The sequence below is a fragment of the Curvibacter sp. GW821-FHT09D12 genome (genome assembly GCF_059416245.1).
Window position 1 is genome coordinate 189,964 of sequence record NZ_JBWKOU010000002.1, and the last position, 56,855, is coordinate 246,818.

A 56,855-nucleotide genomic window follows, 5' to 3' on the forward strand; every position below is an offset into this window, starting at 1 on the left:
GGACTGCTGGATGAAGACAGGGGCCTGAAGGCCCCTGCGCTCGCTTACTTCGTGTCACGCCCTGCCCCCCCGAGGGGGCCCAGCCCGCCTTGGGGCGGCCCGGCGGCGGGCTGGACTGTGAGCCCCCACGCTCCCTCACTTCGTGTGGTCGCTGCCCCCCCGAGGGGGCCCAGCCCGCCTTGGGGCGGCCCGGCGGCGGGCTGTTCACTTCGTTGCAGGCCTGCTGGATGACGAAGAGGGCTGGAAGCACCCTCTAGGGTTGACGTGAGCTCGACCCTTTACCTGTTCAGGTGTGGCGCTGGTAGGTGAGCAGGCGGCCTTTGTAGGCGGCTTGGCTGAGGCGGGCGGGGTGGTCCAGGCGTTCTTCGGTTCTGGAGAAGCCTTGTTCGCTCATCTGCTTGTTGAACGCGGGGCGGTTGCCACGGTCGGGGTCAACGATCCAGACCTGGGCCGAAGCGCTGGCATGCTCGCCGATGAAATGCGCCAGGTCGGCGTGGGTGTCGCGCTCGTACAGCAGGTCGCTGCCCACGATGAGATCGAACAAGCCCTCGACTGACTCGCGCGGCTTTCGCGCAGGCGCGCCGGGCACGGCCTCGGGAGCGCCCCAGTGGCCATGGCGGTATTTCAGGGGCAGCAGGGCGTTGAGGCGCAGGTTCTCGAGCAGAAAGCCGCCCGTCAGTGGGTGGCAGTCGCTGGCGGTCACATCAGAGCCGCGGCGGTGGGCCACCAGGCTGGCCAGGGCCAGGCCACAGCCGATCTCCAGAATGCGCTCGCCGGGGCACAGCACGCGGCTGCCCATGCGGGCGGCCAGTTCAGCGCCCGAGGGCCACAGCAGGCCGAACAAGGGCCAGGTGGCCGAGGAGATGCCCAGGGTTTCGGCTTCGCCGTCGGGGTCAGAGAACTGCTGGTGATCCAGCAGGGATCGGATGATGAGGTCGTCAACGCCCGCAACGGCGATGCTCTCTTGCTTGGTGTCGTAGCCGGGCATCGTCGGGGCCCGGTCGGCTTGAATGACCTGGGCTGGGGGCAGAAAGAAGAGGGCCATTATGCTCCCCTCCCTTTTCAGGCCAGGGGAGGCGCCACAATGCGGCCCATGCCTCTGTTCCCCCACGTCGGGCGCCGACTGCGCCTCGCCTGCCCCTGCCTCAGCCTGGTCCTGGCCGGGCTGTTGTCGGGCTGCAGCAGCCCGCCGCCCGGCGACAACGCCAGCAGCCCGCACCACGACGCCAAAGGCTTTCACAACCCCAGCGGCGTGCAGGTCGAAAAGCCCCTGGACGACCTGCTGCGCTGGCAATGGGAGAAATGGCGCGACGGCCTGCCCACGGCAGCGGGCCAACCCACACCCCAGCAGACGCCAGACCTGGCTTTTGTGCAGGCCAACGCACGCGCTGGTGCACAGATGCAGCCCGCACTCACCTGGATCGGCCACGCCAGCACCCTGGTGCAGGCCAGTGGCCTGAACGTGCTGACCGACCCCATGTTTTCGCAGCGCGCCTTCATGGTGCAGTGGATCGGCCCGCAGCGCCAACAGCCCCCGGGTCTGACACTGGCCCAACTGCCTCACATCGACGTGGTGCTGATTTCGCACAACCACTACGACCACCTGGACCGCGCCAGCGTACAGGCGCTGGCGGCCCAGGCCGGTGGCTCGCCCCTGTTCCTGGTGCCGCTGGGCCTGAAGGCCTGGATGCAGGACCAAGGCATTGCCCGCGTAGAAGAACTGGACTGGTGGCAGGAGCGGCGTGTTGCCGGGGTGGACTTTGCGCTCACCCCGGTGCAGCACTGGTCGGCGCGCAGCCTGAACGATCACAACCATTCGCTGTGGGGCGGCTGGGCCGTGATGGGGCCGGATTTTCACTGGTACTTCAGCGGCGACACCGGCTACAGCACCGATTTCGTGACCACCCGCGAGCGGCTGGCGGCACGCCAGGGGCTCAGCCAGGGGGGTGGCTTTGACCTGGCCCTGATCGCCATCGGCGCCTACGCGCCGCGCTGGTTCATGAAGGAACAGCACGTGAACCCCGACGAGGCGGTCCAGGTGCACCTGGACCTGGGTGCCAAGCGCAGCGTCGGCGTTCACTGGGGCACCTTCTTGCTCAGCAACGAGGCGCTGGACCAGCCCCCGCGGGACCTGGCCCTGGCACGCCAGGCCCGTGGTCTGGGCGAGGCCGATTTCAGCGTGATGGCCCTGGGCGAAACCCGGCGCCTGCCCCGACGCGCGCCCAGCGCCCCCTGAGCCTCGCAGGCCTCAGTGCGGTCATTCGGACGGGCGAGGCCGCAGTGCGCGACAATGCGGGCCTTGTTTTTTCAGCCCACAAAGGCCGCGCATGAAGATCGATAAAGACACCGTCGTCACCCTGCAATTCAAGGTGGCCAATGCCCAGGGGCAACTGATCGAGCAGAGCAAGACCCCCATGGTCTACCTGCACGGCGGCTACGACAACACCCTGCCCAAGATCGAAGAGGCGCTGCAAGGCCAGGAGGCTGGCTACAAGGTGCTGCTGAAGCTGCAGCCCGAAGACGCCTTCGGTCTGCGCGACGAAAGCCTGGTGCGCGTGATCCCCAAGGCCGAGTTCCCGCCCGGCGTGAAGGTGGGCGGCCAACTCGAAGGCCGCAACGACCAGGGGCAGCCGCAGATCTACCACGTGGTCAAGATCAAGGGCCCGCAAGTGCACCTGGATGGCAACCACCCCCTGGCCGGCCAGGCCCTGCAGTTCACCCTGCACGTGACGGATGTGCGAGCTGCCAGCGAAGAAGAGATTGCCCACCGCCACGTGCACGGCGAGCACGGCCACCACCACTGAGGCCTGCGCCGCCATGAAAAAGAACGGACTGGCCGACCTGGCCCAATTGGCCAGCCTGGGCGGCCTGGTGACCACGCCGGCCGCCGAACGCAGTTGCCCCGGCTGCGCCCAGCCGCTGGACCAATGCCGCTGCGAGGCAATGGCCCAGGAACGTACCCAGAAGGCAGCGCTGAAAGGGGCGGCCGTGCGGGTGTGGCTGGAGACCAAGGGCCGGCGCGGCAAGGGGGTGACCGTGGTGAAGGGACTGCCGCTGGAGGCCAGCGCACTGGACGCCCTGGCCAAACAACTCAAGGCCGCCTGTGGTTCGGGCGGCACGGCCAAGGACGGCGACATCGAAATCCAGGGTGACCACCGCGACACCGTGCTGGCCACCTTGCTCAAGCAGGGTTATGCGGCCAAGCGTGCCGGGGGCTGAGCCTCATGAAACCCGAAGACTTGCAACGCCTGGTGAGCACCGAGATGCCCTTTGGCAAGCATAAGGGCACCCTGCTGGCCGACCTGCCGGGCCCCTACCTGAACTGGTTTGCCCGCGAAGGGTTTCCCCAAGGTGACATCGGCAGACTGCTGGCGCTGATGCATGAGATCGATCACAACGGCCTGTCCGAGTTGCTGCAGCCGCTGCGTGCTGCGGCACGGCAGCGCTGACAACGCAAGGGTTCTGTTCAGGCGCTCACGCTCTCGCGACCCCACGCTGGGCCTTGAGCAGGGCTTTTTCCGCGTACATGCGCAAGTCGGCCACCTTGACCAGATCACCGGGCTGGCTGGCGTCTTCAGGCCAGCGCGCCAGGCCCAGGCTGACTTCGATGTCCACCGGGCTCCCGCTGGCCAGGCACATGGGGCCGTTGACGGTCTTGCGCAGGCGGTGCACCGCCTGTTCTCCGGTGCTGAGGGAGGACAGATCGTGGATCAGGATCACAAATTCATCCCCGCCGAGGCGGGCCACAAAGTCGCCGCCCCGGGCAAACTCGCGCAGGCGCCGAGCCACCTCGATCAGCACCGCGTCACCGGCGTCATGGCCCAGGCGATCATTGACCTGCTTGAAGCCATTGAGGTCGGCCATCACCAGGCCGAAGGACTGGTGGCTGCGCTCGCAGCGCGCCACCTCGCGGTCCAGGGTTTCATCAAAGTAGCGCCGGTTGGGCAGATCGGTCAGCGCATCCTCGCGGGCCAGCGCCAGCACCCGGCTTTGCGCCTGCTGGTAGCAGGCCAGGCTGATGCTGTAGGTCCAGCCCACGATGAACAGCACCAGCATCAGGTACAGCACGCCCTGAAAGGGATGGCCCTGAATGCTCTGGTCATCGGGGGCGAGGCAGGCCAGCACCCAGCGTGTGGCCATGGCCGCCGCCATCAACAGCAGGAAAAAGCCGGCCACCCGGTGCACCAGGCGCTCTTCGGGCCGGCTGTGACGGCACATCACCCAGGCTGACAGGAGCAGCAAGAGCACACTGAAGGCGTCGTGGATCTGATAGCGCAGCACCGCATGCGCGTGGTTGAGCACGGACGACAGCAAGGCGGCCGGCACCAGCACCCACAGGGCGCGAGGCCAGTAGTTGCCCGCGGGATGCCCCCTGAAACGCAGACAGCCCTGCAACAGCAGCATCAAGGTGCTCAGGCCGGCCGCATGGTTGACGATCAGTGCCTGCGAAAACGACCAGCCCGCCCCCAACGCCACCGGGATGGCCAGAAAACCCACCGACATCGTGGCCGAGGCAGCCATCCACCAGCGCAGGCCGGCCACCTCGCGGTTGATGCGCCAGACTGTGTACATGACCAACAAGGTCACCTGGGCCACCATCGAAACGACCACGGACAAGGTCTCGCGGTCCAACATCCATCGCATCTGAGATTGCGCTTTCCGGGGTGCTTTTTGCCCCACCAGCCCGGGTCACACAACCCGGGTCCATGACCATTGTCGACCGCCCCAACCGTCGTGGCTTGATTTTGATCAAGGCCCGGCGGCAGGCCGCAGGGCGCTCAGCAGGCCAGGGATTCGAAGAAGGTCAGCCCCGCCGGGTCACAGCACAGGCCCTGGCCCTGCCAGGTCCAGAGCTCGCCCCGACGGCCCCACAGGCGCAGGCTCAACGGGCCCTCCAGGCGTGCCGGCAAAGGCAGTTGCCGCAGGCGCTGGCCTTGCCACTGCAACTCGCCGTCCAGCAAAGCGCCCAGAGGCAGTTCCGCCGTGTCGACCCCAGGCGCAGGGGCGGGCCACAGGTCGAGCAGCAGCCCGCGCAAATGGCCTTGTCGAGGGCGATCACCCGGCTGCTGGGCCGAGGCAACCACCGCCGCGGCGGCCCAGCGCAGCTGCAGGCCGGCCCCCCTGTGGGCAGCCGGCCAGGCCTGCACACCGGCCAGCTCGGAGTCGGCGAAATGCAGGCTCAGCGCCGAAGAGGGCTGGCCCATGCTCAGTTCAAGGGGGTGCGCACGCCGTCGCGGTAGCCGTACAGGGTGACGGCCGGCTGAGTCAGCTCACCCTTGGCCGTGAAGGCGATCTGGCCGGTCACACCATGGCGGTTGGTCTTGGCCAGGGCCGGCAGGTACACCTTGGGGTCGGTGGAGCCGGCGGCCTTCATGGCGTCGATCAGCACCAGGGTGGCATCGTAGGCGTAGGGGCTGTAGATCTGGAACTGGCCCGGGAAGCGGGTGTCATAGCGCTTTTTCCACTCGGGGCCCCCCTGCATCTTGGCCACTGACGCGCCGCCGGTGGCACAGGTCACACCCGCCAGCGGCGCGGCCTTGGCCGACAGCTCAGCCAGCTTTTCGGTGCACAGCGCGTCGCCGCCGAACAGCTTCACGTCCCCCAGACCCAGTTGCTCCATCTGGCGCAGCATGGGGCCGGCCTGGGCATCCAGCCCGCCGTAGAAGATGGCATCGGGCTTCTTGGATTTGATGGCCGTGAGGATGGCCATGAAATCGGTCGCCTTGTCGTTGGTGAACTCTTCGCCCACCACGGTCAGGCCTTTTTGCAGGGCCGTGGCCTTGAACACGCCGGCCACGCCCTGGCCATAGGCGGTGCGGTCGTCGATGATGGCCACGCGCTTGACCTTGAGCGCATCGGCGGCGTAGTAGGCCAGTGCGGCGCCCAGGGCGTTGTCGTTGGCAATCAGACGGAACGTGGTCTTGTAGCCGGGCTTGGTCAGATCGGGGTTGGAGGCCGAGGCGGTGATGTTGGGCAGGTCGCACTTGGCGTAGATCGTCGCCGCCGGGATCGAGGTGCCCGACTGCAGGTGGCCCACCACGCCAGCCACCTTGGCATCGCACATCTTCTGGGCCACGGCGGTGGCCTGGCGCGGATCGCCCGCATCGTCTTCGGCGGCCAGCTCAAAGCGGATCTTCTTGCCGCCGATCACGGGGTTCTGGGCATTGGCTTCTTCGATGGCCAGGCGCACGCCGTTTTCGGTGTCCTTGCCGATGTGGGCAATGCCGCCCGAGACGGGGCCCGCGTGGCCGATCTTCACCACCTGCACCTCCTGGGCCGACACCGCGGCGGTCAGGGCCAGCACCGCGGCGGCAGCCAGGGTGGAGCGGAGGAATCGAGCTTGTGTTTTCATGGAGAGTTTCCCTTGTGCGGCTGCAGAAATCAGGCCCTGGATCGGAACAGCCACCTCCGATCCCGGCCACCCACGGGCGTGGCGCTGCACAGAGTCCATGCAAGGCGACACACCAGGGCAGATTCCAAAAACAAAACGCGCCCAAAGGCGCGTTTTGCAGAGTCAACGAGACTTACTTGGCGACGACACGCACCATTTCGAGGCACTTGTTCGAGTAGCCCCATTCGTTGTCGTACCAGCTCACCACCTTCACGAAGGTGCTGTCCAGGGCGATGCCGGCTTCGGCGTCGAACACCGAGGTGCACGATTCACCGCGGAAGTCGGTGGCCACCACCTTGTCTTCGGTGTAGCCCAGCACGCCCTTCAGAGCGCCTTGCGACTGGGCCTTCATTTCGGCGCAGATTTCGGCGTAAGAGGCAGCGCTGTTGAGTTCCACCGTCAGGTCGACCACCGACACATCGGAGGTGGGCACGCGGAAAGACATGCCGGTCAGCTTCTTGTTGAGCTCAGGAATCACCACGCCCACGGCCTTGGCAGCACCGGTGCTGCTGGGGATGATGTTTTCCAGGATGCCGCGGCCGCCGCGCCAGTCCTTGTTGCTCGGGCCGTCCACGGTCTTTTGCGTGGCGGTGGCCGCGTGCACGGTGGTCATCAGGCCGCGCTTGATGCCCCACTTGTCGTTCAGCACCTTGGCCACGGGGGCCAGGCAGTTGGTGGTGCACGAAGCGTTGGAGACGATGGCCTGGCCAGCGTAGGTCTGGTGGTTCACGCCGTAGACGAACATCGGGGTGTCGTCCTTGGACGGGGCCGACAGGATCACCTTCTTCGCGCCAGCGGCCAGGTGCTTCTCAGCGGTTTCCTTGGTCAGGAACAGGCCGGTGGATTCGATCACCACGTCGGCGCCCACTTCGTTCCACTTCAGGTTGGCCGGATCGCGCTCGGCCGTCAGGCGGATCTTCTTGCCATTGACCACCAAGGTGTTGCCTTCGACAGCGATGTCACCCTTGAAGCGGCCGTGCACGCTGTCGTACTTCAGCATGTACGCCAGGTAGTCGGGCTCGAGCAGGTCGTTGATGCCGACGATTTCGATGTCGGAGAAGTTCTGCACCGCAGCGCGAAACACCATGCGGCCGATGCGGCCGAAGCCGTTGATGCCAACCTTGATAGCCATGTCAGTCTCTTTCCTGGAGTTAAAAAATGAACAAGGGGCGGCCGGCGTCGGGCGCCGGCTCGTTTGATTTGCTTCGTGTGGGTTACTTCTTCTTGGCTTTGCCCAAGGCCACCAACACGGTGTCGGTGACGTTTTCGGCGGTGAAGCCGAAATGCTTGAACAGCACCGGGGCCGGGGCCGACTCACCATAGGTGTCGATGCCCACCACCGCGGCGACGCCGTACTTCCACCAGCCATCGGTGCTGCCCATCTCGACCGCCACGCGCGGCAGGCCAGCCGGCAACACCGACTTCTTGTAGGCCAGGGTCTGGCGATCGAAGGTGGTGGTGCTGGGCATGGAGACCACGCGCACATAAACCTTCTTCTCGGCCAGCAGCTTCTGGGCGGCCAGCGCCAGCTGCACTTCGGAGCCGGTGGCGATGATCACGCCCTGGGGCTTGCGCTTGATGCCGATGTCGGCCGGCTCGCTCAGGATGTAGGCACCGCGGCTGATCTCGCCCAGGTCTTTCTTGGGCGAGTAGGGCAGATTCTGGCGCGACAGCAGCAGGGCGGTCGGGCGGTTCTTGTTTTCCAGGGCCACGGCCCAGGCGATGGTGGTTTCAGCCGTGTCGGCCGGGCGCCACACATCGAGGTTGGGGATCAGGCGCAGGCTGGCGGCGTGTTCGATCGACTGGTGGGTCGGGCCGTCTTCGCCCAGGCCGATGGAGTCGTGGGTGAACACATGGATCACGCGCTGCTTCATCAGCGCCGCCATGCGGATGGCATTGCGGCTGTAGTCGCTGAAGGTCAGGAAAGTGCCACCGTAGGGGATGAAACCGCCATGCAGGGCCACGCCGTTCATGACCGCAGCCATGCCGAACTCGCGCACACCGTAGTTGATGTGGCGGCCGCCGACCAGTTGGCCATCGGCCGCAGCGGTCTGAACCACCTCACCGGCGGCGTCAAAGCGCAGGTTGGGGGTGCTCTTGGTGTTGGTGAGGTTGGAGCCGGTCAGGTCGGCCGAGCCACCCAGCAGCTCGGGCAACGCGGCGGTGAAGGCTTCCAGGGCCAGCTGGCTGGCCTTGCGGCTGGCCACGGTCTCGGCCTTGGTGTGGGCGGCGATGGCGGCATCAACCGCCACCTGGGCGAAGTTCTTCGGCAACTCGCCGGCCATGCGGCGCAGCAGCTCGGCGGCCAGCTCGGGGTGGGCGGCCTGGTAGGCGGCAAAGCGGGTGTTCCACTCGGCTTCAGCGGCGGTGCCACGGGCCTTGCCGTCCCAGGCGGCGTAGACGTCGGCCGGGATCTCGAAGGGGGCGTGCGGCCAGCCCAGCGCTTCGCGGGTCAGGGCGATTTCCTCGGCACCCAGGGGTTCGCCGTGGGCCTTGGCGGTGTTGGCCCGGTTGGGCGAGCCCTTGCCGATGGCGGTCTTGCAGATGATCAGGGTGGGGGCCGCGTTCTGGCCCTTGGCCTGCGCAATGGCTTGCGACACGGCGTCCACGTCGTGGCCGTCCACCGGGCCGATCACGTTCCAGCCATAGGCCTGGAAGCGCTGCGCGGTGTTGTCGATGAACCAGGGGGCGACCTGACCGTCGATGGAAATGCCGTTGTCGTCGTACAGGGCGATCAGCTTGCCCAGTTTCCAGGCGCCGGCCAGGGCGGCCGCTTCGTGGCTGATGCCTTCCATCAGGCAGCCGTCGCCCATGAAGACATAGGTGTGGTGGTCGACCACGGCATGGCCGTCGCGGTTGAACTCCTTGGCCAGCAGCTTCTCAGCCAGCGCAAAACCCACGGCATTGGTGATGCCCTGGCCCAGGGGGCCGGTGGTGGTTTCCACGCCGGGGGTGATGCCCACTTCGGGGTGGCCTGCGGTCTTGCTGTGCAGCTTGCGGAAGTTCTTCAGCTCTTCGATCGGCAGCGGGTAGCCGGTGAGGTGCAGCAGCGCGTAGATCAGCATCGAGCCGTGACCGTTGGACAGCACGAAGCGGTCACGGTCCAGCCATTGCGGCTGACTCGGGTTGTGCTTGAGGTGCTGACCCCACAGGGCCACGGCCATGTCGGCCATGCCCATCGGGGCACCGGGGTGACCGGAGTTGGCGAGTTGAACGGCGTCCATGGCCAGCGCGCGGATCGCGTTTGCCATGTCTTGTTGTTGCTGGGTGTTGGCCATCGGGAGAAGCTCCGGATTGGAGGGTCTGGGGGAAACCCCGCATTTTACCGGGCCCGCCCGACCCAGGTCGCGAAGCCCGCTTTCAGGGCCACCTTCCGCCTCATTCAACCCCTGACTTGCACTAAAGTGGAGCCTCTTATGCTTGGCCTTCATCTGACCGCTGATTTGCACGACTGCCGCTGCGAGCCCCATTGGCTGCAGGACGCGCCAGCCCTGGGCCAGGCCTGCCTGGAGGCCGTGGCGGCCACCGGCCTGCAGGCGGTGAGCCAACTGTTGCACCCCTTCCCGGCCGGTCCCAAGGGCCCCGGCGGGGTTACCGCCACCGTGCTGCTGGCGGAATCGCATCTGTGCGTGCACACCTGGCCCGAGCTGAGCGCGGTGAGCCTTGATGTCTATGTGTGCAATGTGGGCGCCGACCACGGCCACCAGGCCCGCGCCCTGCTGGCCCGGCTGCTGAGCCTGTTCCAGCCCGGCCGCCAGCGGCTGCAAGAGCTGCAGCGTGGCAGCCTGGTCGACGCGGCCCACCCCACCCCGGTCTGATCCATGAACCCCACGCTAGACGCCCTTCTTCAAGACACCCCGGCCATGCTGCTGGCCGCGGGCCGCGGTGAGCGCATGCGCCCGCTCACCGACCGGCAGCCCAAGCCGCTGCTGGCGGTGCAGGGTCGCCCGTTGCTGCAATGGCAGCTGGAGGCCCTGGCGCGGGACGGCTGCCGCCGCGTGCTGATCAACACCGCCTGGCTGGGTCAGCAGATCCAGGATTTTTTCGGGTCGACCTGCCAGACCGCGCACGGCCCGCTGGCGCTGAGCTACTCCGACGAGGCCGCTGCCTTTGGGGGTGCGCTGGAGACCGCGGGCGGCATTGCCCGCGCGCTGCCCCAACTGGGCGAGGTGTTCTGGCTGGCCGCCGGCGATGTCTTTGCCCCCGACTTCGTGTTCGACCCACAGGCCCTGGCCCGGTTTCGCGCCGGCGACGCCCTGGCTCACCTGTGGCTGGTGCCCAACCCGGCGCACAACCCACGCGGCGACTTCGGCCTGAGCCCCGAGGGCCTGGCCCTGAACCTGCCGCCCGACCACCCTGGGCCCCGCCACACCTACAGCACCATCGGCCTGTACCGTGCCGACCTTTTCAAGCACCCCTGGTGTGACATCGCGCCCGGCAACCCGCAAGGCCAGGCCGCGCCGCTGGCCCCGCTGCTGCGCCGCGCTATGGACGCGGGCCGCGTGAGCGCCAGCCTGTACACCGGCCGCTGGACCGACGTGGGCACGCCCGAACGCCTGGCCCAATTGAACGAGCCCCTGAACGAGCCCCTGAACGCGGCCTGATCCGCCCCACCACAGCCCACCCCGCCGCCGAAAGCCCGCCATGTCCGACCTCCCTGTCCTTGCCCCCACCCCTTTGAGCGTCTATGCCGAACGCCGCGCCCGCGTGGCCCAGGCCATCGGGCCCAACGGCATCGCCATCGTGCCCACCGCACCCGAGCGCCAGCGCAACCGGGACAGCGATTTCCTGTACCGGCACGACAGCTACTTCTACTACCTGACCGGCTTCACCGAACCCAACGCCTGGCTGGTCATCACCGGCGACGGCCACAGCACCTTGTGGTGCAACCCCAAGGACCTGGAACGCGAGATCTGGGATGGCTACCGCCTGGGCCCCGATGCGGCCCCTGCCGCCCTCGGCGTGGACACCGCCTGGCCGGTGACCGAACTGGACACCCGCCTGCCCAAGCTGCTGGAAAACCGCGACGTGGTGCACTTTCCTTTCGCCACCCACAAAGGCCTGGAAACCCGCGTTGACGGCTGGCTGAGCCAGGTGCGCGCCCGGGTGCGCTTCGGCGCCCTGTGCCCGGCCATGCAACGCGACCTGTGCGGGGTTCTTGACGAGATGCGCCTGATCAAGGACGAGCATGAACTGGCCATCATGCGCCGGGCCTCGCAGATCAGCGCCCGCGCCCATGTGCGCGCCATGCAGCTCAGCGCCAGCCGCCTGCGCGCCGGCCAGGACGTGCGCGAGTACCACCTGGACGCCGAACTGCTGCACGAGTTCCGGCGCCATGGATCACAGTACCCGGCCTACAGCTCCATCGTGGCCGCCGGGGCCAATGCCTGTGTGCTGCATTACCGGGCCGATGCCGCCCCGGTGCGCGACGGCGAGCTGGTGCTGATCGATGCCGGCTGCGAGCTCGACAGCTACGCCAGCGACATCACCCGCACCTTCCCGGCCAACGGCCGCTTCAGCGGACCACAGCGGGCCCTGTACGACCTGGTGCTGGCCTCGCAGGACGCGGCCGTGGCCGCCACCCACGCCGGCGCGCGCTTCAACGACCCGCACGACGCCACCGTGGCGGTGCTGGCGCAAGGCCTGCTCGACCTGGGCCTGCTCGACCGCAACACCGTGGGCAGCGTGCAGGACGTGATCGAAAACCGCAGCTACTTCCCGTTCTACATGCACCGCACCAGCCACTGGCTGGGCATGGATGTGCACGATTGCGGCAGCTATGTGGAGCCCACCGAGCTGGGCCACAGCAGCCAGCGGCGTGACCCGCTGTCGGGCGAGACCATCACCAACCGGCCCAGCCGAATCCTGCACCCGGGCATGGTGTTGACCCTCGAACCCGGCCTGTATGTGCGGCCGGCCCCGGGCGTGCCCGAGGCTTTCCACCACATCGGGATCCGCATCGAGGACGATGCCGTGGTCACGGCTCAGGGCTGCGAGCTGATCACCCGCGACGTGCCGGTGAAGGCCGACGAGATCGAAGCGCTGATGCGCTGAGGCGCTGAGTTGCAGACGACCTGATGAATCAGCCCGAACCCCGCCCCGAGCGCCGTGCCCTGCGCCTGATCGCCAACGAAAAGACCGTGCCGCGCCTGCACCTGGTCGGCACGCTGGTGGTGGTGCTGAGCCTGACGCTGGCCCTGGTGGGGTTTTTCTCGTGGCAGAACCTGGCCGAGCAACGCGCCTCGCTGCAACGGGTGGAGGCGGTGTTGCAACAGCAGCAGCAGCAACGCCTGTCCGCCGAGATGGACTCGGCCCTGAGCTACGTCGAGTTTGTGCGCTCTCGCACCCACGATGTGCTGCGCCGCAGCCTGGTCAATCAGGTCGACAACGCCATGCAGGTGGCCGACGCCATCTACCAGCGTGAAGCCACGCGGCGGCCGCCGGCCGAAGTTCGCCAACTGATCGTCGAAGCCCTGCGCCAGGTGCGCTTCTACGACGGACGGGGCTACTACTTCATCGATGACATGGAGGGCCGCTTCATCCTGTTGCCCACCGCGCCCCAACTCGAAGGCAAGTTGTCGCCGGACAACCGCGACGACACCGGGCATCCCATCATGAAAGGTCTGATCGAGGCCGCCCGCAAGCCCCGCGGTCAAGGCTTCTCGCAGTACCGCTGGTACTTGCCGGATCAACCCAAAAAAATGGCGGACAAGCTGGCCTATGTGCGCTACTTTGCGCCCTACGACTGGTTGATCGGCACCGGCGACTACACCTCGAAATGGGATGAGCTTCAGCAGCAGGAAGCGCTGGCCCACCTGCGCTCGCTGCGCTTCGGCGTCAGCGGCTACTTCGGCCTGGTCGACCGCGAAGGCCGCTCACTGCTGTCCCCCTCCAACGCCTCACTGGAAGGGTTGCACTATTCCGGCCTGCCGCCAGCCGAAGCAGCCGCGGTGGAAAAGATCTTCCACACCGGGCAGAACGGCGGCGGCTTCATCCACTACGAGTGGCCCCACCCCAACACCGGCCAGATGAGCCCCAAGACCGCGCTGGTCAAGGTCATCGAGCCCTGGGGCTGGGTGATTGCCGCGGCCGTGTTCGACAACGAACTGGAGTCGTCGATCACCCGCGAGCGCCAGTTGTATGAGGACGGCAGCCCACAGCGCTGGCTGACCCTGGGCCTGGCCGTGCTCGCCGCCCTGGGGGTGGCGCTGGGCGCCTCGCTGCTGTTCTCGCGCTGGTCACGCCGCCTGTTCCTGGCCTACCACCGTGAAAACGCCCGCCACCTGGAGGCCTTGCGCCAGCAGGCGGCCGAGCTCAAGACTCTGTCACGCGCCATGGCGCAAAGCCCGGTGTCCATCATGATCACCGACACCGGCGCCTGCATCACCTATGTGAACCCCGAGTTCGAACGCATGAGCGGCTACGCCCAGGCCGAGGTGCTGGGCCAGTTGCCGCAGTTCCTGCGTGCCCCCGGCGAGGACAAGGCCCGTTACGAAGAGATCTGGGAGGTGGCGAGCAAAGGCCAGCCCTGGCAGGGCGAGCTGCCGATCCAATGCCAGAACGGCGCCATGCTGTGGCACAAGGTGCAGGTGTCGCCGGTGCTCAACGACCAGGGCCACATCACGCAGTACCTGGTCATCCTGGAGGACGTGACCGAGCGGCGCCGCATCGAGGCCGAGCAGCGCATTGCAGCCACCGCCTTCGAAACGCAAGAGGGCATGATGGTGGCCGACAGCCAGGGCGTGATCCTCAAGATCAACCAGGCCTTCACCGAGATCACCGGCTACAGCTCGCAGGACGTGGTGGGTCAGACGCCCCAGATCCTCAAGTCGGGCCGGCATGACCGCACCTTCTACGAAAACCTGTGGAAATCGGTGCTCGAAACCGGCCAGTGGCGAGGCGAGATCTGGAACCGGCGCAAAAACGGCGACATCTTCCCCGAGTGGCTGACCATCACTGCGGTCAAGAGCGAAGGTGGCGAGGTGACGCACTACGTGAGCACGCTGACCGACATCACCCAACGCAAGGCGGCCGAGAACGAGATCCGGCACCTGGCCTTCTTCGACCCGCTGACCAGCCTGCCCAACCGCCGCCTGCTGCTGGATCGCCTGCGCCAGGCCCTGGCCGCCAGCGTGCGGCGCCAACGCAATGGCGCGCTGATCTTCATCGACCTGGACAACTTCAAGACCCTCAACGACACCCTGGGGCACGACAAGGGCGACCTGCTGCTGCAGCAGGTGGCACGTCGCCTGCTGCACAGCGTGCGCGAAACCGACACCGTGTCGCGCCTGGGCGGCGACGAGTTCGTGGTCATGCTCGACGGACTGGACGGCAACCCGGTGGATGCTGCCCGCCAGGCCGAGACGGTGGGCGAGAACATCCGACTGGCCCTGAACCAGCCTTACGACCTGGCCGGCAACGAATACCACTGCTCGCCCAGCATGGGTGTGGCGCTGTTCGACCAGCATTCGCAGGTGGACGACATGCTGCAGCGCGCCGACCTGGCCATGTACCAGGCCAAGGCGGCCGGGCGCAACACACTGCGCTTCTTCGACCCCGCCATGCAGGCCCTGGTGGCCGAACGCGCCGCCCTGGAATCGGACCTGCGCGTGGGCATCCGCGACGGTCAGTTGCTGCTGGCCTACCAGGCCCAGGTGAGCGCCGCCGGCCAGGTTCTGGGGGCCGAGGCCCTGGTGCGCTGGCAACATCCGCAGCGGGGCCTGGTGTCACCCGCCGACTTCATCCCGATGGCTGAAGAAACCGGGCTGATCCTGCCCCTGGGCCTGTGGGTGTTGACCGAGGGCTGCCGCCAACTCGCCGAGTGGGCCCAAAGCCCGGCCCATGCCCACCTGACCCTGGCCATCAACGTGAGCGCCCGCCAGTACCGGCAGGCCGACTTCGTGCAGCAGGTGCTGGACACCCTGTCCGCCACCGGTGCCCCAGCCCAGCGGCTCAAGCTGGAACTGACGGAAAGCCTGCTGCTGCACGACGTGGAAGACATCATCACCAAGATGGGCGCCTTGCAGACCCATGGCGTGGGCTTCTCGCTGGATGACTTCGGGACCGGCTACTCCAGCCTGAGCTACCTCAAGCGACTGCCGCTGGACCAGCTGAAGATCGACCAATCCTTTGTGCGCGATCTGCTGGAGGACGCCAACGACGCCACCATCGCGCGCACCATCGTGGCCCTGGGCAAGAACCTGGGCCTGGCAGTGATCGCCGAAGGGGTGGAAACCACCGAACAACGCGACCGCCTGGCCAGCTATGGCTGCGATGCCTACCAGGGCTACCTGTACGGGCGCCCCGCCAGCGCCGCCGAACTGCCCCTGAACGGGAAGGTTTGAGATGCAACTGCTCAGCGTGAACACCGGCCGCGTGCGCCCCCTGCAGATCCAGGGGCGACGCATCATGACAGCCATTGGCAAGACCCCGGTCGACGGGCCGGTGGGCGTGGCCCGGCTGGGCCTGGCCGGTGACGAACAGGCGGATCCCAGCGTGCATGGCGGCCTGTCCAAGGCGGTCTATGCCTGGCCCGCCGAGCATTACCCCTGGTGGCAGCAGCAACGGCAGCAGGCGGGTGTCAGCCTGTTCGACGAGCCTTTGCCACCGGGTTTCGCGGGCGAGAACCTGACGTTGACAGGGCTGCTGGAAGCCCAGGTCTGGGTGGGGGACGAGCTGCACTTTCCCGACTGCGTGCTGCGCGTGGCCGCCCCACGCGAGCCTTGCTTCAAGTTCAACGCCGTGATGGGCTTTGCCCAGGCCGCACGCCTGATGGCCCAAAGTGCCCGTTGCGGCTTTTACCTCTCGGTGGTGCAGGAAGGCACGCTCACCGCCGGCCAGCGCTTCGAGCTGAGCCCCGGCCAACGCGGCCTGGGCATTGTGGAAGCCCTGGCCGCCAAGTGGGCCAAGCATCGGAACTGAATACAGCTCACCGTCAGAACCGCTGCTCGGCGTCCTCAGGGCGCCAGGCAGACCAGCGCACCATCACGCTGTCGAACAAGGGGCTGCTCAGCCAATGGGTGAGCCACTGCTGAAGCCCAGGCAAGGGCGCCTGGGCCCACCAGGCGGCATCCACCTGGGCGAACTGGCGCACAAAGGGCATCAGGGCTGCATCGAGCAGGCCGGGCCGGGGGCCCAGCAAGTGCGGTCCGCCCTGCGCCTGCCACAGGGCCTCCAGGGGCTGAAGATGTTGGGCCAGTGCCTGCTCACACCAGTGGCTGGCCAGGTGCTCCGGGTGGCGTTCGGGATACTTGTAGCGGTCCAGCAGGGCCTTGAACATCCCGTCGTTGCTGGCCAGCCAATGCTGGGTCAGCGCCGCTTCGCGGCTGCCGTCGGGGGGCAGCCAGCCCTGGGGATCGTGCAGCACCAACGCCCAACGCATGATGTCCAGGCTCTGATCGATCACCTCACCCGTGGGCAGCACCAGCACCGGCACCGTGCCCTTGGGGTTGGCCGCGAGCAGTTCGGCCGGCTTGTCGCGCAGCACCACCTCGCGCAGGGCCACCGGCACGCCCGCGGCCTTCAAGGCCAGCCGGGCCCGCATGGCATAGGGGCAGCGCCGGAACGAATACAGCACGGGCAAAGAAGTCATGGCGCGAGTCGACAAGCGGATTCAAGAGGCCCGATTCTGCCGTGTCACATCGCCGCCCCCAAAAAAGCGGCCCGATGCGCATGAACGCACCGGGCCGACCAAGGACTGACGGCAAGAAAAAAGTGACGACTTTGAAAAATGCGCGGGTGCGCAGACTGCGCAGTGGGCTCAGCGCGCCTTCAGGAACTCGGCCACGTCGAGCAGCACCAGTTCGTTGTCATCGGCCTGGTTGGGCTCGCGGCTGCTGGAGAAGGGCAGGTTGTTGTCATTGCCCACCACGATGTGGGTGGCATCCACCACGTCGACGTTCTCGATGGTGAAGAAGGGGAAGGTGAGCACGCCCTGGTTCAGCGGCTTGCGTGCCAGGTGGGCCGGGTCGGCGATGTTGAGCAGATCGATGTAGCCGATCTTGCGCACCGCAGCCCCCACGTTGGCCTCGTTCAACTCGATCTTGTAGACGCGCTTGAACTTGGCCAGGTCATGGAAGCAGTCGGGGCGCTGCTGGCCTTCGGGACAGGCCTTGTCGGCCGTGCCTTCACCGTTGTCGCGCTCGATGATCATGCCGGTGCTGTCATCGATCATGTTGAAGTCGCCAATCGCATGGTGGCCGGCTTCCAGCACGTACTTCCAATGACGCCCGGTCCACCGCTCGGTCTTCACGTCGAATTCGAGCACGCGCAGGTAGGGCTTGCCCTCCAGCGATTCGTAGGCCTTGGCCTCGGGGTTCCACAGGGCGCCTTCGAGCAGGGCGTAAAGCTTGCTGCCGTCCTTGGACGAGGCCATGCCCTCGAAGCCCTTGGAGCGGCGCACCTGGAAGTCCACCGTGCCGCCCGGGGCGGCAGGCGTGGTCAGGGCCGGGTGGTCGGGCGAGCGCACGGCCTTGCCATCCACCAGGGTGTCGAACACCGCCAACACCTTGCCCTTCATGTCGGCCTTGATCAGGAAGGGGCCCAGTTCGTCGCCGATCCAGATCGAACCACCGGCCAACTGAAAGCTTTCGGTATCGAAGTCGGATCCAGTCAGGTAGCGCTCAGGCGTGCCTTCGTGAACGATGCGGAAGGGGACCTTCTTGTCGGGATCATGCAGAAAGACCGTGTCCAGGCGCTTGAAGTGGCCGCTCTTGAAATCCACCGCGTAGTGGTTCAGGTACAGCATGAAGTCGGGCGAATTGGCTTTGGCACCCGCGCCGTTGTCGGTGATGATCCAGAAGGTGCCGTCGGCCATGTGCTTGATGCCCGAATGGCCCTGCAGCGGCTGGCCCTTGAAGGGCAGCGATACGCCGGTCGGACGGCCGAACGACAGGCCGGGCACCGAGCCCAGCTTCTCGACCCGCACGCCGGTGGTGTACTTGCCGCTGGTCTGCAGGTCTTGCGGCGCGTTCTTGGGCGCCGGCACAAAGCTCTGCGCCGGCAACACGGCATGGCCTGCCAGACGGGCCTCGAAAGCCTGGGGTGCAGCAGTGTTGGACTGGGCGGCCACGGGCAAGGCCCAGAGGCAGGCCGTCACGGCCAGGATGGAAGCGGCAACAGAATTGAGAGCGCGGGACATCTGAAAAATCATCACAACAGAAAACAAGCCGCCACTGTCGAGCCCCGCCATGACGCGCTGATGACAGGGATTTCCCGCGAAGGATGGTGGCAATTGGTTACAACTTTGCTTTGTTGGTTAGGATGGTTTGGTGCAGCTCCTCTCCGCCTCCGAAAGCTATCTGCTGGGTCGCCGTTTTCGGCGCCTGTTGCACTGGGCTGGGTGGGCGGCGGGGCTGGGCTTGATCGGCCTGGGCCTGTGGTCGATCGCGCTGGATTACCGCAGCACCCGCCGCCTGGCCCATGACAACAGCCAGCAACTGACCGAAAGCCTGCGCCACCTGAGCGAGCAGACACTGGAGCAGGCCTCACTCAGCCTGAGCAGTCTGGGTCAGGAATTGATGCCCACCCGCGGCCCGCACACCCCGCCCGATGCCCGCGCCTTGCAGGCCCTGCTGGAGGGCGCCATCCGCTTCGACAGCGTGTCCCAGCTGCTGTTTGTGCGCCGCGGCGACGAGCTGGTGGCCGCCGACCGGAACCAGCACCTGCCCCCCGAGGCGCTGCAGCCGCTGCGCCAGTTGCCGGCCCCCGAGGTGGCGGGCCCCTTGCAGCTGCTGGCGCCGATCCGCCTGGGCGATCAAGACGAGTTGCTGCCGGTGCTGATGCGCCTGAGCAGTGGCGCATCGGGCCCCGAGTGGCTGCTGGGCGCCCTGATTCCGCTGGCGGCCTTGCGCCCGCCCGCACCGCCGCAGGACAGCGATGCACAGGCCCCGCTCAACCTGCTTGAGCAGGCGGTGTACCTGCCCGATGGCCAGGTGCTGATGCGCACCGGTGGGTTCATGCCGGGCGCCGGGCGCATGGCCCCCGAATCGGCCCTGCTGGCCCGGCTGGCCCACGAGCAACCGGCCGGCGAGTTCATGACCTCGATCGGCCAGGGGCTGGACCTGTCGGGCACCTTCAGGCGCTCCGGGCGCTATCCGCTGTTGGTGGCCAGCCTGCAAGCCGAGACCCAGGTGCTGGCCCCCTGGCGGCAACGCAGCGCCACCAAGGGGGTGATGCTGGCCCTGGCGCTTCTGGCGCTCGGACTGGGCACCCGCGCACTGCAGCGCATGCTGCAGGTGCTGGCCACCAGCGAGACGGTGTACCGGCGCCTGTTCGAGGACGTGGCCGATGGCGTGCTGGTGCTGGACCCTGCAGGCCGTGTGCTGGCGCTGAACCCGGCGGCATTGCGCCTGACCGGGCGCCAGCAGGGCGAAGAGGTGGTGGGACACGCCCTGTCGGAGTTCTTTCCCCACCCCATTGACCCGGCCACCGGCCAGCCCAGCGCCCTGCCACGCCAGCGCATGCAACGCGCACTGGCCGGAGAGCACCTGCGCTTCGAATACAGTTTTGACGCCCCGCAGACGCAGCAGCGTGTGGACTGCGAGATGCGCCTGTCGGCCTTCACGCTGGATGGCGCGCCCCAGTTGTTGTGCCTGGTGCGCGACCTGAGCGAAGAGCGCCGCTTCAACCGCCAGCAGGACTACCTGGCCAACCACGACCCACTGACCGGCCTGCCCAACCGGCACAGCCTGTTGCGCCAGCTGGACGAGCGCATCGAACGCCAGCCCGGCCATCGCTTCGAGCTGGTGTTCGTGAACCTGGCGCGCTTCAAGGAGATCAACGAAGCCTTTGGCCACCGGGCTGCCGACATGGTGCTGGAAATCACCTCCCGGCGCCTGGAGCGCCAGCTGCTCGCCCATGGCTGGAGCCTGGCGCGGGCCGGCGGCACCGACTTCGTGGCCGTGCCTCCGGCGCCCCATGACGCGGCAAATGACGCGGCCCGCGACACGTCCCAGGACACGGCCCATGACGCTGCGTTTAACGCGGCTTTCGACCCGGCGATGAAATCGAAGCCTGACCCGACGCCCGTCCTGCCGACCGAGGCCGTGTGCGAACTGATGGTGCGGGTCAGCCGCGAACCGATCACGCTGGGCGACACCGCCGTCGAGCTGCATCTGAAGCTGGGCAGCGCCGCCTACCCTGCCGACGCGCCTGATGCCGGGCAGTTGCTTCGCTGCGCGGATGTGGCGGCCGCCCGGGCGCGCACCGTGGTGGGATCGCAGGTGCGCTACAGCCGCAGCTTCGAACACGCCCCCGGGCACGACCTGAAGATGCGCTCAGAACTGTCGGCCGCCATCCGCGGCGGCCAGTTGCAACTGGCCTGGCAACCCAAGCTGTGGCTGGAAAGTCGAGAGCTGGAAGGGGTGGAGGCCCTGCTGCGCTGGCACCACCCGCGCCTGGGCTGGATCCCGCCGTCCGAGTTCATTCCGCTGGCCGAATCCACTGAACTGATCTACCCGCTGACCCGCTGGGTGATCAGCGCGGCACTCGACCAGATGGCCCGCTGGCAGGCCCGGGATCAGGCGTTGAAGGTCGCCGTCAACATCAGCGCCAACAACCTGCAGGACCCCGACTTCACCGACCACATCAAAACCCTGCTGGTGCAGAAAAAGGTGGCCGCCCAGTGGCTGGAGCTGGAGGTCACCGAGTCGGCCCTGGCCGTCAACCCCGACCTGGTGCTGCGCCGCCTGCAGGAGCTGCGGGCCGCCGGCATGGCGCTGGCGCTGGACGACTTCGGCACCGGCTTCTCCAGCCTCTCGTATGTGAGCCAGTTTCCCTTCACCAGCATCAAGATCGACCGCAGCTTTGTGAGCGCGCTGCTACGCAGTCCGCGCGACCGCCACGTGGCCGAGTCGACCATCGCCCTGGGCCGCAAGCTGGGCCTGCGCACCGTGGCCGAAGGGGTCGAGGATGACGCCACCGCCGCGGCCCTGATGGCGCTGGATTGCGATGTCGGCCAGGGCTATCTGTTTGCCAAGCCCTTGATGGCGCCGGCCTTCGAGCACTGGCGGCACGCGCATCAGAGCAAGCTGCTGGCGGCACGCCACCAGGCCGCCGGGCAACACCGCTAGGGTCGCCGGCCACCGCTCAGGGCAGCGCGCGCCACAGGTAGGCAGCCCCTTCGCCGTACCCGGCCAAGGTGGCCTGGGAGGCCGCATCAGGCCGGCTGTCCTGAAAGCCCTGACGGCGCCAGAAAGGCTGCGAGCCCTGCACCGCCACCAGGCCCAGCCCGCCCAGGCTTTCGGTCCGTGCCAGGGCCAGTGCCGCCGCCACCAGGCGTGGCCCCAGGCCCAGGCCCTTGGCAACCGGGTGCACGGCCAGGTCATGCAGGTACAGGGCCGTGGGCTGGGGCGCCGGGTCAAAAGGTTGATGCAGCGGCGCCACCGCCCCCGGCACACTGCGGTAGGCCAGCAGGTAGGCGCGCATCTCGCCAGAGGCCTCGAACAAGCCCCACACCGTTGGCGGCGTGATGGCCAGGCGCTGGGCCATGGCAGGGGCGGGCTCAACCAAGTCGGCACCATAGGCCAGGGCCTGCAGCGCCATCAAGGCGGGCAGGTCGGCCCTCTGCAGGCCGCGTAAGTGGTGCGGGCCCGGGCTCATGAGGGGGTGCGCCCCCGCAGTTGCTGCACGGCCAGCAGCCCGGCATCGTGCCCGCGCGTGAAAGCCTCTTCGAACACCGAGTAGCCCGACCAGTCGCTGTGGGCGTAGCTGACCCGCCCTTGGGCCAGTGCCGCCGGAACACCGCTGCCGGTGCGGCGCTGGCGCAGGCTGGGCACGGCCTGGGCGGCCGCGGCCAGCGGCAGGCGCGCCAGGTGGGCCAGTACCCCGGGCACGGGCACGGCCATGGCATGGCCGTGCCGGCTCAGCGAGAACTCTCGGGCATGGCTCAGCAGATCGGGGTGCGGGGCCAGGAATTCGTCCAGCAGCTGGCCACGCCAGTGCGTCCAGGGCTGCTCCAACAAGGTCTTGCGGGCCGGTTTGGCGGCCCCCAGGGCGCGGTAGAAGGTGAGCACCGTGGGGCCGGGGCGCGGGTCCAGGCGCTGGTGGGCGGCGTTGACATAGCCCAGGCCGCTGGAGCCGTAGATCACGTTGTCCCAGGCCGGGGCGGCGCCGGGCCGGTCTGCCAGCGGCTGGTCGAGCAGCAGGTTGCCCACCACCCAGGCCGCATGCTGCCAGCGCAAGGCCGTGGACTGCAGCCAATCGGGCGCGGTGACCACCACCCGGGCCGCCACATGCACCGGCAGGGCCACGATGCAGTGGGCGGCCAGCCAGCGTTCGACCCGTTGCCGGGCCACATCCCACACATCAACGGCCACGCCCTGGCGCTGGTCTTCGATGCGCAGCACCACCCGGCCGGTGTACAGCGGGCCCTGGCCGGCATCGCCCTGCCAGGGCGCGGCCAGCCGGTCGACCAGCCAGCCATTGCCCTCGGGCCAGGTGAGCACCGGGGTGTCGGCCGCTTCGGCGGCCTCATCGCTGCCCGGGGCATGAAAGCCGTGGCGGCTGGCAAAGTAGTGGATGCCGGCCCAGGCCGAGACCTCGGCCAGGCCGGCACCGTAATCGTCGCGGCAGCAGTAGTCCAGGTACCAGCGCAGGCGGGCGTCGTCCAGGCCCTGCTGGGCCAGCCACTGGGCAAAGGTCTGGCTGTCGAGCGCCAGTTGTACCGGGCTCAGGCCCCGGCTGGCCAGCGGAATGGCAAACCGGGCCTGGCGCTGCAGGGCCGCCACCTGATCCGCAAAGCGCTGGTATTGCGTCCGGGTGGCCGCGCTCAGCTCGTGTGCGGGCAACAGGCCCTCCTGCCAGCCGCCGTCCAGGTACAGGCGCTCTTGCGGGCTGTGGCACAGGGCCTGCTCGTCGTAGACCCAACGCCCCGCCTGGCGCTGGCGCAGGCCCAGTTCCTCAAGCAAGGCCTGCACCTCGGGCGCATCGTCACCGGGCAGGGGCAGGTAATGCGCCCCGGTGGGGCAGGGTTGCTGGCCCAGCAGGCGGCCGCGGCTGTTGCCGCCGGCTTGCTCGTCGAGCTCCAGAATGGCCAGGTCGTCCACCCCGCCCAGGCGCAGCGAGCGCGCCGCGGCCAGGCCTGCGATGCCCGCCCCCGCCACCACCACCCCCACCCGGCGTGACACGGCCGGCGCCGGCCAGCGGCGCGGGTTCTCGCGCAACAGGTGGCCCCGCTCAAAGGCAGCGCCCTCAAACCCGCCTTGCAAGGCCGGTGCAGCCGGCGCACAACCCGCCAGGCCCAGGCCGGCACCGGCCAGGGCCAGCCACTCGCGCCGGCGCAAGCCTGCTGAAGGCGACACGAAGGCACCGTTCAAACGCATGTCAGGCCGCGTCAATGGGCCACCTTGCCCCATTCCTGCTCATAGGTGCGCACCAGGATCTGGTTGGACAGGCGGTTCACCCCGGTGGGCACGGCTGCCATGTCCTGCGGAAAATCGAACAACAGGGGCAAGGTCTGCAGATTGAGAAAGCGCAGGCCCTCGGGCAGGCGCACAGGCTGGCGCCAGGGTCGGCGCGAGGCCACCACAAAGCCCCACTCGCCAAAGCTGGGCACGTTGGCGTGGTAGGGCGTGGCGCCCAGGCCGGCGGCCTCGATGGTGTGCACCACGGTCCAGAAGCTCTGGCGCGCCACCAGGGGCGAGGTGGTCTGCACCACGGCATAACCGCTGGCCGACAGGCGCTGGTCCAGCAAGGCATAGAACGACTGGCTGTAGAGCTTGCCCAGCGCAAAGTTGGTCGGGTCGGGAAAGTCGACCACGATGACGTCGAAGGTGTCGGCCTCGGTCTGCAGCCACTGGAAGGCATCGGCATTGACGATGCGCACCCTCGGATCGGACAAAGCCCCGCCGTTGAGCCGCTTGAGGGCGGGCTGGGTGCTGAACAGGCGCGTCATCTCGGGGTCGAGTTCGACCAGGGTGACCTGCTGCACCCCGGGGTACTTGAGCACTTCACGCACGGCCATGCCATCGCCCCCGCCCAGCACGGCCACCCGGCGCGGGTTGCCCTGGGCCGCCATGACCGGGTGCACCAGGGCCTCGTGGTAGCGGTATTCGTCGCGCTCGGCAAACTGCAGATTGCCATTGAGGAACAAGCGGTGCCCCTGTGCCCCGCTGGTGACCACAATGCGCTGGTAAGGGCTGGTGGCGGTGAAGATCACGCGGTCCTGGTAGAAGCGGTCTTCGGCCACGGTGGTGATGGCGTCGGCGCCGAACAGAGCGCCCAGCAGGGTCAGCAGCACGCCCGCACAGGCCAACACATGGGTGCGCAGGCGGCGCAGCTCATGGCGGAACAGCCACAGCGCCCACACCGCCACGGCGGCATTGAGCAGGCCGAACACCAGTCCGGTGCGCACCAGGCCCAGGTGCGGCACCAGCAGGATGGGGAAGGCCAGCGACACCGCCAACGCCCCCAGGTAATCAAAGGTGAGCACCTGCGAGACCAGTTCCTTGAGCTGCACGTGGCGCTTGAGGATGCGCATCACCAGCGGAATCTCCAGCCCGACCAGCACGCCGACGGACCCCACCAGGGTGTACAGCACCAGCCGGAAGGCCCCGGGCACAAAGGCGCTGCACAAGAACAACAGGGCAGGCATGCCGCCGCCCAGCAGGGCCACCAGGAGCTCGATGCGCAGGAAGTGCGCTGGCAACTGGCGCTCGAAATGCCGTGAGGCCCAGGAGCCCAGGCCCATGGCGAACAGATAGGCGCCGATCACGGTGGAGAACTGCAACACCGAGTCGCCCAGCAGGTACGAGGCCAGGGTGCCGGCGGCCAGCTCGTACAGCAGGCCGCAGGCCGCCACCACGAACACGCTGCTCAGCAGGGCCAGTTCGACCGGCCGGGGGGCACCGCCCCCGCCAGAGGGCTCAGTCGAGCGCGCGCCACGCCGCCCGGGCAGTCGCCAGGGCACATCGGAGACGACCGCCGCGGGCAACAGGGGGTCGGAGGAATCAGGTCGAAGGCTCAAAACAATCCACAGTCTTCAAAACAAGGTTGCCGAACCCTCGGCAACCCCAAAAATAGTGCACGTCAGGCTCAGCCGTGGATGGCGGCCGCCACGATGAGGCAAATGCCCAGCGACATGGCCGCCACCACCAGGCCAAGGGCCACGTTCTGCTTTTCCACCAGTTCGCGCCACAGATCGTAGGGCGTGAGCTTGTCGATGACGACAAAGCTCAGCCAGAAGACCAGCACGCCCACCAGGGCGAACACGATGGAGCCGAGCACGGCGCCGGGGCGCAGCCATTCAAGTCCCATGGAAACCTCCGTCAAAGAGTGGTTGGTTGAGCAAGTCGGTGCCTCATCATCACTTGTGGCTGCCACCGCTGCCTGAATAGCCCCCATAGGAGCCCCCCGAGCTGCGGTAGCCACTGCTGCTGCAGTTTTCCACCGCCGGGTCGCAGCGGGAGCAGCGGCTGAGCAACAGCACCAGCACGATCAGCAGTACCGCGATGACCACGATGGTGCCCCAGCCGAGGGCCCTGAAACTGCCCGCGGGGGCCACATCGGCCCGTCGCAGCAGGTCTTGGCGGGCTTCCAGCTTGAAGGCCTTGGCCACCGTGGCCGCGTCCAGGCGGCTGCCGCCCGACCAGGTGATTTCGGTGGGCGTGCTCTCCTCGGACAGCAGGCCCTTGGCGCTGGCGAAGTCACGGTTGCTGGTCTTCTGGCCCCGGGCCACCGGCCAGTAGAACTCGCCGCAGGCATAGCTGGTCTCGGCGTCGTAGCGGTATTGCAAGTCGTAGCGGGTGCCCAGGTAGGTGGCCGCCCGCCCCGAGGCATCGAGCTTGGGGGCGCCGGTGAGCGGGCGCACCAGGCTCCAGCCATCGGTGGCGTCGACCAGGAAGCTGAAGCCACGCTGGCGGTTGTAGAGCAGGTACTCCTCCCAGCCGAACAGCTCGTCGTCGCCGGGCTCGCGCCCCATGCGGTGCTGAAAGCCCACCACCTGCCAATCCACCCCTTCGAGCCGGCCCAGGCTGCCCAGCGCGATCAAGGGTGCCACGGGCTCGTCCTGCAGGGCGTGGCGCAGTTCGCCGCCGATGCCCTGCGAGACATCGATCAGGCTGTTGCAGCTGCGGCAGGTGAGGGTCTTGGTGCTGGCCAGCGTGATTTCGACCGGCGCGCCGCAATGCGGGCAGTTGAACTGGCGCCCCACTTCGTTCTTGACCGACGCGTCCTTGAGCCCGCTCAGGGCCAGGTCTTCGAGCCGCACCGAGCGGCCCGCCGACAGGGCGGGCGGGGTGCGGCTGTAATCGAGGCTGAGCACCTCGCCGCTGTCGCTGCGCAGCTCGACCAGGCCAAAGGCAAAGCCCAGCGGCGGCAGGCGCGGCAGTTCGCCCTGGGCCGAGATCAGGCACACCTGGTCGCTGAAGGCCACGGTGAAGGGCTGGCCGTTGACTGCCGTGCTGGCCCCGGGGCGGAAGGCCGAGGCCGCAGGCATCTCGCGCTGCAGCTCGCGCGGGCGCGACATGACATAGGCACCGTTGTCCTCGCTCAGGCTGGCCTGGCTGCCATCCTCGAACAGCGCGATCCACTCGGTCCACACGCCGGCGGGTGATTTGTACTGAAGCCGCCCGATCAGTACAAAGGGCTTGTTGTCGAAGCGGCCGCCAGCCATGAGCTGCAGCGGGCTGTGGTCGTCAAACAGCTCGGCCATGCGACCGATGCGGCTCAGCACCTCACCCTGGCGCAGCACCGTGCTCTGGCAGTAGGGGCAGACCGCATGCGTCGATTGGGCGCTGCGAAATTCAACGGGGGCGCCGCAGCCCGGGCAGGGCGCGCGGTAGAAACGCTCTGTCACGAACAGCCGGTGCGGTTCAGACGAGCTTCTTGAGCAGTTCGGCCTTCTTGGCGTCGAACTCTTCAGCGGTCAGGATGCCTTTGGTCTTGAGATCGGCCAACTTCTCCAGTGTGGCCATGATCTCGTCGGGCTTGAGGCCTGCGCCGACGGCCGCAGCTGAAGCCGCCGCCGCGCCGCCCCCCTGCAGGCCGGCCTGCAGGTTCTGCGCCAACACCTGGCCCAGGGCCACACCGGCCCCCAGCCCCATGGCGTCACCGGCCACACCGCCGCCCGCAGCCCCTTCGGCCAGGCGCGGAATGGCCTGGGCGGTCTGGTACTGCATGAACTGGCCCATGTCGCGCCCCACCATGCCCATGCCGATCTTCTGGTCGAGCACCTTCTGCAACTCTTCGGGCAGGGACAGGTTCTGCACCGTGAAGGTCTGCAACTGCAGGCCCAGGCGGGCGAACTCGGGGCCCAGTTGCTGGGTCAGGGCCTCGGCGAAGCGCTGCTGATTGGCCGCCAAGTCCAGGAAGGGGATGCCGCTGGCCGCAATGGCCTGGCTGATGTTCTGCAACACCAGGCCGCGCAACTGACCGTCCAGGTCGGCCACGCCGTAGCGCTCGCGGGTGCCGGAAATGCCGGCATGGAACACCTTGGGGTCCGCGATGCGGAAGCTGTAATTGCCGAAGGCACGCAGGCGCACGGCACCAAACTCGGCGTCACGCACGGTGACAGGCTGGGGCGTGCCCCATTTCTGGTCGAGCTGCTCGCGGGTGCTGAAGAAATAGACATCGCTCTTGAAGGGCGACTCAAACAGCTTGTCCCAGTTCTGCAGGTTGGTCAGCAGGGGCAGGGTCTGCGTGCTCAGGCGGTAGGTGCCGGGCCCGAACAGGTCGGCGATGCGCCCTTCGTTGACGAACAGGGCCATCTGCGACTCGCGCACCACCAGGGTGGCGCCGTTCTGGATTTCCATGTCGGCCATGGGATAGCGCCAGGCCAGCGTGCCGTCGCCCTCTTCGGTCCATTGAAGGACGTCGATGAACTGCTTCTTGATGAAATCCATCAGGCCCATGGCCGTCTCCTGCTCGGTTGGGAACGGCACAGATGATACCTGCGTACCAGGCCGAAAAGGGCCTGGCAGCGCAGCCTCTCAGGCCTTGACGTCCAGCAGCGAGCCCATCATCTGGTCATTGACCTTGAGGGTCTTGAGGCTGGCCTGGAAGCTGTAGCTGGAGGAAATCTGGTCGACCATGTCTTGCGCCAGCTGACTGCCGGGCTGGGGCATGCGCGACACGGTGGCAGTGGTGCCGCCGTTGGGGTCGGCCTGCTGGTCGACCCGCTCGCGACGGTAACCGTCGGTGTTCTGGTTGGCGATGTTGTTGGCCGCCGCACTTTGACGCTGCAGCGCGGCCTGCATGCCGGACTGGGCGATCGAGCTGATGCTGGACATGGGCGGGCCTCAAGGAAGACAGAAGGCCCGATTATCTTCCGCAGCGGTGATTTCGCCAAACCGCAGCCCGCCACAAGGCGGGCTGCAGGGGGGCTCACTTCTTGGGTCGGATCGCGTCGGCCGTGCCCTGGATGAAGGCCTTGATCTTCTGCACATCATCGAGGCTGAGGCGCTCGCTGAAGTCAGGCATGCCACGCGCCATGGCCGGACCCTTGAAGATGAACTTGTCCAGGTGCTCGATCATCGCGGCATCCATGTAGCCCAGGTTGGGGATGTTGCCGCCGCGGTCCACCCCCGGCACGCCGTGGCAGAACACGCAGTTGCTGACATACAGCATGGTGCCGGCCTGCACCTGGGCCGGGTCGTACTTGACGCCCGACACCAGCTCGCCCAGGCGGTAGCCCACGAAATCCGGCAACGGCGCCTTGCCACCCACGGCAAAGGTGTAGACGGTGCCAGGGCCCTGGCGATCGGTGGCGCGCTGGGCCAGGCCATACACCCCGCCCCAGCCCACGGCGATCGACACGTACTGGCGCCCATCCACCTCATAGGTGATGGGCGCGGCGACCACGCCCGTGCCGGTGGGCGACTCCCAGAGCTTCTCGCCAGTCTTGGCGTTGTAGGCCATGAAGCGCCCATCGGCCGTGCCCTGGAACACCAGGTTACCGGCGGTGCTCAGGGTGCCGCCGTTCCAGGGCGAGACCTGCTCCTGCGTCCAGGCGGCCTTCTGCTGCACCGGGTCCCAGGCGATCAGGCGACCGAAGGGCTTGCCCTTGGGCGGCTGCACGTTGGCGTACATGGCCAGGTTCCAACCCAGGCCGCCATGGGGCTCACCGGGCTGATTGCCGTTGAACTTCCAGTTCTGGTTGTCCATCAGGTTGATGGGCACGTTCTGCGCCGGCAGGTAGACCAGGCCGGTCTGCGGGTTGAAGGACATCGAATGCCAGTTGTGCGCACCGAACGGCCCCGGTACGGCGTCGTAGGGCTTGTCGGTGGCGCGTGCCTCGGGGTTCTCGATGGGGCGGCCGTTGGCGTCGTAGCCCTTGGCCCAGTTCACGTCGACAAAGTTCTTGGCCGAGATGAAGCGCCCGTTGGTCCGGTCGATGACAAAGAAAAAGCCATTCTTGGGGGCATGCAGGATCACCTTGCGCGCACGGCCATCGATCTTCAGATCGGCCAGGATCATGGGCTGGGTCGAGGTGTAGTCCCAGTTGTCGCCCGGGGTTTCCTGGTAATGCCAGACGTACTCGCCGGTGTCGGGGTTGAGGGCCACGATCGAGGCCAGGTACAGGTTGTCGCCACCGCCCGGGCTGCGCTTGCTGCGCGCCCAGGGCGAGCCATTGCCGGTGCCGATGTACATCAGGTTCAGCTCGGGGTCATAGGTCATGGTGTCCCAGGCCGTGCCGCCGCCGCCCGACTCCCACCACTTGCCGCTGGCGTCCCAGGTCTTGGCCGCACGGGCCATGGCCTCGTTCTCGAAGGGCTTGGACGGATCGCCCGGCACGGTGAACCAGCGCCAGGCCTGGGTGCCGGTGCCCGCATCGTAGGCCGTGACGTAGCCGCGCACGCCGTACTCGGCACCACCGTTGCCGATCACCACCTTGCCTTTGATGACGCGGGGCGCACCGGTGATGGTGTAGCTGTGGGTGTGGTCGATCAAGGTGTCCTGCTCCCACACCTTCTGGCCGGTGCGGGCGTTCAGGGCGATCAGGCGGCCATCGTAGGCGGCCACGAAAACCTTGCCCTGGTAAAGGGCCACGCCGCGGTTGACCACATCGCAGCAACCCTTGTAGCCCTTGGACTTGTCGACTTGGGGGTCAAAGCTCCAGAGCCGCTTGCCCGTGCGCACATCGACTGCATGGACCACGCTCCAGGAAGCGGAGACATACATCACGCCATCGACCACCAATGGGGTGGACTCCACGCCCCGGGTGGACTCCAGGTTGTACGACCAGACCAGCCCCAGCTTGCCCACGTTGCCGGTGTTGATCTGCTGCAGGCGGGAGAAGCGGGTTTCGGCGTAATCCAGGCCATGGCTGGGCCAGTCGGTCGACTTGGCCGCGTTGGCCTGGATGTAAGCCCCGTCGACCTGATCGACACGACTGGCAGGCTGGGCCTGGGCGGCCAGGGCGGCCGTGGCCAGCCAGGCGAGCCCGATGCCCAGGCGGCGCCAGGCCGGAGCCCCGGAAACAGGGCGGGTGGTGGAAATGGCTTGTTGCATAGGGTGATGTCTCCTCGGAAAAGGCTTGGGGGGGTGGCCTTCGGACCAGGCGCTTCTCGCTTCCCGTTCGGGGCTCATGAACGGCGGGAATCTGTGTGCACCTTCGCTGGCGCACGCCGGAGCGCTGGCGGGCCACCCGGATCGGAGCATCTGCTTTTGCCCGGGCGCCTTCATCACCGGGATTTCCCTAGGCCAAAAGTGTTCCAAGATGGAACATTCGGAATTCAGCCCACCCGGCGGGCGCGGCTGTCTCAATTTGCGAATTTCCGACTTGTCCACCCGGTTTCCATGGGCTAACCCTGAGACCGGGCCGGCCCGGTGCTGCCGATACTGCGCTCACCCGCACACCGACCCACCGCTTGATGGAGGCCCCATGCCCCGGCAAGACCCTGGCCGCCCCTGGGCGCGCCCCTTGTTCTTCAACACGCCCAGCCAGCGCGTGACCCTGGCACGCCAGCAGTTGTTTGAAGAAGGGCAGCGCCCCAGTGGCCTGGTGCCCGAGGGGGTGCTGCAATCGTGGCTGCGCTGCCTGCGCCAGGAGCCCCGCACCAGCCGCACACTGAGCTTCGACCCGGTCACACCCAGCCGCCTGCACGGCGCCCTGAGCCGCAATCGCCCGCTGCTCAGCGCTTCGGGCGAAGAATTGCAATCCCTGGAACACGCCCTCAGCGGCACCGACTGCCGGGTCATCCTGACCGACAGCGACGGGGTGATCGTGCACGTCACCCACCACCCGCTGGCCGATCAGCCCCTGCTGGGCGTGGCCGCGCGCCTGGGGGTGAACCTGTCGGAATCCGCCGTGGGCACCACCGCCCCCGGTCTGGTCACCCACACGGGCCAGGCCTGCAGCGTGATGGGTGCCGAACACTATTACGACTGCCTGCAGAGTTTTCACTGCGCAGCGGCCCCGATCCGGGACATCCACGGGCGCCTGGCCGGCGTGCTGGACCTGTCCATCGAAACCCGGCCTTTCGGCTTCGATGCCGCCAGCCTGGTGGGCGCCTACGCCACCGCCATCGAAAACCGCCTGCTCAAAACCCAGGCCCGAGAACAGCTGGTGCTGCAGTTCCAGGCCCACCCGGATCTGCTCGACAGTGTTCAACAAGGCCTGGCCGGCATCGACGACCAAGGCCGGTTGGCCTGGGTCAACCCGGCGGGGCGCCGGCTGCTGGGCCTGGCCCAACGGCCGTCGCACGAAGACTTTGACGCCATGCTGGGCCTGGATCTGGCCGACCTGCTGGCCCTGAGCCACCACGCCCAGCCCCAACCCAGGCGCCTGGGCAACGGCCTGACGGTGTGGCTGCGTGTGCGGCTGCAGGCCGCCGATGGCTTGCGCCGCCTGCAGGCGGTCGGCGAGCTGGCCAGACCACCTGCACCGGCCTCGGCCCGCCCCCCTGAGCCGCCTGCCGACGCCCCCGCCGACGACAGCCCGCAGGCCGTGGCGGCCCGGCCCCCGCTGCATGAACACAGCCGCCAGCACATCGAAGCGGCGCTGGCCCAGGCCGGCGGCAACATCACGCGCGCCGCTCGGGCACTGGGGGTGTCCAGAGGGCTGCTGTACCGGCGCTTGAAAAGCCGAATCCCGCCATCAGGCTCCGTCTGAGTTCGCAGCAACCCAAAACCCATTCAGAATGGGGCCAGCAACAGCCCACCGTTCAAGGCACGGGCTTTTGCCAAATAGTCAAAACCCATTCACCTTTTTACGCAGATTTACTGACTAGGGTTTCCCCCCAGGTGGGTCTACAATCGCGAACCCTTGCGAGTCCGGACAGGCCGCCACCGGTGCGCGACCCCAGCCCCAGCAAGCCAGCAGGAGACATTGGATGCCCATCAACCCACAGGCCAACAAAGAAGAACAGCGCGCTGAATTGCGGCGCGCCGCACTGGAATACCACGAGCTGCCGACCCCCGGCAAGGTGGCCATTGCCGCCACCAAGCAACTGGTCAACCAGCACGATCTGGCCCTGGCCTACTCCCCCGGCGTCGCAGCCCCCTGCGAGGAAATCGTCAAGGATCCGAACGCTGCCTTCAAGTACACCAGCCGCGGTAACCTGGTGGCCGTGATCACCAACGGCACCGCCGTGCTGGGCCTGGGCAACATCGGCCCGCTGGCCGCCAAGCCCGTCATGGAAGGCAAGGGCGTGCTGTTCAAGAAGTTTGCCGGCATCGATGTGTTCGACATCGAGATCGACGAGCAGAAAGACCTGGACAAGCTGGTCGACATCATTGCTTCGCTGGAGCCCACCTTCGGCGGCATCAACCTCGAAGACATCAAGGCCCCCGACTGCTTCTACGTCGAGCGCAAGCTGCGCGAACGCATGAAGATCCCCGTCTTCCACGACGACCAGCACGGCACCGCCATCGTGGTGGGCGCGGCCCTGCTCAACGGCCTGAAGGTCGTGGGCAAGGACATCAAGCAGGTCAAGCTCGTCACCTCGGGCGCTGGCGCCGCAGCGCTCGCCTGCCTGAGCCTGCTGCTCAAGCTGGGTCTGCCGCGCGAAAACATCTATGTGACCGATCTGGCCGGCGTGGTCTATGCAGGCCGCACCGAACTGATGGACGAGGACAAGATCCAGTTCGCCCAGAAGACCGATGCCCGCACCCTGGGCCAGATCATCGAAGGCGCCGACGTCTTCCTGGGTCTGTCGGCCGGTGGCGTGCTCAAGCCCGAGATGGTGGCCAAGATGGCTGCCAACCCGCTGATCTTCGCGCTGGCCAACCCCACCCCCGAAATCCTGCCCGAAGAAGTCAAGTCGGTGCGCGATGACGCCATCATGGCCACGGGCCGCACCGATTACCCCAACCAGGTCAACAACGTCCTGTGCTTCCCGTACATCTTCCGTGGCGCCCTGGATGCGGGCGCCTCGACCATCACGGTCGAGATGGAGATTGCGGCCGTGCACGCGATTGCCGAGCTGGCCCAGGCCGAGCAAAGCGAAGTGGTGGCCGCCGCCTACGTGGGCCACCCCCTGGCGTTTGGCCCTGAATACCTGATTCCCAAGCCCTTCGACCCGCGCCTGATGATGAAGATCGCGCCGGCCGTGGCCCAGGCCGCCGCCGACAGCGGTGTGGCCCTGCGCCCTGTCAAGGACCTGGATGCCTACCGCGACAAGCTGCAAAGCTTCGTCTACGCCTCGGGCACCACCATGAAGCCCATCTTCACCGCCGCCAAGGCCGCCGCCAAGAAGCGCGTGGCGTATGCCGAGGGTGAAGAAGAGCGCGTGCTGCGCGCCGCCCAGATCGTGGTCGACGAGGGCCTGGCCCGCCCGACCCTGATCGGCCGCCCGGCCGTGATCGCCGAGCGCATCGAGAAGTTCGGCCTGCGCCTGCAGGAAGGCCGCGACTATGACGTGGTCAACGTCGAGAACGACCACCGCTACCGCGACTTCTGGCAGACCTACCACCGCATGACCGAGCGCAAGGGCATCACGGTACCGATCGCCAAGATCGAGATGCGTCGCCGCCTGTCGCTGATCGGCGCCATGCTGCTGCACAAGGGCGAGGTTGACGGCCTGATTGCCGGCACCTGGGGCCACACCACGCTGCACCTGAACTACCTGGATCAGGTGATCGGCAAGCGCCCGGGCGTCAGCACCTACGCCTGCATGAACGGTCTGCTGCTGCCCGACCGCCAGTTGTTCCTGGTTGACACCCACGTCAACTACGACCCGACGGCCGAGCAATTGACCGAAATCACCATCATGGCCGCCGAGGAAATGATGCGCTTCGGCATCAAGCCCAAGGCCGCGCTGCTGTCGCACTCGAACTTCGGCAGCAGCAGCCAGCCCAGCGCCGTGAAGATGCGCCGCACCCTGGAGCTGCTGCGCGAACAGGCCCCGTGGCTGGAAGTGGACGGCGAAATGCACGGCGACGTGGCCCTTGATGGTGCCGCCCGCGAGGCCCTGATGCCGCACAGCACCCTTTTGGGCAGCGCCAACCTGCTGGTCTTGCCCAACATCGATGCGGCCAACATCTCGTACAACCTGCTGAAAACCGCCGCCGGCGGCAACATCGCCATCGGCCCGGTGCTGCTGGGCGCGGCACAGCCGGTGCACATCCTCACGGCCAGCACCACGGTGCGCCGGATCGTGAACATGACAGCCCTGACGGTGGCCGACGCCAACGCATCCCGGTAAGCGGCTGCTCCATAGCGAGCGCTAACTTTTAGACGACGTAAACCCGAGCGCGGCTGCCCATTTTTTGGGCAGCCGCTTGCTTTTCAGGACCAGATACGTCAAACTTGCGACCTTGAAATTTTGGGGTTTACCCGGAGTTTCTGAAAGGTGTTATTTCATGCTGCGAAAAGTTGCCGCAAGAACAAGCCAATTCCTGCTGGTTTGTCTGATGTTGGCAGCGGCGCTCTCGGGCACCACTCTGGTGCATTCTCGAGAGGCGCCCGCGATCGGTGGCCAGGCCACGATCTCCCTGGCGGAATTGCCGGCGCAAGGGCGCCAGACCTATCAATTGATCCTGTCCGGGGGGCCTTTTCCCTTCGAGAAGGATGGTGTGGTCTTTGGCAACCGCGAGCGGATCCTGCCTCATCAGCCGCGCGGCTTCTACCATGAATACACCGTTCAGACTCCAGGCTCGCGTGACCGGGGTGCCCGGCGCATTGTCTGCGGGGGCCGCCAGATCAGGGCGCCCGAAGCCTGCTACTACAGCCAAGACCACTATGCGAGCTTTCGCCGCATCGTCGAATGACCCTTGAGATCACCGCCGCCGTGAAGGCGCCTCAGGCCTGTGCCGGGGCCGACAGCATGGCCAGGCCCATTTTTTTTGACCATAGAGAAAGAGAAGCGGAGATGGATACGCCACTTCGTACCGTTCGAACCAACATCGTTCAGTCGATTCGGGCCTTTCGGGTACAAGACCTTCAGGAAGCAGCGCGCGACCTGGGCCAGCACTTTCTATACGCCAATCTGGCCAATGCACAGTCCAAACAGGACGTGCTGGACATGATTGCGACGCAATTCACCTTCCCGGCGCACTTCGGCAAGAACTTTGACGCCTTGTATGACTGCATGACCGATCCCTTGCACAAATCGGGCCCGCAGCCAGGCTTCATTGTGGTGCTGGAACAGATTCCGGCCCACGCCAAGTTCGACAAGGAAGCCCGCGAGCAATTGCTGGACATCTTCCGGGATGCCGCTGACTACTGGAGCGACCGGAAGATTCCCTTCCGATGTTTCTATTCTTTTCTGTAGCCCGTTCTGCACAAGCTGGCCAAGCAGAACGGGCCAACGAGGCTGAAGTCGGCAAGACCCTGACCGGTATTGCTCTGAGCTCAGACAACGGCGACCGCATGCCCACCGACAAACTGGTGGACGTCTCGCCCCAGGCGCTGCGCATGAGCAGCCCTTTCAATGCCGGCTACTGGCTGTCGGCGGCCTGAAACGCCTCACCAGTCCCCTCGTCAAAGAACCCGCAGTTGCGCACTGCGGGTTTTTTTTTGCCATCTTCGTTCGCCTGCTGGTGCCCTCCTGCACAAAGTCCGTGGCTTGCGGGCTTGCCCTGCTTGCGCCCCGCTCTGCGGGCGGGCAACATTCGCGCTCTTGACGCAGGCAGCCTCCCAAATACCCAGTTGGCGCGGCTTTTGCCTGCATGAAAACGACACGACCCAAAAGGTGCCTATGAACTTACTGAACCGACTATCCATCCGGGCCCGCCTTTACTTCGGTACCGGTTTCTCTCTGCTGCTGCTGACCGTCATCGGCCTGACCGGTTTCTGGGCCCTGCACAGCACCCAAGGCACCCTGAAGACCTTGCTGGAGCAAAAAGTCCAGACCCTCACCTCGCTCGACGAACTGCGGCTCAAGGCCGCCGACATCCGCCGCAGCGAGAAGGACATCATCATCAACTTCAACAACAGCGTGGAAGTGGCCAACCTGCGCGAAGCCTGGAAAAAGCAGTTGGGCAGCCTGTTGAGCGCCACCGGCACCCTGCAAAGCCAGAACACCGGTGACAGCGCCCAGACGGAGGCGCTCAAGCAGGTGCTGGCCGCCCTGAAGGAATACGAGACCGGCCTGACCCCCATCCTCGAACAAGTGGAACGGGCCCAGATCGACGGGGCCGCGGCCGGTGCCTATGCCGATCGGCTGAAGAAGCACATGGAAGCCGCTGACCAGGGCCTGTCACAGCTGAGCCATCAGGCCAGCGAAGCCATGCACAACGCCGAAGCCGACATGCAGCGCGACATCTACCGCCTGGGCTCGCTGATCGTGGCTCTGCTGGTGGTGGCCCTGGTGGTGCTGATCCCGCTGACCGTGTTCAGCGTGCGCGGCCTGGCCCGCTCCATCACCAAAGCACGTGAGCTCGCCGAACGAATCGCCGAGGGCGATCTGTCCAATGAGGTGCGCAGCGACTCCAACGACGAGATCGGCCAGCTCGTCAGCGCCATGGGTCAGATGCAGGAATCCCTGCGCGACCTGGTCAAGCAGGTGATGCAGGCCACCGAGAACATTGCCACCGCCAGCAGCGAGATCGCCAGCGGCAACAACGACCTGTCGCACCGCACCGAACAGACCGCGGCCAATCTGCAAAAGACCTCGTCCTCGATGGAGGCCCTGACGCACAACGTGCAGCAATCAGCCGAGTCCTCACGCCAGGCCAGCGCGCTGGCCGGCTCGGCCTCCCAGGTGGCCGAGCAGGGCGGGCAGGTGGTGTCTCGGGTGGTGAGCACGATGGAGGAGATTCGCACCGCCTCGCGCAAGATCGGTGACATCACGGGCGTGATCGACGGCATTGCCTTTCAGACGAACATCCTGGCCCTCAATGCGGCCGTTGAAGCCGCAAGGGCGGGCGAACAAGGCCGGGGCTTTGCCGTGGTGGCCGGCGAGGTGCGCAGCCTGGCCCAGCGTGCAGCCCAGGCCGCGCGTGAAATCAAGACCCTGATCGGAGCCTCGGAGGCGAAGGTCGAGTCGGGCTCGGAGCTGGTGCAGCAAGCCGGCAGCACCATGAGCGAGGTGGTGGTCTCGGTTCAGCGTGTGGCCCACATCGTGGCCGACATCACCCAGGCCACCGGCGAGCAAAGCGGGGGCCTCAGCGAGGTCAACTCGGCCGTGGCCCAGCTCGACCAAGTGACCCAGCAGAACGCCGCCCTGGTGGAAGAATCAGCCGCCGCGGCCCAATCCATGCAGACGCAGGCCGAGCAACTGGAGCAATTGGTGCGCAAGTTCCGCCTGGGCGCCGGCGAGCCCGCCGCCCTGCGCCGCGCCGCGCCCAAACCCATGCCGGCGCCGATCAGCCGCGCCACGCCAGCCCCGCTGCCACGCAATCAGGCCGCACCGGCACAGGTGGCTGGCCCGGACCGAGCCAAGGCCTCGCCCCCGGCTGCGGCCAAGCCCGCGGCCCTGGCGCACCAGAGCGCCGCCAAACCGCAGGCCAAGGCGGCCGCGGGCCAGGAAGACGATTGGGAAACCTTCTGAGCCGGCCTGCCCCGGGGGCGCCCTGAGCAGGGGCGCCTTGCCGCGACGGGATCAGAGCGCCTGAATCAATCCGGCTGAATCAAAGCGCCTGCGCCAGCGCCACGTACTCGGCCACCGGCACTTCTTCGGCCCGGCGCTGGGTGTTGAACTCGCCGCCGAAGCCACGCGCCTCCAGCCATCGGCCCAGCGTGTGGCGCAGCAGCTTGCGGCGCTGGCTGAAAGCCACCTGCACCAGTTCTTCAAGCAGCTTGGGGTTCAAGGGGGCCGGCTCGGCGCGCGGCACCATGCGCACCACGGCGCTGTCCACCCGGGGGGGCGGATCAAAGCTCTCGGGCGGAACAAACAACACGTTCTGCATGGCATAGCGCCACTGCAGCATCACGCTCAGGCGGCCGTAGTCCGAGGTGCTGGGCCCGGCCACCATGCGATCGATGACCTCTTTTTGCAGCATGAAGTGCTGGTCCTCGACCACCGCCACATGCTCCAGCAGGTGAAACAGGATGGGCGTGGAGATGTTGTAGGGCAGGTTGCCCACCACGCGCAGGCGCGGCACGCCCAGGCTTTGGGCCAGGGCGGTGAAATCGACCTTCAAGACGTCTGATTCGACCACGTTGAGCTGGGGGTGCTCGCGCAGGCGGCGCGCTAGGTCGCGGTCCAGCTCGATCACGGTGAGGCGGCCAACGCGTTCGACCAGCGGCTGGGTCAGCGCGGCGAGGCCGGGGCCGATCTCGACCATGGGTTGGCCGGCTTGCGGCGCGATCTCGTCGACGATGCCGTCGATGATGGCGCGGTCGGACAGAAAGTGCTGGCCGAAGCGCTTGCGGGGAATGTGTTTCATGGCTTATTGCGGCGGGTCACGCAGTTCCACATAGGCGCGGTCACGCACCTCCTGGGCCCAGGTCGCGTAAGCCTCTTCCATCTTCTTCTCGCGCAGCATGTTGCGCGCCACTTCGCGCTGGTCGCGCTGGGACATCGGCGCGTCGCGTCGCTCCATCAACTGGATCAGGTGCACGCCGAAGCGCGACACCACCGGCTGGCTGACCTCGCCGGGCTCCAGGCGGTTCATCACCTCTTCGAACTCGGGCACGAACTGGCCCGGGTTGACCCAGCCCAGATCACCGCCTTGCTTGGCGCTGCCGTCCTGCGAGTGTTCGCGGGCCAAGTCGGCAAAATTGGCACCGCCCTCGACGATGCGCTGGCGGTAGCCCTTGATCAGGGCCACGGCGGCGCTCTCGCTGAGCTTGGGGCCGGTGCGCAGCAGGATGTGGCGGGCACGCGATTGCGGCACGGTCACCACCGCCGGCTTGGGATCGTTGCGATCGATCACCTTGAGAATGTGGAAGCCGGCGCCGCTGCGGACCGGGCCGACGATGGACTGCACCGGGGCGTCCTTGACGGCATTGATGAAGATCTCGGGGTAGCGTTCGGCCGCGCGCAGGCCCATTTCGCCGCCACGGGTGCGGTCGGTGCCATCGGAATAGTCGCGCGCCAGGGTGGCAAAGTCGACCCCGGAACGGGCCTGGGCGGCCACCCGGTCGGCACGGGCCTTGAGGTTGGCCACCGCCTCGGCCGAAGCGCCTTCGGGCACCGCCACCAGCACCTGGGCCAGGTTGATCTCCTGCTGGGCCAGCGACTGGCGGGCCAGTTGCTCTTGCAGGAACTGGTCGATCTCCAGGTCGGTGACCTTGGCACGGGGCTCCACCTCGCGCTCACGCAGGCGGGCCAGCAGCAGCTGGGTGCGCAGGTCGTCGCGCAACTGCTTGATGGCCAGGCCGTCCTGGCTAAGGCGCTTGCGCAGTTCGGCCACGGTGAGCTGGTTCTGGCGGGCAATGTTCTGCTCGGCCAGGTCGATCGCGCCTTCCTCGACCTTCAGGCCCTGCTCGGTGGCCAGCTGCGCCTGGGCCTTCTCGCCAATCATGCGCTCCAGCACCAGGCGATCAAGTTCAGCGGCGGCGGGCGGGGTGGTGCCCTGCTGCGCCAGTTGCTGCAGCGTGCGGGCCACGCGGGCTCGCACCTCGTTGTTGGTGATGGGCTCTGAATTGACCACGGCCACGATGTAGTCGGCCTGCTGCGGGCCGCTGGGGGCGGCGGTGCGCACGGCAGGTGCCGGGGCAAACGCAGACGACGAGGCGCTGCCAGGCATGCGGATGCCCTGGGCCTGGGCTGACAAGGCAGTCAGGCAGGCCAGCGTCAGAACGGTGAGGCGTTGGATCATCATGGAAGGAAAAGCTCTGGCCTGGGCCTTAGTCATAGTTGCTGAAACGGCTTGGCGCCGTGACCTGCTCGCGCAGGTACTGGTAGCGCGGAATGCTTTGCCGCAAGGTCTGCAGGGGGCTGGCCCCGATGCGGGAGAAGCCCACGAATTCGATCTGGAACAGGATGCGGGTGTTGGCCGTCACCAGGGTGGTGTTGAGGCGGTCCAGCACCACGCGGCCGATCCAGCAGTCGGCATCGTACTCAAAGCCTACGATGGCGTCGACCATGCGGGCGTTCATCATGTCGTAGTTCAGGCGCCCCACACCGTACCAGCGGCCCGGGCCCAGGCCACGGCCCGGCCCCTTGTCCACCCCTTTGTCGCCCCACAGGTCGTTCAGCGGCCATTGCCAGCCGATGTCGACCTGCTCGCTGCTGCCCCGCTGGAAGCGGTAGGCGGCATTCACCACGCGGTAGTTGCTGGGGCTGTAACGGGCACTCACGGACGAGGTGTTGGTGACCTTGGTCTCAGGGTTGACCGACACCGTGGTGTCAAACATCCACTGCGGGGTCCAATTGACTGCGGCCCCCAGCAGCAGATCGCTGGCGCGGTTGGTCACCGCCGTGCCGCCCGGCATGGTGACCAGCTGATCACGGAACAACAGGCGCTGCGCGATGCCGAAGCGGGCAATCTCGGCCCCGCTGTCGGGCGCCAGCAGGCGGCTGGTCACACCCAAGGTGAGCTTGTTGCTGTCGGAGATGCGGTCATGGCCACCGAAGGCGTTCTCGGTGTAGATGGTGGCAAAGTTGAAGTCATTGAGCGCGGTGTCGTACACCGGCAGCGTGCTCTGGTTGCGGTAGGGCGTGTACACGTACATGGCCCGCGGCTCCAGCGTCTGGCGGTAGGCCCGCCCGAAGTAGCTGGCGTCACGCTCGAAATACATGCCCCCATCCAGGCTGAAGGTCGGGGCCGACAGGGCGGCCGAGGTGCGGCCATCGCTCAGCGGCGCACTGAAACTGTAGTTGCTGGTGTACAGCTGCAGCTTGGGCGTGAAGAACCAGCCCGGCGCCAGCCAGGGCCGGCTGATCTGGGTCAGGGCATAGCTGCGCTGGGCGTTGGGCTGGCTGGTCAGCGTCGGATCGGCCTGGAACTGGGTGTGGTCGCCCTCGACCATCAGGTCGAAACCCGCCAGGTTGTTCTTGGTGTAGCGCCCCAGAAACTGCGGTGCCCGGTCGTACGGCGGCGTGATCGGCGAGGTCACGTCCTGCAGTGTCTGCCACTTCAGGCGACGGAACTGCGCGAAATACTCGTTGCGGGCCCAGCTCACGGTGAGGTCGTTGGGCAGCAGGCGCTGGGTCAGCGAGGGGATGCTGCGGTTGAAATCGCGCCAGTAGTTGTCGTCGCTCACCCGGTTCAGGTTCACGCCCAGACCCACCCCACCCAGGCCGGGGATGCCGGTGTCCACCTGGCCGGTGTGGTTGATCGCATAGCCCCAGCGCGAGCTGTCGCGCAGCTTGTCGCTGGGCATGTAGTCACCCCACAACTGGCCCCGGTAGCCGTTTTCGAGGTAGCGGAAGTCACCCGCCAGATCCAGCCCGCGCTTGGACATCAGCGTGGGGTAGAAGGTGGCGTCGCGGTTGGGCGCGATGTTCCAGTAATAGGGCTGGGTGTATTCGATGCCGTCGCGCGAGGACACCCCCACCGAGGGCGGCAACCAGCCCGATTTGCGGGCATCGCTGAGGGGAAAGCTCAGTTCCTTGGCGTGCAGCACTGGCTTGCCATAGAACTCAAGCACCCCGTTCTGGGCCGTGCCGATGCTGTCCTCCTGGTCCAGTTTGACGGCATCGGCGCGCAGCAGCCAGGCCGGCATCCAGTCGGGCCCGGGGGTGGGGCGGCAGGTGCTGTACGTGCCGTTGCGCACCACCATGTGGTTCTCGCCCACAAAGTCGATGCGGGCCGCGTCGCCATAGGCCTGGGTGGCCAGAAATTCGTAGTGCGGCTGGGTGAAGAAGCCCTCGAAGGCATCGACCTTGAGCTCGAGTTCGGTGCCCTGGTAGGTGTTGCCAGCCCGGTTGATGAACACATTGCCGCGTGCCCGGGCCTGATCGTCGGGCTGGAAATACTCCAGTCGGTCACCGCGGATCACGGTGTCAGCCCGGCGCAACTCGCCATGGCCTTCCACCACCGTCTGCAACTCGCTCTGGCCGGAGATCTGGTCGCCCGTGATGAAGGTCGGCATCTGGGGGCGCACCAGGGGCGAAATCTTTTCCTGCAGCAGCGGCGACGTCCGCAGCCTGGGCCCGGGGGTGTCGTCGGGCTCGGCCGACTGCGCCCAGGCGCCCTGGCACATCAGGGCCACCAGCAGGGCCACCGGGCTGAGAAGGAAGGGCCGCCGGGCGTGGTTTCTCGGTTCAAGCATCGGTCGGTGCATCCATCGCAGGCATTCAGGGGTCGGGCTCGGGGGGAGAGGCAGGCAGGGTCAGCCCGAATCAGACCGGGCCGGGTTTGTAGAATTCGATTATCCATGACCCAGCCTGTGCCCAACTCCCCCGCCGCCAACACCCCTGCCCCGGTGATCTGGTCTGACCCGGCTCGCGAAGCCGCCTTTCACCAATGGCTGAGTGCCGTGGCCCCGCGCCACGGCCTGATGCCGGCCAGCCTGAGCCTGGCCTCGGTCGATGCCAGCTTCCGCCGCTACCTGCGGGTGCAGGGCAGCGCCGGCCCGCGCATCGTGATGGACGCGCCCCCCGACAAGGAGAACTGCGCACCCTTCGTGCAGGTGGCCGCACTGATGGCCGAAGCCGGCCTGAACGTGCCCCAGGTGCTCGAATGGGACCAGCCCAACGGCTTCATGCTGCTCAGCGACCTGGGCCAGCACACCATGATGAGCGTGTTGGACGCCGCCCAACCCCAGGCCGCCGCGCCGCTGTACGACCAGGCCACCAGCCTGCTGGTGCGCTGGCAGCAGGCCTCGCGCCCCGATGTGCTGCCCGCCTACGACGAAGCCCTGCTGCAGCGCGAGTTGTCGCTGTTCCCCGACTGGTACCTGGCTCAGCACCGTCAGTTTGGCCTGGACGACACCCAACGCGCCATGCTGAGCAAGACCTTCGACACCATCGTGCGGCACAACCTGGCCGCCCCCAAGGTCTATGTGCACCGCGACTTCATGGCGCGCAACCTGATGCTCGGTCTGCCCGATGCCCAGGGCGTGGCCGGTCCGCTGGGCGTGCTCGACTTCCAGGATGCGGTCTACGGCCCCATCACCTACGACATCGCCAGCCTGATGCGTGATGCCTTCCTGACCTGGGAGGAAGACTTCGTGCTCGATGTCACCGTGCGCTACTGGCAAAAGGCCCGCAAGGTCGGCCTGATGGATTTCGAAGACTGGCACAGCGACTTCGGCAGCTTCTACCGCAGCGTGGAATGGATGGGCCTGCAACGCCACCTCAAGGTGGCCGGCATTTTTGCCCGCCTGACCCTGCGCGACGGCAAGCCGCGCTACCTGGCCGATGCGCCGCGCTTCATCCACTACATCCGGTCCACCGCCAGCCGTTATCGTGAACTGGGCCCGCTGCTGCGCTTCATCGACCAGGTGGAAAACCTGCAGGTGCTGACCGGCTTCGCCTACGGGCGGATGTGAGCATGCCGCGCTTCCACTGCCCCAGCGCGCTGCACAGCGGCGCCACCCTGAGCCTGCCGGCCGCCACGGCGCGCCATGTGCAGGTGCTGCGCCTGCAACCCGGCGGGGTCATCACCCTGTTCAACGGCGAAGGCGGCGAATTCGAGGCCACCGTGACGCGCATGGGTCGCTCCGACGTCGAGGTCGAGGTGGGGGCCCACCACGCCATCGAGCGCGAACTGGCCCGGGCGGTGCACCTGGTGGTGGCCATGCCCGCCAACGACCGCATGGACTGGCTGGTCGAGAAAGCCACCGAGCTGGGCGCTGCCAGCCTGACCCCGGTGATGAGTGCCCACAGCGTGCTGCGCCTCAAGGGCGAGCGGGCCGACAAGAAGGTGGCGCACTGGCAGGCCGTGGCCGTGGGCGCCTGCGAGCAATGCGGGCGCAACCGCGTGCCCCTGATCCACCCGGTGACCGAGCTGGCCGACTGGCTGCGCCGCCACCCGGCCCCAGTGGCAGCGCCCGATGACGCCCGCCTGCTGTTGTCGTTGCGCGAGGGCAGCCTGCCGCTGCACCATCGCCTGGCCCGGCAAAGCGGGGCCCTGACCCTGCTGAATGGCCCCGAAGGCGGGCTGCAGGTCGAAGAGGAAGACGCCGCCGTGGCCGCCGGTTTCCTGCCCACCGGCCTGGGTGCGCGCGTGCTGCGCGCCGAAACCGCGCCGCTGGCCGTGCTGGCCCAGGTGGGTGACTGAAAGTGAATGTGCTGTCATTGCAAGACCTGGCCCTGCCCGACCTGAACCTGCCCGCCACACCTGCCACACCCGCCAGCCGCCAGCCCCTCCCAGGCCCCGATCGCGCGGCCGCCGAACCCTGCCTGGGCGACTACTTCCGGCACCCGGAACAAGCCCCCGGCTCGCCCTGGCTGGATCGCAACGAGTCGCCCTCGGCCCTGATCGATGCCCTGCGCGGCCTGTTCCACGGGCCGGCGGGTCTGGTCCGGCTGCGCCTGTGGATGTTCATGACCCTGGCCGAGCACCCCGGCGCGTGGCTCAACCGCACCGAGGTCGACGCCCTGTGGCAGGCCCTGCGCCCCGATGCGCTGGGCACGGCAAAGAGCGTGCTGCAGCGCTTTCGCGACACCGGCCTGCTGGCCTGGGACGACGGCCTGCAGCAGGGCCGGCTCACCCCCCTGGCCCGGCAACTGGCCAGCACGCTGATTCCCCTGGCCGGCGGCGGTGTCACGCCGGCAGGCCACTGAGGCCGGACACAGGCCGGGTTCGCCATTCCCCACTGCAAGGAGCCTTCCATGTCAGGTTTTCACGATGGCAACGAGCTGGACGCCCGGGCCTGGCCCACGGCCCCGACCCCCGAGGTGGATTTCTTCCCGCCCCCACCACCGCCCCCGCCCGAGCCGCCCCTGCTGGGCGTCTACACCGACCCGAACCTGCAGTTCCGCGCCGGGGTGATGCCGGGCACACCCACCCTCCAGGCCATGACCGCCATGGACGGCGTGCTGCAACGCGAGTCCTGGGCGACAGAAGAGGCCCGGCGCCAGGCCGAGCTTGCCAACACCCGTCCCAGCGCCAGCCCCGCCAGCCTGCCGCCCCGCAGCGCCCCCCGGCCCAGGCCAGCCCCCGCCCCGGCAGCCGCGCCCCAACCCCAGGCCTATGACCTGTGCTGCCAAAGCACCCGGCAAGGCCTGCAGGCGCTGCGGGAACAGTTGCAGGATCGGCGCGCCGAGCGCCGCCAGGGGGCCCGCCGCACGGCCCGCCTGGGCGCGGGCCTGTTCGGCCTGGCCGTGGTGTGGATGCTGCTGGCCCCGGCGCTGGCCGGGCTGTTCAGCGGACTGCTGCGCCACCAGGGCGTGCTGCTCATCCTGGGTTGGGTGCTGATGGGACTGGCCGCCGCCTTCGGGCTGCGGGCCCTGTGGCAAGGCCTGCGTCGCAGCCCGGCCGAGCAGGCCACCGCCACCGTGCTGGCCTGCTGGCAGCAAGTGCTGCCCGACAGCGAGGCCCTGCTGGGCACCGATCAGGCGGAGGCCTTGTGCGTGGCGGCACAGTTGCGTGGCGTGCGGCTGCAAGTGCGCTTTTTCAAGTGGCAGGTGCCCGCCCACCGCGTGCACACGCCACCGCCCGGGCAGAACTGCTTTGTGCTCGAATCCGAGCACTGCCGCCTGGGCCTGGCCCCTGCCCCTCAGCACGCCAGCCAAGTGAGCCGCCATCCGCGCGAAAGCATGGCCAACCGCGCCTTTCGCATGCTGGAGGGCGACTGAACCATGAGCCCCGACACGCCGCAAACACCCCACCCAGCGGAAACCGCCACCCCGGCGACTGAACCCGACTGGGACACCCTGCTCGAAAGCCCGGCCAGCCAGGCCCTGCTGGAGCGGCTGATCACCAAGGCTCAGGCCGAGATCGAATCGCTGCCGGCCCCGGACCAGCCCCAGCCGCCCCGCTGAGTTGCCCCGCGCGCATCATCCGCCAGGGTGGCGCACCTGCAACAGCAACTGCACCGGCCCGTCGGGGCGCAGGGTCACATTCATCTTCGGCAAGGCCGCTGGGGCCGGCTCGGGCAGCACCAGGCGAAAGCGCTGCAGCAGCATGGCCGCCACCACGGCCATCTCCAGCAGGGCGAAATGCTGCCCGATGCAGACCCGCGGACCCACACCGAACGGTATCCACGCCCCACGCACCGGTGGCTCGGCCTCGGGCAGAAAGCGCTCGGGGCGAAAGGCCTCGGGCTCGCTGAACCAGCGCGGGTCATGGTGCAGCACCCAGGGCGTGATGCGCAGCACCGCCCCGCGGGGAATCTGCCGGCCGCCCAGCCGGATGTCGCGCACGGTGCGACGGCTCATCAGTGCGGCCACCGGCGGGTACAGGCGCAGGGCCTCCTTCAGGCTGGCGCCCAGCCAGGGCAGGGCAGGCAAGTCTTGTGGGCCGGGCAGGCGGCCTTGCAGCACCTGGTCCACCTCGGTGTGCAGACGTTGCGCCACCTCGGGGTGGCGCGCCAGCAACAGGCTCCACCACAGCAAGGCAGTGGCCGAGGTCTCGTGACCGGCCTGGAAGCTGACCATGCACTGGTCAAACACCTCGGCCGGGCTGAGCGCACTGCCATCGCTTTCGTCGCGCGCCGCCAGCAGGCGGGCCAGCAGGTCATCGTGCCGGTCGGGTTGGGCCTGGCCTCGGCGGGCCTCGATGTGCCGACCGATCAACCCGCGCAGCGTGCGCAGGGCCTGGCGTTTGGCACGCTTGCCCGGCAGCGGCCACCAGTCGGGCAAGGTCATGGGGTGGAACATTTCCCGCATCGCGGTCTCGCTCAGGGTCTGGGTGGCCCGGCTGGCACTTTGCACCTCGTCGGCACTGGCCCGGTGGCTGAACAGGGTGCGCAGGATCACGTCCATGGTCAGGCGTGAGAACAAGGCCTCCATCGCCACCAGGCCCTGGCGCTGGCCCGGGGGCAAGGCCTGCGCCAGGGTTTCTTCTGCGGCTTCGCACATCAGCCCGGCATAGCCGGCCACCCGCTTGGGGCTGAAGGCCGGCATCAGCAGGCGGCGCTGGCGCTGCCAGAGCGAGCCCTCGGTGACCAGCACGCTGCGCCCGAACACCTGCTCGAACACCTCGATGCCGCGCTCCCAGCGGATCAGGTGCTCGGCGTTGTCGACCAGGGCCTCGCGCACCAGCTCGGGGCTGAGCAGGTCGTAGGCACGCTCGTGCACGATGCGCATCAGCGTGAGGTCGCCATGCTCTCGCTGCAACCCGGTGACAAAGCCCAGGTAGTCGCGGCGCAGGGCGCGCAACTGAGGCAGGCCCAGCCAGCGGGTGGACGGCCCCGGGGGATCGGTCGCCCGGCCGCCGCCCCTCGGATCAGGGGAGGGTGTGGGATGGAGAATGGCGTTTTGGCGGTTCATGCCCAGGAGCGTGCGCGCCCTGCCTCCAGGGGTATAGAACAAACTCGACATCGCAGGGCCATTGGCGGCCAGGGAGTGCGGCCGAACTAGACTCTGCCCATGCTGCCAACTGCCTCTTTGCTGGGTGCACCAACCCGCCTGTACCTGCCCAGGGCCTCGCTGGTGGCCTGTGTTCGCGGCACCATGGTTCGCAGCACCCTGGGCCTGGATTGGAGCGATGAACAGCGCTTCAGCCACTTCCCGGCCACGCCTTTGTGCAGTGTGGGATGGATGTTCGAAGGCGACGGCGAGTTGCTGGCTCGGGGCGCACCGGCCGCGCTGACCTCGCCACGACGCCGCTATGAATCACGCCTGATGTTCAGCGGCCCGCAGACGGCCCCCTCGATCACCTGGAGCCCCGGGCCGGCCGCCGGCATGATGCTGATGATCATGCCCGACGCCCTGCAAAGCCTGACCGGCCTGGACGTGGGTGCCTGGGTGGACCGCATCGGGCCCCTGAGCGAGGCCCTGCCCGCCGACTGGGTGGCCATGGCCGAAGCCGTGCTGGCCCTGCCCGATGACGCCGGCCGCGTGGCCTGCGCAGAGGACTTCATCGAGCCCCGCTGGCAGGCCGTGCGCCCGCGATGGCCGCTGCAGGCCCAGCGCTACCAGGACTGGGCCCAGTCGATGGCGCTGCGCGCTGCCACCTCCTCGGTGGGGCGCAGCCTGCGCCAGGTGGAGCGCCGCATCAAGCAATGGGCCGGCCAGCCGATGCGGGAGTTGCGTGGCTTCGGTCGCTCCGAACGCGCCTTCTTCATGGCCCTGGCCGAGGCCGAAGAAGGCCGGCGCCCACGCTGGGCCGAACTGGCTGAGGCGAGCGGCTATGCCGATCAATCGCACCTGTGCCGCGAAACGCGCCGGGTGACCGGCTTTGCCCCCGACGATCTGATGCAGCGCCTGGCCCGCGATGAGGGCTTCTGGAGCTACCGGCTCTGGCAGTGAGCCCTGGGCCCGCCCGCCTCAGGGCATGGGCAGGCAGTGCAAGCGGGCCTCGCGCCGCGCCGCCGTGGCCGGGCCCAGCCCCTGCAGCACCACGCTGTCGAGCTCGGGCAGGTAGACCACGCTGGCCGGCCCGAGGACGGTGTAGCGCGGGCTGTCCTTGAGGTGCTCCTCGAACACCGCCTGCACGCCGCTGAGCACGTGCTCGATCACCAGGCGACGGCGCCCGGTGTAGAGGCGCTCGACTTTTTGCTCGGCCTTGTGCGCCCCCCTTTGCTCACTCTTTTGTCCGGTGCGCACCGTGGCCAGGCGGGTCTGGCCCTCAAAGCTCAGGCGCAGGCGCAAGGCGCCGTCGTGGCTCAGGCACTGGCCTTCCAGGCCACTGAGGCAACGCGGGGGCAGGGCCAGTTCCTCATCGGGCAGGGGGTGCAGTTCGGGCTCTTGCAGGCGCTCAGGCGATTGGGCCTTGAGTCGGGGGCAAGCCCGGCCCCCGGGGTCGCTCTCCAGGGCCCACAAATGCGTCGGGGCCGCGGCTGGGGCCACGCCACCGGCCTGTGCCGCGCTGGCCAGAAAGTACTGCCCTTGATCGCTGCGCCACCAATGCCAGGCGGAGACGCCCGCCCCCAGCGGCTCAGGCCCGGTCATGGCACGCACTGGCCAGGGGCCGCGCACGGCCTCCAGGGCCCACGAAGCAGGAAGGAACAGGCCCAGCAGGGCCAGCGCAAACACGACACGCATCAGGCGATCCGGGGTAAGACAGGCCCCGCAGTTTAGGGCCTGCTGCCAGGGCCTGACGCGCCGGCCCCCTCCTCAGCCCCTTGCCCAAGCCGACGTCAGCGCCGTGCCAGTGCCGCCTCGCGCAGCCCCTGCAGGGTGCCTGCGGGGGTGATGGCCTCGGGGTCGAGCAGGCAGTGCAGGATGGCCGGCAGGCCGCTGGCCCGGGCCCGCGCCAGGGCGGGGGCGAAATCCTCGGTGCGCTCGACCCGCTCGCCATGGCCGCCGAAAGCCTGCGCATAGGCGCGGAAATCGGGGTTCTTCAAGGCGGTGCCACTGACGCGACCCGGGTACTCACGCTCCTGATGCATGCGGATGGTGCCGTACATGGCGTTGTCCAGCAGCACCACGATCAGGGGCAGGCCGTACTGCACCGCCGTGGCGAACTCCTGGCCGTGCATCATGAAGTCGCCGTCGCCGGCAAACACCACCACCTCGCGCTGCGGCCACAGGCGCTTGGCACCCACGCCGGCCGGCAGGCCATAACCCATGGAGCCGCTGGTGGGCGCCAGCTGGCTGGCGAAGTGGCGGAAGGGCCAGAAGCGGTGCACCCAGGTGGCGAAATTGCCTGCGCCGTTGCAGAAGATGCTGTCGGCCGGCAGCGCCTCACGCAGGTGCTGCATCACCGCGCCCATCTGCAACGGGCCAGGGATGCGGATGGGTGCCGGATCGCTCCAGCGCAGGTAATCGGCATGGGCCTCGTCAGCCCGGGCCCGGTCTGGCACGGGCGACGGCAGCGGCAGCTGCGCCAGCGCAGCCGCCAGGGCCTGCGGCGTGGCGTGGATGGCCAGCTCGGGGCGGTACAGGCGGCCCAGCTCGTCGGCATCGGCATGCACATGCACCAGCGGCTGGCCGGGGTTGGGGATGCCGAGCAGCTCATAGCCTTGCGAGGGCACCTCGGACAGGCGCCCCCCCACCAGCACGATCAGATCGGCCTCGCGGATGCGGGCCAATAGGCGCGGGTTGACGCCCAGACCCAGGTCGCCCGCATAGCAGGGGTGTTCGGCACTGAACAGCATCTGGCGCCGGAACGAACAGGCCACGGGCAGCGCGTGGGCCAGGGCAAAGGCCTCGAACTGGCGCGCCGCCTCGGCCGACCAGCGCGAGCCGCCCACGATGGCGATGGGCCGCTGGGCGGCCTGCAGGCGCTGCTGCAGCGTGGCCAGTTCGGCCGGCCCCGGGTGCGTCTCGGGCACGGCAAAGGGCTGGGCATCAGCCACGCTCGCGGCCTGGGTCAGCATGTCTTCGGGCAAGGCCACCACCACCGGGCCGGGCCGGCCCGAGGTGGCCACCTGGAAGGCGCGCGCCACCAGCTCGGGCACCCGGGCCGGGTCGTCGATCTGCACCACCCACTTGCTCATGGTGCCGAACACGGCGGCGTAATCGAGCTCCTGGAAGGCCTCGCGCCCCATCGCGCCGCGCGCCACCTGGCCCACGAAAAGAATCAGGGGCGTGGAGTCCTGGTGCGCGATGTGGATGCCGGCGGCCGCATTGGTGGCCCCCGGCCCCCGCGTGACAAAGCAGATGCCGGGTCGGCCGGTGAGCTTGCCCTGGGCCTCGGCCATCATGGCCGCGCCGCCCTCCTGCCGGCACACGGTCACCGCGATGTCGGCGTCGTGCAAGGCATCGAGCACGGCCAGGTAGCTTTCGCCGGGCACGCAGAAAAGCTGCTGCACCCCGTGGGCCAGCAACTGGTCCACCAGGATCTGGCCCCCGGTGCGGGCGTTCGGGGAAGAAGGAATGGCGTGTGTCATGGTCAGGAGCACCGCCGCTCAGCGCGCGGCGTAACTTTCAAGAGGCAGGTCATTGGGGTTGGCAATGAGTTGGCGCAGGGCCGTGCTCATGGACAGGTTCAGCGGCGTCTGGCGTGGCGGAATCGGCTCCAGGAACCACTTGGCGTACAGGCGATCCAGGTCGCCTGATTTCATCAGGGCCCGGATCGCGCCGTCCACCGCCGCCTTGAAGGCCGGGTCGTCCTTGCGGAACAGCAGGGCGATGGGCTCGGAGCCCAGTGGCTCGCCCACGATGCGCCAGGCCTGGGGCGTCTTGGAATTGGCAATGATGCCGGCCAGCAGGTTGTCATCGAGCACAAAGGCATCGGCCCGGCCCGACTCCAGGATCAGAAAGCTCTCCAGGTGGTCCTTGCCGAGCGAGGTCTTGAGCGTGAGGTTCTGCGCGCGCTCCAGTTTGCGCAGCAACTGGACCGCCGTGGTGCCGGTGGTGGCCGCCACGGTGCGGCCAGCCAGCTGGGCCACCGAGGTGATGCCCGAGTCGGCGCGCACCGCCATGCGCACCTCGCTGACATAGGTGGTCAGGGCGAAGGCCACCTGCTGCTGTCGCGCCAGGTTGTTGGTGGTGGGGCCGCAGCCGATGTCAACCGTGCCGTTGCTCACCAGCGGCAGCGTGTTCTGGGCCGTCAGGGCCATGTACTCCAGCCGGGCCTTGGGCACGATGTCCTTCAACACACGCTCGCACAGCTCGACGTGGTAGCCCACAAAACGCTCGTTGGCCCCCAGCGCATAGGCCATGGGTGGCGAGGCTTCGCGCACCCCCAGCACCACCTTGCCGCTGGTTCGGATCTTGTCCAGCGTGCCCTCAGCCGGTGCGGGGGTCTGGGCCTGCGCCAGCAGGGCGCCAGTGGCCAGCACCAGACTCAAGGACCTGCTCAGGGATCTGGCCAGCCAGGCCGGGAAACCGCTCGATGTCATGGGCGTGCTCCTTTGGGGGTGAGGCCGTCTGACGCGGCCGTTGGGTTACAAAACGTTCAATATCAGCCAAAGACGAGACTTGCGATACCGATAAATCCTCAGCACTTGATTCCCATTGCTCATCAAGTAGCCCCCAAGCCCGGTTTGGCCTGGGTTATCGTGTGGCCTGCCTCATGACGTGAAGACATCACATGCTGCGCCGCAACCTGCTGCCCCCCATCCCCGGCCTGCTGGCCTTTGAAGCCGCGGCGCGCCATGGCAGCATCTCGCGCGCCGCCGCCGAGCTGCACCTGACCCAGGGCGCGGTGTCGCGCCAGATCCACCAGCTGGAGGAGCAACTGGGCCTGGCCCTGTTCCACCGCGTGCGCCAGCGGGTGGTGCTGACCGACCCGGGCCGCATCTATGCCGGCGAGCTGCGCCCTCTGCTGCGCCAGCTCAGCGACACCACCCAGAAGGTGATGGGCTTTGCCGGCGACGGTGGGGTGCTGAACCTGGCCGTGCTGCCCACTTTCGGCACCCGCTGGCTGACCCCGCGGTTGGGCCGCTTCATGGCCCAGCACCCGCAGGCCAGCCTGAACCTGGCCACCCGCACCGAACCCTTTGACTTTGCCAGCGAGCCCTTTGACGCCGCCATCCATTTCGGCGCGCCGCACTGGGCCGGCGCCACCTGCTACCCGCTGATGCGCGAAGAGGTGGTGGCCCTGAGCAGCCCGGCCTACCAACGCGAGCAGGGCCTGCGTCGCGTGGCCGATCTGGCGCGCGCCGTGCGCCTGCAACAGACCACCCGCCCCACACTGTGGGCCGACTGGTTTTCGGCGGCCGGCCACCCGGTGGCCCAGGCGGCGCGCGGGCCGCGCTTCGAACAGTTCTCGATGATTGCCCAGGCCGCCGTGCATGGCCTGGGGGCGGCGCTGCTGCCGCGCTTTCTGGTGCAGGAGGAGATCGACAGCGGCGCCCTGGTGCCCTTGCCAGGCCCGCACCTGCAAGGGCCTGATGCCTACCACCTGGTGGTGCCCGATGCGCGCGCCGAAACCCCGCTGGTCCAGGCCCTGCGCGACTGGCTGCTGGCGGAGTGCGCGGGCAAGCCCTGAGTCTTCTCAAGAGGGCAGCGGGATACGATACGCGGTTTGCCTTTCGCCCCCCGGAGTCGTCCATGAATCGCCACCTGTTGCTGCTGACCCTGTGTCAGGGCCTGTTCCTGACCAACAACGTGGTGTTCATTGCCATCAACGGCCTGGTCGGGCTGAGCCTGGCCCCCGTGAGCTGGATGGCCACCCTGCCGGTGATGGGCTATGTGGTGGGCGGCGCCTTGTCCACCGCCCTGGTGGCCCGCTCACAGACCCGATTCGGGCGTCGGGGCTCGTTCCAGATCGGGCTGGCGGTGGCGTTTGTGTCGGCGCTGACCTGCCTGGTGGCGGCGCTCACCCGGCAGTTCTGGTTGCTGTGCGGGGCCACCCTGGTGGCGGGCTATTACAGCGCCAATGGCCAGTTGTACCGCTTTGCAGCCGCCGAACTGGCCGCCCCCGCGTTCCGCGAAAAAGCGGTGTCGCTGGTGCTGGCCGGCGGACTGATCGGTGCCGTGGCCGGGCCCAACCTGGCCAAGTACACACGCGACCTGGGTGCCGTGCCGTTTGCCGGGGCCTATGCAGCGCTGATGGGGGTGGCCTTGCTGGCCATGGCCTGCATGTCGCTGATCCGCTTTCCTGAAACGGCCCGGCCCGGACAGGGCAGATCGGCCCCGGTCGGGCGACCGCTGGGCGAGATCATGCGTCAGCCCGTGTTTGTGGTGGCGGCCCTGAGCGCGGCACTGGGCTACGGCGTGATGAACCTGCTGATGGCCGCCACCCCGCTGGCCATGCAGGTGTGCAGTCTGGGTTTTGACGATGCAGCCGTGGTGCTGGAGTGGCACGTGGTGGGCATGTTTGCCCCGGGCTTCGTCACCGGCCACCTGATCAAGCGCTATGGGCCTTTGCCGGTGATGGGGGTGGGCGTGCTGCTGAACGCGGCCTGCGTGATGGTGGCCCTGAGCGGAGTGGAGCTGCAGCAGTTCCTGGTGGCGCTGTTCCTGCTCGGCCTGGGCTGGAACCTGCTGTTCACCGGCGCCACCACGCTGGCCATGCGCGCCTACCGGCCCGAAGAAAAAGACCGGGCCCAGGCGGCGATCAATTTCTGTGTGTTCGGCACCATGGCCTTCACGGCCTTTGCCTCGGGTGCTCTGGTGACCACCCAGGGCTGGAGCCTGCTCAACCTGGGCTCGCTGCTGCCGGTGCTGCTGACGGGCCTGGGCCTGGGCTGGCTGGGCTGGCAACAACGGCGCAGCCTGGCCAGGGCCTGATCAGGCCGGCAGTGGCGCGAAGTGCTTGTCGAGCCAGGCCTGCAGGCAGGCCAGCACCGGGGCGGAATCAAGTTCGTTGAAAAGCTCGTGGTAGAGCGCCGGGAACTCAGCGCTTTCGACGTACGAGGGAGCGGCGGCGGCAAAGGCCCGACTGCCTGCGGGCGCCACCAGGCGATCATCGCCCGCGAACATCAGCAGGCTGGGCACGCGCCAGCGCGCCGCCTGGGCCACCACGGCCGGCCCCCCCCGGGCGATGAAGCTGGCCAGGCGCGCCGAGATGCGGTCGTGCACCAGCGGGTCGGCCAGATAGGCACGCACCACCTCGGGGTCGTGCGACAGGTATCGGGGCTGCAGGCCATTGCCCACACGCAGATGGGGCAGCCAGCGCGGCAACACGGCCAGCAGCAGCTTTTGCACCGGGCTGAGGCCGGCATCCAGGGCGGGCGAGGACAGCACCAGGCCATCGACCCGGCTCGCGTAGCGGGCCACGAACTGGGCCGCCACCAAGCCGCCCATGCTGTGGCCCAGCAGGATCAGCGGGGTGTCGCGCGGGTGCCGCACCCGGGTGCTCTCGACCAGATCGGCCAGATCGTCGATCAGCCGGGTGTCGCTGCTGAGGCCGCCGCGCGGGCCACCTGACTCGCCGTGGCCGTACTGGTCATAACCCCGCACCACCAAGCCCCAGCCATTGAGCTGGCGGGCCAGCGCGTCGTACCGGCCGGCGTGCTCACCCAGGCCGTGTACCAGCAGCACCACGGCGCGGGGCACGCGCCCCTCGGCCAGGGGCCAATCCTGCACCGCCAGGTTCTCGCCATCGGAGGCCGTGAAAGTGGACAGGGTCGAATCGGTGCTCATGGCGGGCCTGCGCGCGGATGGCCTGAACCGGCTCAGCCCGCCGCGGGGGCGGGCAGGCTCGCGATCACCTGAGCCACGGCGGCGGTGAGCTTCTTGGCGTAGGGCACATGCAGGAACTCGTTGGGGCCATGCGCGTTGCTCTTGGGGCCCAGCACGCCGCAAACCATCATCTGCGCCTGGGGGAAGCCCGCCGACAGCATGTTCATGAGCGGAATGGTGCCCCCCTGGCCGATGTAGCCGCACGAGGACCCAAAGTGCGCCTGCGAGGCCGAATTCAAGGCCTGTTCGAACCAGGGCGCCGTGTCGGGGGCATTCCAGCCGGTGGCCCCGCCATTGCTTTCGAAGGTGACCTTGGCCTGGTAGGGGGCGTTGTCTTCGAGCAGTTGCTTGAGTTCGGCCACGGCGCGGTCGGCCTGAACCAGGGGCGGCAGGCGCAAGCTGAGCTTGAACGCGGTGTAAGGACGCAGCACATTGCCGGCGTTCTGCAGGGTGGGAAAGCCATCGGCCCCGGTCACGCTCAGGGTCGGGGTCCAGGTGCGGGCCAGCAGGGCCTGCACCGGGTCGGTGGTGGTGGGCAGGGCGAAGGTACTGGCACCGCCACAGTCGTAGTGCGCCCAGGGGAAGCGCTTGTACAGCTCGTCGCCGAGGATGGCGGCGGTGGCCCGGGCCTGGGCCAGGCGTTCGGCGGGCACCTCGCAGTGGAAGCTGGCGGGCAGCAGGCGGCCGGTGGCGCTGTCTTCCAGGCGATCAAGCACCTGGCGCATGATGCGGAAGCTGGAGGGCACCAGGCCCGAGGCATCGCCCGAGTGCACGCCCTCGGTCAGGATCTCGACCTTCAGGGTACCGCTGGCCATGCCGCGCAGGCTGGTGGTGAGCCAGAGCTGGTCGTAATTGCCCGCGCCCGAGTCGAGGCAGATCACCAGGGCCACCTCGCCCAGGCGGGTGCGCAGGGCGTCGATGTAGGGCAGCAGGTCGTACGAGCCGCTTTCTTCGCAGGTCTCGATCAGGCCGACGATGCGGGGGTGGGGCGTGTTCTGGGCCTTCAGGGCCTGCACCGCAGCGATGCTGGCGTACACCGCATAGCCGTCGTCGGCGCCGCCGCGGCCATACAGCTTGCCGTCTTCGTACTTGGGGGTCCAGGGGCCCAGATCGTTGCGCCAGCCGCTGAACTCGGGCTGTTTGTCCAGGTGCCCATACATCAGCACGGTCTGGCTGCTGTGGGC

Annotated in this window: 48 protein-coding genes (1 of these 48 running past the window's edge); 23 read left to right on the top strand and 25 right to left on the bottom strand. The window is 67.8% G+C overall.

Going from position 1 to position 56,855, the window contains the following annotated elements; genetic code table 11:
• Positions 1-286: 286 nt before the first annotated feature.
• The gene (locus AC07PT_RS03410) at positions 287-988 is read right to left on the bottom strand and encodes a class I SAM-dependent methyltransferase (protein ID WP_492348638.1); all 702 of its coding nucleotides are present in this window, start codon (positions 986-988) and stop codon (positions 287-289) included.
• 105 nt (positions 989-1,093) lie between these two features.
• Between AC07PT_RS03410 and AC07PT_RS03415 the strand changes: the two genes are divergently transcribed.
• The 4 genes from AC07PT_RS03415 to AC07PT_RS03430 all read left to right on the top strand — a co-directional run bounded on the left by AC07PT_RS03415 (position 1,094) and on the right by AC07PT_RS03430 (position 3,449).
• Entirely contained in the window at positions 1,094-2,236 is a 1,143-nt protein-coding gene (locus AC07PT_RS03415) for an MBL fold metallo-hydrolase (RefSeq protein WP_494655779.1), read from the top strand.
• Positions 2,237-2,327: 91 nt separating this feature from the next.
• Positions 2,328-2,804: an FKBP-type peptidyl-prolyl cis-trans isomerase gene (locus tag AC07PT_RS03420; protein ID WP_492348500.1), complete on the top strand. Its 477-nt coding sequence runs from the start codon at positions 2,328-2,330 to the stop codon at positions 2,802-2,804.
• Positions 2,805-2,817: 13 nt separating this feature from the next.
• Positions 2,818-3,219: an SUI1 family translation initiation factor gene (locus AC07PT_RS03425; RefSeq protein ID WP_492348501.1), complete on the top strand. Its 402-nt coding sequence runs from the start codon at positions 2,818-2,820 to the stop codon at positions 3,217-3,219.
• 5 nt (positions 3,220-3,224) lie between these two features.
• A complete protein-coding gene (locus AC07PT_RS03430; protein WP_494655780.1) occupies positions 3,225-3,449 on the top strand; it encodes a DUF3820 family protein in 225 nt (74 codons plus the stop codon).
• A 25-nt stretch (positions 3,450-3,474) separates the two neighbouring features.
• On the opposite strand, the gene AC07PT_RS03435 is transcribed toward AC07PT_RS03430, so the two are convergent.
• The 5 genes from AC07PT_RS03435 to tkt all read right to left on the bottom strand — a co-directional run bounded on the left by AC07PT_RS03435 (position 3,475) and on the right by tkt (position 9,669).
• Positions 3,475-4,644 (bottom strand): GGDEF domain-containing protein, encoded by a 1,170-nt coding sequence (locus tag AC07PT_RS03435; RefSeq protein WP_494655781.1) that lies wholly within the window; start codon positions 4,642-4,644, stop codon positions 3,475-3,477.
• A 134-nt stretch (positions 4,645-4,778) separates the two neighbouring features.
• A complete protein-coding gene (locus tag AC07PT_RS03440) occupies positions 4,779-5,204 on the bottom strand; it encodes a hypothetical protein (protein WP_494655782.1) in 426 nt (141 codons plus the stop codon).
• A gap of 2 nt (positions 5,205-5,206) precedes the next feature.
• Entirely contained in the window at positions 5,207-6,352 is a 1,146-nt protein-coding gene (locus AC07PT_RS03445) for a branched-chain amino acid ABC transporter substrate-binding protein (RefSeq protein WP_494655783.1), read from the bottom strand.
• 172 nt (positions 6,353-6,524) lie between these two features.
• Positions 6,525-7,523, bottom strand: coding sequence for a type I glyceraldehyde-3-phosphate dehydrogenase (gap, locus tag AC07PT_RS03450; protein WP_019573861.1), 999 nt, complete (start codon positions 7,521-7,523; stop codon positions 6,525-6,527).
• An 82-nt stretch (positions 7,524-7,605) separates the two neighbouring features.
• Positions 7,606-9,669 (bottom strand): transketolase, encoded by a 2,064-nt coding sequence (gene tkt, locus AC07PT_RS03455; RefSeq protein WP_494655784.1) that lies wholly within the window; start codon positions 9,667-9,669, stop codon positions 7,606-7,608.
• Positions 9,670-9,807: 138 nt separating this feature from the next.
• Between tkt and AC07PT_RS03460 the strand changes: the two genes are divergently transcribed.
• Genes AC07PT_RS03460 through AC07PT_RS03480 form a run of 5 tightly spaced genes read left to right on the top strand, consistent with a single transcriptional unit; the run spans position 9,808 to position 16,312 of the window.
• Positions 9,808-10,209 carry an S-adenosylmethionine decarboxylase family protein gene (locus AC07PT_RS03460; RefSeq protein ID WP_494655785.1) on the top strand — a complete coding sequence of 134 codons (402 nt, stop codon included), beginning with the start codon at positions 9,808-9,810 and terminating at the stop codon, positions 10,207-10,209.
• A 3-nt stretch (positions 10,210-10,212) separates the two neighbouring features.
• Positions 10,213-10,995 carry a nucleotidyltransferase family protein gene (locus AC07PT_RS03465; RefSeq protein ID WP_494655786.1) on the top strand — a complete coding sequence of 261 codons (783 nt, stop codon included), beginning with the start codon at positions 10,213-10,215 and terminating at the stop codon, positions 10,993-10,995.
• Positions 10,996-11,035: 40 nt separating this feature from the next.
• On the top strand, positions 11,036-12,445 hold the full coding sequence (locus tag AC07PT_RS03470) for an aminopeptidase P N-terminal domain-containing protein (RefSeq protein WP_492348510.1): 1,410 nt from the start codon (positions 11,036-11,038) through the stop codon (positions 12,443-12,445).
• Between the two features lie 23 nt (positions 12,446-12,468).
• Complete coding sequence (locus AC07PT_RS03475; RefSeq protein WP_494655787.1) at positions 12,469-15,735, top strand: bifunctional diguanylate cyclase/phosphodiesterase; 3,267 nt, start codon at positions 12,469-12,471, stop codon at positions 15,733-15,735.
• A 1-nt stretch (position 15,736) separates the two neighbouring features.
• Positions 15,737-16,312: an MOSC domain-containing protein gene (locus tag AC07PT_RS03480; protein ID WP_494655788.1), complete on the top strand. Its 576-nt coding sequence runs from the start codon at positions 15,737-15,739 to the stop codon at positions 16,310-16,312.
• 13 nt (positions 16,313-16,325) lie between these two features.
• Here AC07PT_RS03480 and AC07PT_RS03485 read toward each other — a convergent pair whose 3' ends face one another.
• A complete protein-coding gene (locus AC07PT_RS03485; RefSeq protein ID WP_494655789.1) occupies positions 16,326-16,982 on the bottom strand; it encodes a glutathione S-transferase N-terminal domain-containing protein in 657 nt (218 codons plus the stop codon).
• Positions 16,983-17,150: 168 nt separating this feature from the next.
• Entirely contained in the window at positions 17,151-18,530 is a 1,380-nt protein-coding gene (locus AC07PT_RS03490) for an esterase-like activity of phytase family protein (RefSeq protein WP_492348514.1), read from the bottom strand.
• Between the two features lie 130 nt (positions 18,531-18,660).
• Here AC07PT_RS03490 and AC07PT_RS03495 point away from each other — a divergent pair, with 130 nt between their 5' ends.
• Complete coding sequence (locus AC07PT_RS03495; RefSeq protein ID WP_494655790.1) at positions 18,661-21,462, top strand: putative bifunctional diguanylate cyclase/phosphodiesterase; 2,802 nt, start codon at positions 18,661-18,663, stop codon at positions 21,460-21,462.
• A 16-nt stretch (positions 21,463-21,478) separates the two neighbouring features.
• On the opposite strand, the gene AC07PT_RS03500 is transcribed toward AC07PT_RS03495, so the two are convergent.
• From AC07PT_RS03500 to AC07PT_RS03535, 8 genes are all read right to left on the bottom strand, one after another.
• Positions 21,479-21,991, bottom strand: coding sequence for a GNAT family N-acetyltransferase (locus AC07PT_RS03500; protein ID WP_494655791.1), 513 nt, complete (start codon positions 21,989-21,991; stop codon positions 21,479-21,481).
• Positions 21,988-23,712, bottom strand: coding sequence for an NAD(P)-binding protein (locus tag AC07PT_RS03505; protein ID WP_494655792.1), 1,725 nt, complete (start codon positions 23,710-23,712; stop codon positions 21,988-21,990). The genes AC07PT_RS03500 and AC07PT_RS03505 overlap by 4 nt, the downstream gene beginning before the upstream one ends.
• An 11-nt stretch (positions 23,713-23,723) precedes the next feature.
• Positions 23,724-25,286, bottom strand: coding sequence for a polyamine aminopropyltransferase (locus tag AC07PT_RS03510; protein ID WP_494655962.1), 1,563 nt, complete (start codon positions 25,284-25,286; stop codon positions 23,724-23,726).
• 137 nt (positions 25,287-25,423) lie between these two features.
• A complete protein-coding gene (locus tag AC07PT_RS03515) occupies positions 25,424-25,645 on the bottom strand; it encodes a DUF350 domain-containing protein (RefSeq protein ID WP_019573848.1) in 222 nt (73 codons plus the stop codon).
• Between the two features lie 49 nt (positions 25,646-25,694).
• Positions 25,695-27,185, bottom strand: coding sequence for a DUF4178 domain-containing protein (locus AC07PT_RS03520; RefSeq protein WP_494655793.1), 1,491 nt, complete (start codon positions 27,183-27,185; stop codon positions 25,695-25,697).
• A 16-nt stretch (positions 27,186-27,201) separates the two neighbouring features.
• Positions 27,202-28,239: an SPFH domain-containing protein gene (locus AC07PT_RS03525; protein WP_494655794.1), complete on the bottom strand. Its 1,038-nt coding sequence runs from the start codon at positions 28,237-28,239 to the stop codon at positions 27,202-27,204.
• Between the two features lie 78 nt (positions 28,240-28,317).
• The gene (locus tag AC07PT_RS03530; RefSeq protein WP_492348521.1) at positions 28,318-28,617 is read right to left on the bottom strand and encodes a flagellar basal body protein; all 300 of its coding nucleotides are present in this window, start codon (positions 28,615-28,617) and stop codon (positions 28,318-28,320) included.
• Positions 28,618-28,711: 94 nt separating this feature from the next.
• Complete coding sequence (locus tag AC07PT_RS03535) at positions 28,712-30,838, bottom strand: PQQ-dependent dehydrogenase, methanol/ethanol family (protein ID WP_494655795.1); 2,127 nt, start codon at positions 30,836-30,838, stop codon at positions 28,712-28,714.
• A gap of 373 nt (positions 30,839-31,211) precedes the next feature.
• Between AC07PT_RS03535 and AC07PT_RS03540 the strand changes: the two genes are divergently transcribed.
• From AC07PT_RS03540 to AC07PT_RS03560, 5 genes are all read left to right on the top strand, one after another.
• On the top strand, positions 31,212-32,441 hold the full coding sequence (locus tag AC07PT_RS03540) for a helix-turn-helix domain-containing protein (RefSeq protein ID WP_494655796.1): 1,230 nt from the start codon (positions 31,212-31,214) through the stop codon (positions 32,439-32,441).
• A 220-nt stretch (positions 32,442-32,661) separates the two neighbouring features.
• Complete coding sequence (locus AC07PT_RS03545) at positions 32,662-34,974, top strand: NADP-dependent malic enzyme (protein WP_492348524.1); 2,313 nt, start codon at positions 32,662-32,664, stop codon at positions 34,972-34,974.
• Between the two features lie 157 nt (positions 34,975-35,131).
• Positions 35,132-35,539, top strand: a complete 408-nt coding sequence (locus tag AC07PT_RS03550) for a guanyl-specific ribonuclease (RefSeq protein ID WP_492348525.1) — start codon at positions 35,132-35,134, stop codon at positions 35,537-35,539.
• A gap of 56 nt (positions 35,540-35,595) precedes the next feature.
• Positions 35,596-36,042 (top strand): barstar family protein, encoded by a 447-nt coding sequence (locus AC07PT_RS03555; protein ID WP_494655963.1) that lies wholly within the window; start codon positions 35,596-35,598, stop codon positions 36,040-36,042.
• Positions 36,043-36,468: 426 nt separating this feature from the next.
• Positions 36,469-38,262, top strand: coding sequence for a methyl-accepting chemotaxis protein (locus AC07PT_RS03560; RefSeq protein ID WP_494655797.1), 1,794 nt, complete (start codon positions 36,469-36,471; stop codon positions 38,260-38,262).
• A gap of 79 nt (positions 38,263-38,341) precedes the next feature.
• Here the strand turns inward: AC07PT_RS03560 and rsmA are convergent, their stop codons facing one another.
• Genes rsmA through AC07PT_RS03575 form a run of 3 tightly spaced genes read right to left on the bottom strand, consistent with a single transcriptional unit; the run spans position 38,342 to position 42,875 of the window.
• Positions 38,342-39,100 (bottom strand): 16S rRNA (adenine(1518)-N(6)/adenine(1519)-N(6))-dimethyltransferase RsmA, encoded by a 759-nt coding sequence (rsmA, locus tag AC07PT_RS03565; protein ID WP_492348527.1) that lies wholly within the window; start codon positions 39,098-39,100, stop codon positions 38,342-38,344.
• Between the two features lie 3 nt (positions 39,101-39,103).
• On the bottom strand, positions 39,104-40,480 hold the full coding sequence (locus tag AC07PT_RS03570; protein ID WP_492348528.1) for a peptidylprolyl isomerase: 1,377 nt from the start codon (positions 40,478-40,480) through the stop codon (positions 39,104-39,106).
• Between the two features lie 25 nt (positions 40,481-40,505).
• The gene (locus AC07PT_RS03575; protein WP_492348529.1) at positions 40,506-42,875 is read right to left on the bottom strand and encodes an LPS assembly protein LptD; all 2,370 of its coding nucleotides are present in this window, start codon (positions 42,873-42,875) and stop codon (positions 40,506-40,508) included.
• A 105-nt stretch (positions 42,876-42,980) separates the two neighbouring features.
• On the opposite strand from AC07PT_RS03575, the gene AC07PT_RS03580 reads away from it, so the two are divergent.
• From AC07PT_RS03580 to AC07PT_RS03600, 5 genes are read left to right on the top strand one after another with little or no spacing between them, the layout of a single operon-like run.
• A complete protein-coding gene (locus AC07PT_RS03580) occupies positions 42,981-44,096 on the top strand; it encodes an aminoglycoside phosphotransferase family protein (RefSeq protein WP_494655798.1) in 1,116 nt (371 codons plus the stop codon).
• Positions 44,097-44,098: 2 nt separating this feature from the next.
• Positions 44,099-44,827, top strand: coding sequence for a 16S rRNA (uracil(1498)-N(3))-methyltransferase (locus AC07PT_RS03585; RefSeq protein ID WP_492348531.1), 729 nt, complete (start codon positions 44,099-44,101; stop codon positions 44,825-44,827).
• An 8-nt stretch (positions 44,828-44,835) separates the two neighbouring features.
• A complete protein-coding gene (locus AC07PT_RS03590; RefSeq protein ID WP_494655799.1) occupies positions 44,836-45,333 on the top strand; it encodes a hypothetical protein in 498 nt (165 codons plus the stop codon).
• Between the two features lie 48 nt (positions 45,334-45,381).
• Positions 45,382-46,347 carry a hypothetical protein gene (locus AC07PT_RS03595; RefSeq protein ID WP_494655800.1) on the top strand — a complete coding sequence of 322 codons (966 nt, stop codon included), beginning with the start codon at positions 45,382-45,384 and terminating at the stop codon, positions 46,345-46,347.
• Between the two features lie 3 nt (positions 46,348-46,350).
• The gene (locus tag AC07PT_RS03600; protein WP_494655801.1) at positions 46,351-46,533 is read left to right on the top strand and encodes a hypothetical protein; all 183 of its coding nucleotides are present in this window, start codon (positions 46,351-46,353) and stop codon (positions 46,531-46,533) included.
• A 15-nt stretch (positions 46,534-46,548) separates the two neighbouring features.
• Here the strand turns inward: AC07PT_RS03600 and AC07PT_RS03605 are convergent, their stop codons facing one another.
• Positions 46,549-47,982, bottom strand: coding sequence for a cytochrome P450 (locus AC07PT_RS03605; protein ID WP_494655802.1), 1,434 nt, complete (start codon positions 47,980-47,982; stop codon positions 46,549-46,551).
• Between the two features lie 99 nt (positions 47,983-48,081).
• On the opposite strand from AC07PT_RS03605, the gene AC07PT_RS03610 reads away from it, so the two are divergent.
• Positions 48,082-48,963, top strand: coding sequence for an AraC family transcriptional regulator (locus tag AC07PT_RS03610; protein ID WP_492348536.1), 882 nt, complete (start codon positions 48,082-48,084; stop codon positions 48,961-48,963).
• A gap of 18 nt (positions 48,964-48,981) precedes the next feature.
• Here AC07PT_RS03610 and AC07PT_RS03615 read toward each other — a convergent pair whose 3' ends face one another.
• The 3 genes from AC07PT_RS03615 to AC07PT_RS03625 all read right to left on the bottom strand — a co-directional run bounded on the left by AC07PT_RS03615 (position 48,982) and on the right by AC07PT_RS03625 (position 52,442).
• Complete coding sequence (locus tag AC07PT_RS03615) at positions 48,982-49,698, bottom strand: hypothetical protein (RefSeq protein ID WP_494655803.1); 717 nt, start codon at positions 49,696-49,698, stop codon at positions 48,982-48,984.
• A gap of 95 nt (positions 49,699-49,793) precedes the next feature.
• On the bottom strand, positions 49,794-51,488 hold the full coding sequence (locus tag AC07PT_RS03620; RefSeq protein WP_492348538.1) for a thiamine pyrophosphate-binding protein: 1,695 nt from the start codon (positions 51,486-51,488) through the stop codon (positions 49,794-49,796).
• Between the two features lie 18 nt (positions 51,489-51,506).
• Positions 51,507-52,442, bottom strand: coding sequence for an amino acid ABC transporter substrate-binding protein (locus AC07PT_RS03625; protein ID WP_494655804.1), 936 nt, complete (start codon positions 52,440-52,442; stop codon positions 51,507-51,509).
• A gap of 191 nt (positions 52,443-52,633) precedes the next feature.
• Here AC07PT_RS03625 and AC07PT_RS03630 point away from each other — a divergent pair, with 191 nt between their 5' ends.
• Together AC07PT_RS03630 and AC07PT_RS03635 are read left to right on the top strand one after the other, a co-directional pair.
• Positions 52,634-53,533 (top strand): LysR substrate-binding domain-containing protein, encoded by a 900-nt coding sequence (locus AC07PT_RS03630; RefSeq protein ID WP_492348540.1) that lies wholly within the window; start codon positions 52,634-52,636, stop codon positions 53,531-53,533.
• 62 nt (positions 53,534-53,595) lie between these two features.
• The gene (locus AC07PT_RS03635; RefSeq protein WP_494655805.1) at positions 53,596-54,777 is read left to right on the top strand and encodes an MFS transporter; all 1,182 of its coding nucleotides are present in this window, start codon (positions 53,596-53,598) and stop codon (positions 54,775-54,777) included.
• Here AC07PT_RS03635 and AC07PT_RS03640 read toward each other — a convergent pair whose 3' ends face one another.
• Complete coding sequence (locus AC07PT_RS03640; RefSeq protein ID WP_494655806.1) at positions 54,778-55,632, bottom strand: alpha/beta hydrolase; 855 nt, start codon at positions 55,630-55,632, stop codon at positions 54,778-54,780.
• A 32-nt stretch (positions 55,633-55,664) separates the two neighbouring features.
• Positions 55,665-56,855: the 3' portion of a M20 family metallopeptidase gene (locus AC07PT_RS03645; RefSeq protein WP_494655807.1), read on the bottom strand. Its footprint extends 285 nt past the window's final position; the window shows 1,191 of its 1,476 coding nt (coding positions 286-1,476); its start codon lies beyond the right edge, outside the window — the gene reads right to left on this strand; it ends in the stop codon at positions 55,665-55,667.

Coding starts and splice junctions, on each gene's coding strand:
- AC07PT_RS03580 (WP_494655798.1), top strand. CDS start 42,981: ATGACCCAGCCTGTGCCCAACTCCCCCGCCGCCAACACCCCTGCCCCG.
- AC07PT_RS03640 (WP_494655806.1), bottom strand. CDS start 55,632: ATGAGCACCGATTCGACCCTGTCCACTTTCACGGCCTCCGATGGCGAG.
- AC07PT_RS03630 (WP_492348540.1), top strand. CDS start 52,634: ATGCTGCGCCGCAACCTGCTGCCCCCCATCCCCGGCCTGCTGGCCTTT.
- AC07PT_RS03435 (WP_494655781.1), bottom strand. CDS start 4,644: ATGCGATGGATGTTGGACCGCGAGACCTTGTCCGTGGTCGTTTCGATG.
- AC07PT_RS03595 (WP_494655800.1), top strand. CDS start 45,382: ATGTCAGGTTTTCACGATGGCAACGAGCTGGACGCCCGGGCCTGGCCC.
- AC07PT_RS03430 (WP_494655780.1), top strand. CDS start 3,225: ATGAAACCCGAAGACTTGCAACGCCTGGTGAGCACCGAGATGCCCTTT.
- AC07PT_RS03575 (WP_492348529.1), bottom strand. CDS start 42,875: ATGCTTGAACCGAGAAACCACGCCCGGCGGCCCTTCCTTCTCAGCCCG.
- AC07PT_RS03485 (WP_494655789.1), bottom strand. CDS start 16,982: ATGACTTCTTTGCCCGTGCTGTATTCGTTCCGGCGCTGCCCCTATGCC.
- AC07PT_RS03600 (WP_494655801.1), top strand. CDS start 46,351: ATGAGCCCCGACACGCCGCAAACACCCCACCCAGCGGAAACCGCCACC.
- AC07PT_RS03605 (WP_494655802.1), bottom strand. CDS start 47,982: ATGAACCGCCAAAACGCCATTCTCCATCCCACACCCTCCCCTGATCCG.
- AC07PT_RS03490 (WP_492348514.1), bottom strand. CDS start 18,530: ATGTCCCGCGCTCTCAATTCTGTTGCCGCTTCCATCCTGGCCGTGACG.
- AC07PT_RS03635 (WP_494655805.1), top strand. CDS start 53,596: ATGAATCGCCACCTGTTGCTGCTGACCCTGTGTCAGGGCCTGTTCCTG.
- AC07PT_RS03480 (WP_494655788.1), top strand. CDS start 15,737: ATGCAACTGCTCAGCGTGAACACCGGCCGCGTGCGCCCCCTGCAGATC.
- AC07PT_RS03515 (WP_019573848.1), bottom strand. CDS start 25,645: ATGGGACTTGAATGGCTGCGCCCCGGCGCCGTGCTCGGCTCCATCGTG.
- rsmA (WP_492348527.1), bottom strand. CDS start 39,100: ATGAAACACATTCCCCGCAAGCGCTTCGGCCAGCACTTTCTGTCCGAC.
- AC07PT_RS03545 (WP_492348524.1), top strand. CDS start 32,662: ATGCCCATCAACCCACAGGCCAACAAAGAAGAACAGCGCGCTGAATTG.
- AC07PT_RS03610 (WP_492348536.1), top strand. CDS start 48,082: ATGCTGCCAACTGCCTCTTTGCTGGGTGCACCAACCCGCCTGTACCTG.
- AC07PT_RS03500 (WP_494655791.1), bottom strand. CDS start 21,991: ATGAGCCCGGGCCCGCACCACTTACGCGGCCTGCAGAGGGCCGACCTG.
- AC07PT_RS03470 (WP_492348510.1), top strand. CDS start 11,036: ATGTCCGACCTCCCTGTCCTTGCCCCCACCCCTTTGAGCGTCTATGCC.
- AC07PT_RS03460 (WP_494655785.1), top strand. CDS start 9,808: ATGCTTGGCCTTCATCTGACCGCTGATTTGCACGACTGCCGCTGCGAG.
- AC07PT_RS03425 (WP_492348501.1), top strand. CDS start 2,818: ATGAAAAAGAACGGACTGGCCGACCTGGCCCAATTGGCCAGCCTGGGC.
- AC07PT_RS03440 (WP_494655782.1), bottom strand. CDS start 5,204: ATGGGCCAGCCCTCTTCGGCGCTGAGCCTGCATTTCGCCGACTCCGAG.
- AC07PT_RS03415 (WP_494655779.1), top strand. CDS start 1,094: ATGCCTCTGTTCCCCCACGTCGGGCGCCGACTGCGCCTCGCCTGCCCC.
- AC07PT_RS03585 (WP_492348531.1), top strand. CDS start 44,099: ATGCCGCGCTTCCACTGCCCCAGCGCGCTGCACAGCGGCGCCACCCTG.
- AC07PT_RS03535 (WP_494655795.1), bottom strand. CDS start 30,838: ATGCAACAAGCCATTTCCACCACCCGCCCTGTTTCCGGGGCTCCGGCC.
- AC07PT_RS03525 (WP_494655794.1), bottom strand. CDS start 28,239: ATGGGCCTGATGGATTTCATCAAGAAGCAGTTCATCGACGTCCTTCAA.
- AC07PT_RS03465 (WP_494655786.1), top strand. CDS start 10,213: ATGAACCCCACGCTAGACGCCCTTCTTCAAGACACCCCGGCCATGCTG.
- AC07PT_RS03625 (WP_494655804.1), bottom strand. CDS start 52,442: ATGACATCGAGCGGTTTCCCGGCCTGGCTGGCCAGATCCCTGAGCAGG.
- AC07PT_RS03615 (WP_494655803.1), bottom strand. CDS start 49,698: ATGCGTGTCGTGTTTGCGCTGGCCCTGCTGGGCCTGTTCCTTCCTGCT.
- AC07PT_RS03445 (WP_494655783.1), bottom strand. CDS start 6,352: ATGAAAACACAAGCTCGATTCCTCCGCTCCACCCTGGCTGCCGCCGCG.
- AC07PT_RS03475 (WP_494655787.1), top strand. CDS start 12,469: ATGAATCAGCCCGAACCCCGCCCCGAGCGCCGTGCCCTGCGCCTGATC.
- AC07PT_RS03530 (WP_492348521.1), bottom strand. CDS start 28,617: ATGTCCAGCATCAGCTCGATCGCCCAGTCCGGCATGCAGGCCGCGCTG.
- AC07PT_RS03620 (WP_492348538.1), bottom strand. CDS start 51,488: ATGACACACGCCATTCCTTCTTCCCCGAACGCCCGCACCGGGGGCCAG.
- AC07PT_RS03555 (WP_494655963.1), top strand. CDS start 35,596: ATGGCCAGGCCCATTTTTTTTGACCATAGAGAAAGAGAAGCGGAGATG.
- AC07PT_RS03570 (WP_492348528.1), bottom strand. CDS start 40,480: ATGATGATCCAACGCCTCACCGTTCTGACGCTGGCCTGCCTGACTGCC.
- AC07PT_RS03550 (WP_492348525.1), top strand. CDS start 35,132: ATGCTGCGAAAAGTTGCCGCAAGAACAAGCCAATTCCTGCTGGTTTGT.
- AC07PT_RS03410 (WP_492348638.1), bottom strand. CDS start 988: ATGCCCGGCTACGACACCAAGCAAGAGAGCATCGCCGTTGCGGGCGTT.
- tkt (WP_494655784.1), bottom strand. CDS start 9,669: ATGGCCAACACCCAGCAACAACAAGACATGGCAAACGCGATCCGCGCG.
- AC07PT_RS03540 (WP_494655796.1), top strand. CDS start 31,212: ATGCCCCGGCAAGACCCTGGCCGCCCCTGGGCGCGCCCCTTGTTCTTC.
- AC07PT_RS03560 (WP_494655797.1), top strand. CDS start 36,469: ATGAACTTACTGAACCGACTATCCATCCGGGCCCGCCTTTACTTCGGT.
- gap (WP_019573861.1), bottom strand. CDS start 7,523: ATGGCTATCAAGGTTGGCATCAACGGCTTCGGCCGCATCGGCCGCATG.
- AC07PT_RS03505 (WP_494655792.1), bottom strand. CDS start 23,712: ATGCGTTTGAACGGTGCCTTCGTGTCGCCTTCAGCAGGCTTGCGCCGG.
- AC07PT_RS03420 (WP_492348500.1), top strand. CDS start 2,328: ATGAAGATCGATAAAGACACCGTCGTCACCCTGCAATTCAAGGTGGCC.